51 protein-coding genes and 1 tRNA gene are annotated in these 54,303 nt (G+C 33.2%); 23 read left to right on the top strand and 29 right to left on the bottom strand.

Going from position 1 to position 54,303, the window contains the following annotated elements; genetic code table 11:
• The 7 genes from AB1444_08305 to AB1444_08275 all read left to right on the top strand — a co-directional run.
• The coding region (locus AB1444_08305; GenBank protein MEW6526651.1) for an alanine:cation symporter family protein at nucleotides 1-652 on the top strand (652 nt) is incomplete at its 5' end.
• A 76-nt stretch (nucleotides 653-728) separates the two neighbouring features.
• Nucleotides 729-2,309, top strand: a complete 1,581-nt coding sequence (locus AB1444_08300; protein ID MEW6526650.1) for a peptide-binding protein — start codon at nucleotides 729-731, stop codon at nucleotides 2,307-2,309.
• A gap of 2 nt (nucleotides 2,310-2,311) precedes the next feature.
• On the top strand, nucleotides 2,312-3,313 hold the full coding sequence (locus AB1444_08295) for an ABC transporter permease (protein ID MEW6526649.1): 1,002 nt from the start codon (nucleotides 2,312-2,314) through the stop codon (nucleotides 3,311-3,313).
• Nucleotides 3,310-4,275, top strand: coding sequence for an ABC transporter permease (locus AB1444_08290; GenBank protein ID MEW6526648.1), 966 nt, complete (start codon nucleotides 3,310-3,312; stop codon nucleotides 4,273-4,275). Before AB1444_08295 ends, AB1444_08290 begins: the two co-directional genes overlap by 4 nt.
• Nucleotides 4,247-5,140, top strand: a complete 894-nt coding sequence (locus AB1444_08285; protein MEW6526647.1) for a hypothetical protein — start codon at nucleotides 4,247-4,249, stop codon at nucleotides 5,138-5,140. The genes AB1444_08290 and AB1444_08285 overlap by 29 nt, the downstream gene beginning before the upstream one ends.
• A complete protein-coding gene (locus tag AB1444_08280) occupies nucleotides 5,141-5,794 on the top strand; it encodes a metallophosphoesterase family protein (protein ID MEW6526646.1) in 654 nt (217 codons plus the stop codon).
• A 164-nt stretch (nucleotides 5,795-5,958) separates the two neighbouring features.
• Nucleotides 5,959-8,181 carry a SpoIIE family protein phosphatase gene (locus AB1444_08275; GenBank protein MEW6526645.1) on the top strand — a complete coding sequence of 741 codons (2,223 nt, stop codon included), beginning with the start codon at nucleotides 5,959-5,961 and terminating at the stop codon, nucleotides 8,179-8,181.
• Nucleotides 8,182-8,190: 9 nt separating this feature from the next.
• Here AB1444_08275 and AB1444_08270 read toward each other — a convergent pair whose 3' ends face one another.
• The 6 genes from AB1444_08270 to AB1444_08245 are packed head-to-tail and all read right to left on the bottom strand — an operon-like array spanning nucleotide 8,191 to nucleotide 13,281.
• The gene (locus tag AB1444_08270) at nucleotides 8,191-8,808 is read right to left on the bottom strand and encodes a lytic transglycosylase domain-containing protein (GenBank protein MEW6526644.1); all 618 of its coding nucleotides are present in this window, start codon (nucleotides 8,806-8,808) and stop codon (nucleotides 8,191-8,193) included.
• 13 nt (nucleotides 8,809-8,821) lie between these two features.
• Nucleotides 8,822-10,267: a glycogen/starch synthase gene (locus tag AB1444_08265; protein MEW6526643.1), complete on the bottom strand. Its 1,446-nt coding sequence runs from the start codon at nucleotides 10,265-10,267 to the stop codon at nucleotides 8,822-8,824.
• Between the two features lies 1 nt (nucleotide 10,268).
• Nucleotides 10,269-11,921, bottom strand: coding sequence for a 2,3-bisphosphoglycerate-independent phosphoglycerate mutase (gpmI, locus tag AB1444_08260; protein ID MEW6526642.1), 1,653 nt, complete (start codon nucleotides 11,919-11,921; stop codon nucleotides 10,269-10,271).
• Nucleotides 11,922-12,224 (bottom strand): STAS domain-containing protein, encoded by a 303-nt coding sequence (locus AB1444_08255; protein MEW6526641.1) that lies wholly within the window; start codon nucleotides 12,222-12,224, stop codon nucleotides 11,922-11,924.
• An 11-nt stretch (nucleotides 12,225-12,235) separates the two neighbouring features.
• A complete protein-coding gene (locus AB1444_08250) occupies nucleotides 12,236-12,577 on the bottom strand; it encodes an STAS domain-containing protein (GenBank protein ID MEW6526640.1) in 342 nt (113 codons plus the stop codon).
• Entirely contained in the window at nucleotides 12,574-13,281 is a 708-nt protein-coding gene (locus tag AB1444_08245; GenBank protein MEW6526639.1) for a hypothetical protein, read from the bottom strand. The genes AB1444_08250 and AB1444_08245 overlap by 4 nt, the downstream gene beginning before the upstream one ends.
• 361 nt (nucleotides 13,282-13,642) lie before the next feature.
• Here AB1444_08245 and AB1444_08240 point away from each other — a divergent pair, with 361 nt between their 5' ends.
• The 4 genes from AB1444_08240 to AB1444_08225 are packed head-to-tail and all read left to right on the top strand — an operon-like array spanning nucleotide 13,643 to nucleotide 17,323.
• Nucleotides 13,643-14,392: an NAD-dependent deacylase gene (locus AB1444_08240; GenBank protein MEW6526638.1), complete on the top strand. Its 750-nt coding sequence runs from the start codon at nucleotides 13,643-13,645 to the stop codon at nucleotides 14,390-14,392.
• Nucleotides 14,393-14,395: 3 nt separating this feature from the next.
• On the top strand, nucleotides 14,396-16,141 hold the full coding sequence (gene mutL, locus AB1444_08235) for a DNA mismatch repair endonuclease MutL (GenBank protein ID MEW6526637.1): 1,746 nt from the start codon (nucleotides 14,396-14,398) through the stop codon (nucleotides 16,139-16,141).
• Nucleotides 16,138-16,671 (top strand): flavoprotein, encoded by a 534-nt coding sequence (locus AB1444_08230; GenBank protein MEW6526636.1) that lies wholly within the window; start codon nucleotides 16,138-16,140, stop codon nucleotides 16,669-16,671. Before mutL ends, AB1444_08230 begins: the two co-directional genes overlap by 4 nt.
• Entirely contained in the window at nucleotides 16,658-17,323 is a 666-nt protein-coding gene (locus AB1444_08225; protein MEW6526635.1) for a phosphopantothenoylcysteine decarboxylase, read from the top strand. Before AB1444_08230 ends, AB1444_08225 begins: the two co-directional genes overlap by 14 nt.
• Here AB1444_08225 and AB1444_08220 read toward each other — a convergent pair.
• From AB1444_08220 to AB1444_08205, 4 genes are read right to left on the bottom strand one after another with little or no spacing between them, the layout of a single operon-like run.
• Complete coding sequence (locus AB1444_08220; GenBank protein MEW6526634.1) at nucleotides 17,318-18,010, bottom strand: ABC transporter ATP-binding protein; 693 nt, start codon at nucleotides 18,008-18,010, stop codon at nucleotides 17,318-17,320. The genes AB1444_08225 and AB1444_08220 overlap by 6 nt on opposite strands.
• A gap of 5 nt (nucleotides 18,011-18,015) precedes the next feature.
• Nucleotides 18,016-18,681, bottom strand: a complete 666-nt coding sequence (locus AB1444_08215) for a hypothetical protein (GenBank protein MEW6526633.1) — start codon at nucleotides 18,679-18,681, stop codon at nucleotides 18,016-18,018.
• The gene (locus AB1444_08210; GenBank protein ID MEW6526632.1) at nucleotides 18,681-19,301 is read right to left on the bottom strand and encodes a methyltransferase domain-containing protein; all 621 of its coding nucleotides are present in this window, start codon (nucleotides 19,299-19,301) and stop codon (nucleotides 18,681-18,683) included. The genes AB1444_08215 and AB1444_08210 overlap by 1 nt, the downstream gene beginning before the upstream one ends.
• 2 nt (nucleotides 19,302-19,303) lie before the next feature.
• The gene (locus AB1444_08205; protein MEW6526631.1) at nucleotides 19,304-19,828 is read right to left on the bottom strand and encodes a hypothetical protein; all 525 of its coding nucleotides are present in this window, start codon (nucleotides 19,826-19,828) and stop codon (nucleotides 19,304-19,306) included.
• A gap of 491 nt (nucleotides 19,829-20,319) precedes the next feature.
• On the opposite strand from AB1444_08205, the gene AB1444_08200 reads away from it, so the two are divergent.
• Nucleotides 20,320-22,035 carry an FAD-binding oxidoreductase gene (locus AB1444_08200; GenBank protein ID MEW6526630.1) on the top strand — a complete coding sequence of 572 codons (1,716 nt, stop codon included), beginning with the start codon at nucleotides 20,320-20,322 and terminating at the stop codon, nucleotides 22,033-22,035.
• Between the two features lie 54 nt (nucleotides 22,036-22,089).
• Here AB1444_08200 and AB1444_08195 read toward each other — a convergent pair whose 3' ends face one another.
• The 10 genes from AB1444_08195 to AB1444_08150 all read right to left on the bottom strand — a co-directional run bounded on the left by AB1444_08195 (nucleotide 22,090) and on the right by AB1444_08150 (nucleotide 31,146).
• Nucleotides 22,090-23,391 carry a DUF5982 domain-containing protein gene (locus tag AB1444_08195; protein MEW6526629.1) on the bottom strand — a complete coding sequence of 434 codons (1,302 nt, stop codon included), beginning with the start codon at nucleotides 23,389-23,391 and terminating at the stop codon, nucleotides 22,090-22,092.
• A 283-nt stretch (nucleotides 23,392-23,674) separates the two neighbouring features.
• Nucleotides 23,675-24,574, bottom strand: coding sequence for a class I SAM-dependent methyltransferase (locus tag AB1444_08190; protein MEW6526628.1), 900 nt, complete (start codon nucleotides 24,572-24,574; stop codon nucleotides 23,675-23,677).
• Nucleotides 24,571-25,206: a class I SAM-dependent methyltransferase gene (locus AB1444_08185; GenBank protein MEW6526627.1), complete on the bottom strand. Its 636-nt coding sequence runs from the start codon at nucleotides 25,204-25,206 to the stop codon at nucleotides 24,571-24,573. Before AB1444_08185 ends, AB1444_08190 begins: the two co-directional genes overlap by 4 nt.
• Before the next feature lie 2 nt (nucleotides 25,207-25,208).
• The gene (locus AB1444_08180; GenBank protein MEW6526626.1) at nucleotides 25,209-26,366 is read right to left on the bottom strand and encodes an ATP-grasp domain-containing protein; all 1,158 of its coding nucleotides are present in this window, start codon (nucleotides 26,364-26,366) and stop codon (nucleotides 25,209-25,211) included.
• A 67-nt stretch (nucleotides 26,367-26,433) separates the two neighbouring features.
• Nucleotides 26,434-26,772 (bottom strand): phage holin family protein, encoded by a 339-nt coding sequence (locus AB1444_08175; GenBank protein MEW6526625.1) that lies wholly within the window; start codon nucleotides 26,770-26,772, stop codon nucleotides 26,434-26,436.
• An 18-nt stretch (nucleotides 26,773-26,790) separates the two neighbouring features.
• Nucleotides 26,791-27,294, bottom strand: coding sequence for a hypothetical protein (locus AB1444_08170; GenBank protein MEW6526624.1), 504 nt, complete (start codon nucleotides 27,292-27,294; stop codon nucleotides 26,791-26,793).
• Between the two features lie 125 nt (nucleotides 27,295-27,419).
• Nucleotides 27,420-28,502: a hypothetical protein gene (locus AB1444_08165; protein MEW6526623.1), complete on the bottom strand. Its 1,083-nt coding sequence runs from the start codon at nucleotides 28,500-28,502 to the stop codon at nucleotides 27,420-27,422.
• 76 nt (nucleotides 28,503-28,578) lie between these two features.
• The gene (gene argJ, locus AB1444_08160; protein ID MEW6526622.1) at nucleotides 28,579-29,775 is read right to left on the bottom strand and encodes a bifunctional glutamate N-acetyltransferase/amino-acid acetyltransferase ArgJ; all 1,197 of its coding nucleotides are present in this window, start codon (nucleotides 29,773-29,775) and stop codon (nucleotides 28,579-28,581) included.
• A 40-nt stretch (nucleotides 29,776-29,815) separates the two neighbouring features.
• Nucleotides 29,816-30,559 carry a TIGR00730 family Rossman fold protein gene (locus AB1444_08155; GenBank protein ID MEW6526621.1) on the bottom strand — a complete coding sequence of 248 codons (744 nt, stop codon included), beginning with the start codon at nucleotides 30,557-30,559 and terminating at the stop codon, nucleotides 29,816-29,818.
• Nucleotides 30,559-31,146, bottom strand: a complete 588-nt coding sequence (locus tag AB1444_08150) for an ATP-binding protein (GenBank protein ID MEW6526620.1) — start codon at nucleotides 31,144-31,146, stop codon at nucleotides 30,559-30,561. Before AB1444_08150 ends, AB1444_08155 begins: the two co-directional genes overlap by 1 nt.
• A gap of 448 nt (nucleotides 31,147-31,594) precedes the next feature.
• On the opposite strand from AB1444_08150, the gene nagZ reads away from it, so the two are divergent.
• Nucleotides 31,595-33,202: a beta-N-acetylhexosaminidase gene (gene nagZ, locus AB1444_08145; protein MEW6526619.1), complete on the top strand. Its 1,608-nt coding sequence runs from the start codon at nucleotides 31,595-31,597 to the stop codon at nucleotides 33,200-33,202.
• A complete protein-coding gene (hemW, locus tag AB1444_08140) occupies nucleotides 33,199-34,341 on the top strand; it encodes a radical SAM family heme chaperone HemW (protein MEW6526618.1) in 1,143 nt (380 codons plus the stop codon). The genes nagZ and hemW overlap by 4 nt, the downstream gene beginning before the upstream one ends.
• On the opposite strand, the gene AB1444_08135 is transcribed toward hemW, so the two are convergent.
• The 4 genes from AB1444_08135 to AB1444_08120 form a co-directional block, all read right to left on the bottom strand.
• A complete protein-coding gene (locus tag AB1444_08135) occupies nucleotides 34,338-35,189 on the bottom strand; it encodes a hypothetical protein (protein MEW6526617.1) in 852 nt (283 codons plus the stop codon). The two genes, hemW and AB1444_08135, sit on opposite strands and share 4 nt — an antisense overlap.
• A gap of 88 nt (nucleotides 35,190-35,277) precedes the next feature.
• On the bottom strand, nucleotides 35,278-36,045 hold the full coding sequence (locus AB1444_08130; protein MEW6526616.1) for a lysophospholipid acyltransferase family protein: 768 nt from the start codon (nucleotides 36,043-36,045) through the stop codon (nucleotides 35,278-35,280).
• Nucleotides 36,046-36,598: 553 nt separating this feature from the next.
• Nucleotides 36,599-37,552 carry an electron transfer flavoprotein subunit alpha/FixB family protein gene (locus AB1444_08125; GenBank protein ID MEW6526615.1) on the bottom strand — a complete coding sequence of 318 codons (954 nt, stop codon included), beginning with the start codon at nucleotides 37,550-37,552 and terminating at the stop codon, nucleotides 36,599-36,601.
• Nucleotides 37,553-37,558: 6 nt separating this feature from the next.
• On the bottom strand, nucleotides 37,559-38,326 hold the full coding sequence (locus AB1444_08120; protein ID MEW6526614.1) for an electron transfer flavoprotein subunit beta/FixA family protein: 768 nt from the start codon (nucleotides 38,324-38,326) through the stop codon (nucleotides 37,559-37,561).
• A gap of 257 nt (nucleotides 38,327-38,583) precedes the next feature.
• On the opposite strand from AB1444_08120, the gene AB1444_08115 reads away from it, so the two are divergent.
• The 4 genes from AB1444_08115 to AB1444_08100 are packed head-to-tail and all read left to right on the top strand — an operon-like array spanning nucleotide 38,584 to nucleotide 42,328.
• Nucleotides 38,584-39,303, top strand: coding sequence for a histidine phosphatase family protein (locus AB1444_08115; GenBank protein MEW6526613.1), 720 nt, complete (start codon nucleotides 38,584-38,586; stop codon nucleotides 39,301-39,303).
• Between the two features lie 24 nt (nucleotides 39,304-39,327).
• Complete coding sequence (locus AB1444_08110; GenBank protein MEW6526612.1) at nucleotides 39,328-40,536, top strand: acyl-CoA dehydrogenase family protein; 1,209 nt, start codon at nucleotides 39,328-39,330, stop codon at nucleotides 40,534-40,536.
• On the top strand, nucleotides 40,514-41,239 hold the full coding sequence (locus AB1444_08105; protein MEW6526611.1) for a TetR/AcrR family transcriptional regulator: 726 nt from the start codon (nucleotides 40,514-40,516) through the stop codon (nucleotides 41,237-41,239). The genes AB1444_08110 and AB1444_08105 overlap by 23 nt, the downstream gene beginning before the upstream one ends.
• Nucleotides 41,240-41,257: 18 nt before the next feature.
• Nucleotides 41,258-42,328: a phosphotransferase family protein gene (locus AB1444_08100; GenBank protein MEW6526610.1), complete on the top strand. Its 1,071-nt coding sequence runs from the start codon at nucleotides 41,258-41,260 to the stop codon at nucleotides 42,326-42,328.
• On the opposite strand, the gene AB1444_08095 is transcribed toward AB1444_08100, so the two are convergent.
• On the bottom strand, nucleotides 42,325-43,074 hold the full coding sequence (locus AB1444_08095) for a ParA family protein (protein MEW6526609.1): 750 nt from the start codon (nucleotides 43,072-43,074) through the stop codon (nucleotides 42,325-42,327). The genes AB1444_08100 and AB1444_08095 overlap by 4 nt on opposite strands.
• Nucleotides 43,075-43,207: 133 nt before the next feature.
• On the opposite strand from AB1444_08095, the gene AB1444_08090 reads away from it, so the two are divergent.
• Entirely contained in the window at nucleotides 43,208-44,509 is a 1,302-nt protein-coding gene (locus AB1444_08090) for an MFS transporter (protein MEW6526608.1), read from the top strand.
• A 220-nt stretch (nucleotides 44,510-44,729) separates the two neighbouring features.
• Nucleotides 44,730-44,930: a cold-shock protein gene (locus AB1444_08085; GenBank protein MEW6526607.1), complete on the top strand. Its 201-nt coding sequence runs from the start codon at nucleotides 44,730-44,732 to the stop codon at nucleotides 44,928-44,930.
• A gap of 55 nt (nucleotides 44,931-44,985) precedes the next feature.
• Here the strand turns inward: AB1444_08085 and AB1444_08080 are convergent, their stop codons facing one another.
• Nucleotides 44,986-45,645: a TetR/AcrR family transcriptional regulator gene (locus tag AB1444_08080; GenBank protein ID MEW6526606.1), complete on the bottom strand. Its 660-nt coding sequence runs from the start codon at nucleotides 45,643-45,645 to the stop codon at nucleotides 44,986-44,988.
• Between the two features lie 305 nt (nucleotides 45,646-45,950).
• Here AB1444_08080 and AB1444_08075 point away from each other — a divergent pair, with 305 nt between their 5' ends.
• Both AB1444_08075 and AB1444_08070 read left to right on the top strand, forming a co-directional pair.
• Entirely contained in the window at nucleotides 45,951-47,021 is a 1,071-nt protein-coding gene (locus AB1444_08075) for a DUF819 family protein (GenBank protein MEW6526605.1), read from the top strand.
• A gap of 44 nt (nucleotides 47,022-47,065) precedes the next feature.
• Nucleotides 47,066-48,499: an aspartate aminotransferase family protein gene (locus AB1444_08070; protein ID MEW6526604.1), complete on the top strand. Its 1,434-nt coding sequence runs from the start codon at nucleotides 47,066-47,068 to the stop codon at nucleotides 48,497-48,499.
• A gap of 12 nt (nucleotides 48,500-48,511) precedes the next feature.
• Here AB1444_08070 and rsmG read toward each other — a convergent pair whose 3' ends face one another.
• The 3 genes from rsmG to AB1444_08055 all read right to left on the bottom strand — a co-directional run bounded on the left by rsmG (nucleotide 48,512) and on the right by AB1444_08055 (nucleotide 51,177).
• Nucleotides 48,512-49,954 carry a 16S rRNA (guanine(527)-N(7))-methyltransferase RsmG gene (gene rsmG / locus AB1444_08065; protein ID MEW6526603.1) on the bottom strand — a complete coding sequence of 481 codons (1,443 nt, stop codon included), beginning with the start codon at nucleotides 49,952-49,954 and terminating at the stop codon, nucleotides 48,512-48,514.
• 10 nt (nucleotides 49,955-49,964) lie between these two features.
• On the bottom strand, nucleotides 49,965-50,906 hold the full coding sequence (locus AB1444_08060; protein ID MEW6526602.1) for a M23 family metallopeptidase: 942 nt from the start codon (nucleotides 50,904-50,906) through the stop codon (nucleotides 49,965-49,967).
• Nucleotides 50,907-51,104: 198 nt separating this feature from the next.
• Nucleotides 51,105-51,177: transfer RNA gene (locus tag AB1444_08055), tRNA-Thr, on the bottom strand.
• A gap of 250 nt (nucleotides 51,178-51,427) precedes the next feature.
• Between AB1444_08055 and AB1444_08050 the strand changes: the two genes are divergently transcribed.
• Nucleotides 51,428-54,091 carry a methyl-accepting chemotaxis protein gene (locus tag AB1444_08050; protein MEW6526601.1) on the top strand — a complete coding sequence of 888 codons (2,664 nt, stop codon included), beginning with the start codon at nucleotides 51,428-51,430 and terminating at the stop codon, nucleotides 54,089-54,091.
• Nucleotides 54,092-54,303 lie beyond the last annotated feature (212 nt).

Below are 54,303 nucleotides of genomic sequence, written 5' to 3'. Positions count from 1 at the left end.
ATCAAATATTATACAGGCTTTTGAGCTTATATTTGTGCATGCGTTTACCCCTGTAGCTGCTTTAGGTGGATTTGCTGGTGCAACCGTCAAAATGGCAATGCAGATGGGTGTATCCCGTGGATTGCTATCCAATGAATCTGGATTAGGCAGCTCACCAATAGCTGCTGCTGCTGCAAAAACTGATGAACCAGTAAGGCAAGCTTTAGTTTCAATGACACAGACTTTTATAGATACCATTGTTGTATGCACGTTTACAGGACTGGTTATACTGGTAACTGGTGCATGGGAAAGTGGAAAAACAGCCGCAGCGTTAACCGAACATGCTTTTAGTTTGGGCTTACCGGGCACCTGGGGTGGAATTGTTGTTTCTCTCAGTCTTATATTTTTTGCTTATTCTACTATTTTAGGATGGGCATACTACGGCGAGAAATCAGTTGAATACATTGCAGGTGAAAAGGCAATAAAGCCATATAGATTATTATGGGTGATAGTTGTATTTATAGGAGCTATCGGAAAATTAGAAATTGTATGGACCGTAACTGATATAATGAATGGGCTTATGGCATTCCCAAACCTGATAGCGTTACTTGGTCTTTCATTTGTAATAAAAAATGAAACAAATCTTTTCTTTAAGAAACATAATTCAATATAGCAAATTCTTTAATTCTATTTTTAAGAGAAAGTTACAGTAAGCAACTAATGTTAAATAATAAGGTTGTTGTAGTGATATGATTACATCTCATAAAAGACTATATTATATAATACTTTTACTGATCATTATCCTGTCTTCCTGCACACGCTTTGAATCAGTTCGTGATCCATATACGTTATATATTCATATTTCGGCTGAACCCGGACATCTCAATCCCATAACTTCAAACGAAGCTATAGCTTCTTCAATAAATACATATATTTATGAAACACTGCTTGATAGGGATTATGATACGTTAGAGTTAAAACCACAATTAGCTACAAAATGGGAAATTTCATCTGATAAACTGCATTACCGCTTTTATCTTAAAAAAAACATTTACTGGAGTGATGGAAAACCTTTTACAGCCGACGATATTATATATTCATTTAACGTAATTAAAGATCCCAAAGTGGCAAATGCACCGCTAAAGGTTTATTATATTGATGTGAAAAGTGTTAAGGAAATTACACCATACATTGTTGAGTTTACGTATGCAAAACCTTACTTCCTTGCGCTTGAAATTTGTGGAAGCATTCCTATCGTACCCAAACATATATTTGATGATGGAACTGATTTCAACACCCATAAAAACAACCGTTTCCCTATTGGAACCGGACCATATAAATTTGTAACATGGAATACGGGTAAAACCATTGAATTAGTTGTGAATGATAGATATTGGGGTCCAAAACCAGATATAAAGCGTATAGTGTATAAAATAATTCCTGAACCCAATGTTGCATTACAGATGTTAAAAAAAGGCGAGCTTGATGTCATGGCATTGAGGCCAATACAGTGGGTAAGGCAAACAAATTCAAAACATTTTCAAGAATCATTTTACAAATTCATGTACTATCAACCATATTATAATTATATTGGGTGGAATGCACGTAATCCTTTATTTAAAGACAAAAATGTTCGCAAAGCACTTACCATGCTAATTAACCGTCAGGCAATTCTTGACAGTTTGTTGTTTGGATTAGGAACGGTAGTTACAGGCCCATTTTATATTCATGATAAATATTATAACCATAATATACAGCCTTTACCATACAATCCTGTAAAAGCTAAGGAAATATTACATAGAGCTGGCTTTAGCGATAGTAATGGTGATGGAATCCTTGATAAGAATGGCGTTGCCTTCAAATTTACTTTGACTATAGCATCAGCAAGTAAGTTTGCTGAACGGCTGGCAACCATTTTGAAAGAAGATTTTGCAAAGGTTGGCATACAGATGGATATAAACCGTTATGAATGGGCTGTTTTTGTTAACAAAGTAGACAAACGAGATTTTGATGCTGTTACATTGGGCTGGTCATTGTCATGGGAAGGTGACCCATACCAGCTATGGCATTCATCACAGGTAAAAGCAGGGTCTAATTTTTGTTATTTTGTCAATGCTGATGCAGATGAAATCATTGAAAAAGCACGTAAAGAGTTTGATGTAGATAAGCGTATTGCTATGTACCGGCGATTCCATGAGATAATTCATGATGAGCAGCCATATACATTTTTATATTGTACACCTGCACTGGTAGCTGTAAGCAAACGTTTTGATAATGTCATAGTACATAAAAGAGGTTTGAATTATACTGAATGGAAGGTTAAGCAGTAATAATGAAATATTATATTTTAAAACGAATTCTTATTATTGTACCAACATTTATTGGCATAACATTTATTACATATCTTATGATACGGCTTGCCCCAGGTGATTATACTTCATTACGAGCAGGTGTAGAAGGTGAATTGAAGGCAGGAAGCCTTTCAAAAGAGATATTTGAACAGGAAAAGAAACTCTATGGGCTTGATAAGCCAGTAATTGTTGGCTATGCTGAATGGTTTTATAAAACAGTGAAACTTGATTTTGGATCTTCGCGCAAAGATGGGCGCAAAGTTATATCCCATATTGCAGATGCATTGCCAATAACATTAGCATTGAACATTCTTTCTATTATTATAGTGTATATTATTTCCATTCCTTTAGGAATTTATTCTTCAATAAAAAAAGATACATTGCAGGATAGAATTATCAGCCTAACACTATTTTTGCTTTATTCATTACCATCATTCTGGGTTGCTTTGTTGTTATTAAAATATCTGAGTGGCGGGGATTACCTGAATTTATTCCCTTTAGGAGGCTTATATTCTGATTGGTTTGTTCAGTTAAATCTTTTTCAGAAAGGAATGGATATATTGTGGCATTTAATCCTGCCTGTAGTAACTTTAACCTATGGAGGTTTTGCATTTCTTTCACGCTACACACGGGCAACCATGCTTGATGTTATTAATCAGCAATATATTATCACAGCACGTGCAAAAGGACTATCCGAAAAAAAGGTTTTGTTTGTGCATGCGTTTCGAAATTCTTTAATTCCATTACTTACGCTTATGGCCACCATGCTTCCCGGGCTTTTAGGGGGTAGCGTTATAGTAGAATCTATCTTTTCAATACCTGGAATGGGAATGCTGGCATTTGAATCAATCCTATCACGGGATATTCCCATTATAATGGCCATAACATCAATCTCGGCCTTTTTAACGCTCATTGGTATTTTCCTTGCAGATATTATGTATGCAATTGCCGATCCTAGAATAAGGCTGGAGGCTAAACAATGAAAGGCTACTGGTCAATTGTATGGAAGCGCTTTAAACAAAATAAATTAGCTGTAGTTGGCCTTTGTATTGTTATTTTCTTATTTATGATTGCATTATGTGCACCTTTAATTGCAAATAACAAACCTTATATTTTAATTTATAACGATAAACTTTATTTTCCAATTCTATTTGAATATAACGAATTTTCAGGCTTTGATTTTAAAAAAATCCAGGGGTTCAAAATATTTCCACCAATACCATATTCATATTCTGAATATGACCTTAATGCAGTTGTGCTGCCGCCTTCTGCAAAACATATTTTAGGCACCGATGAACAGGGCAGGGATTTAGCTGCACGCATGTTATATGGCACCCGTGTGTCAATATTTGTTGGATTTGTGGCAGTATTCATTTATGTAACTATAGGCATAATCATTGGCGCCTTAGCAGGATTTTATGGCGGCTGGGTGGATATCATTATTTCTAGAATTATAGAAATTGTTATGTGTTTCCCAACGTTCTTCCTGATTCTAACTATCCTGGCGCTGTGGGGTCAAAGCCTTCTTAATGTCATGATAGTTATAGGCATAACAGGGTGGACAGGGATAGCCCGTATTGTACGTGGTGAATTTTTTAAACTACGTGAACAGGATTTTGTCATGGCTTCAAAAGCACTTGGTGCAAGAGATTACTGGATTATCTTTAAGCATATTTTACCCAATGCCATGGCACCTGTTATGGTTTCAGCAACATTTGGCATTGCTTCAACGATACTGATCGAGTCATCGTTAAGCTTTCTGGGATTTGGAGTACAGCCACCAACACCAAGCTGGGGTGATATATTATCACAATCACGGGATTTCATTGATTTTGCATGGTGGTTGACTTTGATTCCAGGTTTTGCTATATTCATAACTATCACATCGTATAATTTAGTTGGCGAAGGATTACAGGATGCGCTTGATCCAAAACAATATCGTTAAAATTATACTGCTACTATTTGTATCCAATACTATTGCATGTCTTTCTTTTTTTGAAGAAAAACAAGAAACAAAAGACCTATTACCCAGGGAAACAGAACTATATACCTGGAAACTTGTAAAAAGTACAAGTGTTACCAACAAAGATGCCATAGTGAACATTTCACCTGATTATTATAAATACTATAGCGTCATGGAAATAGTTAAAGCTGAATATCAGTCAATCAATAACAGTTCATTTTTTGTTACAGTAACTATCGCCAAAACAGTAACAGTTGATGATGCATATGGATTGTTTACACGTGAAAGGATTAGCCTGGAAAAATCTTTGTTTAAAAATGATTACAGCATGTACTGGAACAATAAGAGTATTGCATTTAAAGGAAATATTTTTCTAAAAGTTGAAACTAATGACCTTGATTTTATACAAACACAAAAAAACATAATTGAAACAATACTGCAAAAAATACAAAATGCTTACGCGCTGCCTGATTATGTTGTCAGGATATCAAAATTTTGTGACATCGATAGCATAATACTATTCAATGAAGGTATTTCACAAATTCCATATTTAAAAAACATAGTGGTGGGGAAAAAAATTATTGAATCAAAAGACATCCTGGTATTTTTTAAACTTTATTCCACAAACATAGATGCTACGCAAAATTTTGATGCAATTGTAAAAAATGATAATACACTGATGATTTTAGAATCAGGTAACGTAAAAATAGCTTTTAAAAAATTTGGCGATAGTTACTGTTATATTGCCCAGTATAAAGAATGGATATTTGGTTTGTATGACATTGCTGACTACAATGCTGGTAAACAATACATTAATACTCTTTATAAAGAATTGAGCAATCCATGAATGTTCTATATTATTGGTGACATACACGGATATTATAATAAATTATCAGGGCTTTTTGAAAAAATTAAAAAGCATATTACCGATTATGATACAATAATTTTTTTAGGTGATTATATTGACCGCGGACATCATTCATTTGAAGTTATAGAATTTTTAATAGATTTACAACACAACTATAACACAATTTATTTACGTGGCAACCATGAATCTATGTTTCTGGATTATTTGCAGGGTAGAGAAATTCCATTGTACATGTATAATGGTGGTCAGGCAACTATAGATTCATATATAAAAATGATGGGATCATTACGATTACCAGAAGATCATAAAGCATTTTTCAATAGCTTGAAATTATATTATGAAACTGATGATTTTATTGCAATACATGCTGGCATGCGACCTGGTATACCTGTTGCATTGCAATCCCCATATGATATGATATGGATCAGAGAAGAGTTCTTTTTAAAACAGTATCGATGGCCAAAGCTGGTAGTATTTGGACATACAACAACTGTTAATATTACAGGACTTCCCATTTCTGAGATTTATGAGGATAACTATAAAAACATAATAGGTATTGACACAGGAGCAGCTTATGGAGGACCTTTAACCTGCTTGCGCCTACCGGATAGACAAATTTTTCAATCTTACTGAAAAAAATAACACTACTGTTTATAATAAAAAGTACTTGATATTTTTTTGTAATAAACTATCGGTTAATAAGAGTAAAGTAATTCATGTTTTTTTTATACGAGTATATTGTCGATTATTAATTATATACTAATGAATTCCATTAGAATCATAAAGGAAATATAAATATGAATATATTTGAATGGTTAAACAGAAAATTTTCATATACATTTGCACTTTGTTTTTTTACCATATTTGGTGGATGGATGAGTGCAGTATTTGGCTATTATCTTGGCACATCTTTTATTCTTTCTGAGTATAATGTAATGCATTCACTGGCTATAAAGTGGCTACCGTTAGCAGTACTTATTCCAACTTTAATGCATTATCTAACATTTGGTTTTTTAACCCCTTTAGGAATTCCTGCATTTTTTAAATCTTTACGTGACGTTAACAATGCATTTAAAGGTGGAACACTTAATCCCTCAATAAGCGATGAAAATCTTCAGGTGTTGTATATTCAATTATCACATCTTCCAATGTACAATATGGTTGCAGCTTCTTTATTTGGTACATTATGCGGCTTTTTTTTAATGGGTTTTGGATACTATGATATGCTCTCCAGCGGCACATTAACTATTATAAAAATGAAAATTGGTATTAAAATAGTAACTATTGGTGTTTTAGTAGTTGTTGTATTATATGGGATGTCAACCTATCTATTAACCGAGATTATAACCAATCCACACAGAGCACTGGTATATCAGGAATTACGTCAACGGAATATTAATATTTATCCTCGTGGATTAATTGGTTTGCGTATTAAATTTAGCTTTTTCATAATACTTATGATTATAACTCTTTTAACGTTTGCTGCAATGATGGAACAGCATCGTTTATATGAAGAAACCCGATATATAAACATTCTTACCTATTTCTTAATTTCTATTGTTGCTGGTGTTTTTCTTATGTACATAAATTCAGATTCTGTTATGCGTATTCTGGATGAAATGGGTATTGTTACAAAAAGAATTTCTTCAGGGCAGGAAGCATGGTTTAGAGTAATGTCGTATGAAAGAGAATTTGCCGAAATAGAATTTTCAATCCTTGAAATGGCAAAAGAAATTGAAGAACACAGAAAAAACTTAGAGTTAAAAGTAGAACAGCGAACAGAAGAATTGCGTGAAGCACTGGCAAGCCTTAAAGAAAAAGATGATATGATTCAGAAACAATTAGAGATAGCAAGCAATATTCAGCGGAGCATATTGCCAGGGCGCATTGATGACTGGAATGAGCTGAAATTTTCAGTACGATATATTGCAATGGAAAAAATTGGTGGTGACTTTTATGATGTCTATCAGATGAAAGGAGATAAATTAGGGATATTGGTTGCTGACGTATCTGGCCATGGTATTCCTGCAGCTCTTATTACGTCGATGGCAAAAATTTCGTTTAGTTCTGCTACCCAGCAATATGATTCACCAAAAAGGGTATTCCAGGAAGTCAATCAAAACATCCTTGAACACATTAAAACTCAGGATTATATGACTGCTTTTTTTGTTGTTATAGATGATGATTATAATGTTACCTATGCTAATGCAAGCCATCAAAAAGCAATTTTGATACGTTCTGATGAAGGCAGAACAGAGCTTCTTGATACCAATGGATTATTTATAGGTGCTATTGAAGAAGCTCGTGAAACCTATGAAGAAAAAGAAACAAAATTAAAATATGGTGACCGCCTATTGCTATATACTGATGGTATTCCTGAAGCAGCTAATATGGAACGTGAAGAATATTCGGTTGAAAGGCTTATGGAAATTTCACTTAAAAACAGGCATCTACCTTTGGATGACTTTACCAGTTACATAATTGAAGATGTACAGCGTTTTAAAGGAAAAGCACCTGTAGAAGATGATATAACGTTACTGGTTATTGAACTTGCTCGCGATGAAGCTGTTGATATCATTAAACAGACAAAAAAATTAATTGATGAACATAAATACTACGAAGCTATTGATTATTTAGAAAGAAGTCTTACGCTCTATCCAAATAATCGCAAACTTATATATAATTTAGCAAAAAATTATTTCAGAGTAAATAATTTTGGCAGGGCAACTGAATTGATTGAACAGTACTTAGAAATGGATAAACGAAATAAGTATGCATATTACGTTGGTGGTGCAGCATATTATCAGATGATGAACTATGAGAAAGCAATACAATTGCTTGAAAAAGCTCAAAGTTTAGACCCCAACTTCACCAATGCATTATTTGCTTTAGGTATGGCTTATAAGAAAATAGGCATGTATCAGGATGCATTACAGATTTTTGAACGTGTTGCCAATATTGACCCTGACAATAAGATGGCACTATTTGAAATCAATGAAATCCGTAAAGGTTTAGCGTAATTTTTGGTCTTATTGTGTAATACTTATTGTTCCATCTGGCATTATATGCATATACAGTTTTTCTATTTTAGCAGAATAATCGTAATATACGCTTGGTTGATACAGTTTCATTACATCATTAACATATGTAATAGTTGATTTTATATTTGGAACAGCCATATTTTTTCTTACAATTCCCAAACCTGCATGATATGCAGCCAAAGCCAAAACAAGATCATTTTTAAAAACGGTTAATAACGATTTAAAATGTTTTACTCCAGCTTGGATATTCTGATGGGGATCAAATGGATCCTGAACATTATATGCCCGTGCAGTTTCCTGCATAAGTTGCATTAAACCCATTGCTCCAGCCACAGAAACGGCATCTTTATTAAAATTAGATTCAACTTTGATAATACAGCGTATTAATTGCGGGTCAATATTTTCATTTTTGCAAATAGTGATAATAATTGTATCATAGGGATTTTTTGACAGATCAAGTTTTGGAGGTTTATCCTTTTTATAATTCTGAACATTATAATATTCAATAGTATCTTCACTTGTTTTCTTTGATTTAATTTGTGCATAAACATGATAAGGAATCACGTTATATAAAATAATACTCGTTAAAAAAAATACAATAAACATTTTACTAAACATTTTAAGAAATAGCTTTATATAACTCTTCATACTCTTTTGCCGTATCGTCCCAGCTTCTTTTAAATAACATTGCATTATTTATTAATGTATTCATAATAACTTTATTTTTATATACTCGCAGTGCATGTCGAATAGTTGTATAAAGTTCTGCACTATCATTATTTTTATATTTAAATCCATTGCCCGTTGTTAATTTTACATCAAATTGTTCAATTGAATCGTCCAATCCTCCTGTTGCTCGTACTATAGGAATAGTACCATATGCCAAACTATACATCTGATTTAAGCCTGATGGCTCATACCGAGAAGGCATAACATAAAAATCGCTGCCAGCTTCTATTAAGTGTGCAAGTTTCTCGTTATATCCCCACCACACACCAATTCTATCAGGAAACATTGCACGCAATGCCTCAAATCTTTCAATAATCCACTGTTCACCACTACCAACAATAACAAATTGTACATCTTTTTCATCAAAAAAAAGCCAGTCCAGCGTATTAATAAGAATATCTATCCCTTTTTGATAAGTCAAACGACTTATGCATCCTATGATGGGTGAATTATTTTTTGTTAAGCCATAAAATTCCTGCAACGATTTTTTGCATTTGCGCTTGCCGCTTAAATTTGTGATAGAATAATTATACGGAATTAAATTATCTTTCTCTGGATTCCAGTGTTCATAATCCACACCGTTCAAAATACCAAAAAGCTTTGCAGCATGGGTCTTAAAATCAGTAGATAAATCATATCCATATTCTTGTTCCTGTATTTCACGAGCATACTTTTTACTGACGGTTGTGATGCAATCAGCATAGACAATACCAGCTTTTAAAAAATTCACATTGCCATAAAATTCAAGATCATCATAATTATAAGCATCATTTGAAAGCTGCATTAACCACAAAACTTCTTTTGGAAAAACGCCCTGATAACCAACGTTATGAACAGTTAGAATTGATTTAGCTTTTTGCACTACTGGTTCTTGTGCATAATGAGTTTTAAGAAATAACGGAATCAAAGCAGTTTGCCAATCATTACAGTGGATTATTTGCGGAACTATCTCCAACTGCTTAAATGCTTCAATACATGCTCTGCAAAAATATATAAAGCGTTCCGCATTATCATTGTATGATACTCCATTGCAGTCATACAAACCATCACGTCCATAGTAATCATCATGTTCAATAAAATAAGTATGAACACCTTCCAGATAACTGGTATAATATATACCTGCCCACCGAATACCGTTTCCTATTGGCACCGGTAAAGGTTTACCAATTAATGTGCATTCAAGCCTGTGTTTATCAACGCAATAATATCGGGGTAAAAAAAGATGAACGGTGTGCCCGCGTTTTGCCAATGCCTTTGGCAGTGAATATGAATAATCACCAAGACCTCCTGTCTTGGCAAAGGGGTAAGCCTCACTTGTAATAAACGCAATATTCATGCTATTTTGTAAGTGACACTAATGATGGATAATACTCTTCAGGAGGGTGAAATCCTAATAATGTACAGATTGTTGCAGCAACATTTGCCAGCCCCTGTTCTTTGTGAGTTGTTAACGTATATTCACCATTAAAATGAGGATCATAAATAATAAATGGTACTGGATTTAATGTATGCGAAGTTTTTGGCTGTGGTTTACCTGTCTTCTTATCAATTTTTATTGCCCCTGTTTTTGCATCTTTTTCAAACATCTCATCAAGGTTACCATGATCTGCAGTAATTATGGCGATAGCTCCGGTATTGTCTATTGCCTGCAGTAAGCGCCCAATGCATAAATCAACAGTTTCAGCAGCAATTATGGCTGCTTCTAATATGCCAGTATGACCCACCATATCGCCGTTAGCATAATTCAGGCGAATAAAATCATATTGAGCACTATTGATTGCTTCAATTACCGCATCAGTTATTTCAGCAGCTTTCATCCATGGCCGCTCATTGAATTGCAATTTGTCAGAAGGTATTTCCTGATACGTTTCGTAGTTTGGGTCAAACATACCGCTTCTATTACCATTCCAGAAGTAGGTAACATGACCAAATTTTTGTGTTTCAGATATTGCAAATTGCTTGCAACCGTTATGAACTAAATACTCGCTAATAGTTTTATCTATAGAAGGAGGAAAAACCAGATAATTTTTGGGGATATGAAGGTCACCATCGTACTCCATCATTCCAGCAAAAACTATTTCCGGGAAACGTTCTCTGTCAAATTTATTGAAATCCTTTTCTTCAAAAGCACGGGAAATTTCGATAGCTCTGTCTCCACGGAAATTATACAGGATTACCGAATCACCATCAATAATTGTTCCAACGGGCTTACCATCTTTTGCAATAACAAATGATGGTAAATACTGGTCAGTTATACCAGGTTGTTCTTTTCTATATGTTTCTATTGCTTCAGTAGCAGAAGTGAATGCTCTCCCTTTACCCAGGACATGTGCATCCCAACCACGTTTTACAATATTCCAATCAGCTTCATACCTGTCCATGGTGGTTACCATTCTTCCACCACCAGAAGCAATACAAAAATCAAAGCCTTCATCATTAAACGTATGAAGAAATTTCTCTAAGCTATCAACGTATTGCAAAGCTGATGTTTCGGGTACATCTCTTCCATCTAATAAAATATGTACACGGATTTTTTTAACTCCTTCTTTAGCAGCCTGCTCAATGAGTTTAAAAAGATGATTAATATGCGAGTGTACATTACCATCTGATAGCAGCCCAATAAAATGTAATGTAGTGCCTTCATTAACTGGTTTTTTCAGTAATTTGTGCCAAATTTCAGTTGAAAATATCTGTTTTGATTCAATGGCTTTATCAACAAGCTTTGCACCTTGATCAAAAATCCTGCCAGCACCTAATGCATTATGACCAACTTCTGAATTGCCCATATCGGCATCTGATGGAAGTCCAACTGCAGTCCCATGTGCTCTCAAAGTTGTGTAGGGACAGGTTTTCATTAATCTATCTAATATAGGAGTACGTGCAAGAAAGAAAGCATTTCCTTCATCATGTGGTCCAATTCCAATACCATCCATTATTATTAGTACAAGAGGCCCCTTTCTTCTGCTAAAACCATTGGGCAATAATTTCATCTACTCCTCCAGAAGAAATGTTTCAAGTGAAGCTAATTCTATAACGCGTTTTACATAATTATTGGCATTAATTATTCTAAACTTTCTTCGATTGTTATTAAAATTGTTATACAATGTCATGAAGCCTGCTAAAATTGTTGAATCAACTACTTCAACATTGGTCATATCAATTATAGCATCACGGCTGTCATTTTGTAAAAAATTATGCATCTCTTCAATTAATTCCTTCAAAGTTCTTGGATTTAATTGTTCACTGATAATAAATATACATCGGTTTTCTTCTTCTTTTTTAGTGAAAATCATGGCTTACCTCTTCAAACTGTAATATTGTATTTTTTATAAAATTCATCTTCTGTAAAAATATTCATTGAATATTTAGGCAACGCCCTTTCAAGAATCATATATATTTTATCATTAGCAGCAAAAAAAACAACATCAAAGTTATGTTCATCACCATATTTTAAAAGATACATAATAGCTGCAACTGCTGCAGAATTTATGGTATCAACCTGTGAAAAGTTAATTGCAACAGTTGATATTTTTTCCGGGATCAGCTTTTCAATTAATTTTATTAATTTCACATCATCCCCATACTCGCCAATACCGGTAATGGTTACAATAACAAGGTCAGAATAACGAGTATGCGTAAAATTCATTTACTTCTCCCAATTTCTTTTATTTTCTTTAACATATTTTCTAATTGTTCGATAGCTCTTATAGAATTATCTGATAGTTTAATGTAATCATTACCATAAAAGTAATCCTTCATTAAATACTCTATTACTTCTGTATATGATGTATTTAGTAGCTTTACTGATTCCTGTAATGTTTGTTTGTGAATTCCTTCTTTCTTTAAAAAAGGAAATATAAGATAAAAACAATTATATATTAACCTTTTTATAACATCTTTGTAATATTTGATAATTAGAAACAGGATGTATGGAAATAAAATAATACTATTTGTTTTTAACATTGTACCAATAGTGTATAAATAGTCAATTTCAAAACTTGTGTTCCATGTAAACCACAGAATATTTATTATTATCATGGAAATAAAAAAAGATGTTTTGCCTTTGGGAAAACCTATTGCTGACAAACCCGCTGATGTGAAAGCAATTGCAAAAAAAAGCGCGATAGCTCTGTAACCTAAAAGATTGGAAATCGCAGATATAAAAGAATAAATATTATCCAGAAACCGTGATAATCCATCAAAGGTTGTTTTTATCTGATTATATGTATCTACTATCTCAATAGCATAAAGTGGAAGGGCGTAAAAAATATATAAAAATAATAATAATGATATCAGAATAATTAATAATTTATGTTTAAATATAATTGTTTTATCTCTATTTTTTATCATGCTGCATACAAATACATTTTATTTTAACATTTCTTACCGATTTATACATTTTAATCTCATAACTTATGGGCACCTCTAAAAAATCGCTTTCACCATTACTGATGCAATAAAAAGAAAGCGGTTTTAACCTATTTATTGTCCCAACAAGAAAACATTCTATTAAATAATTTATAAAAGTTCCCTTATAATTTGTCAAATATTTTATATGTTAAAATATATCAAACAAATCTTTTGACCAGCAGCAGAATATATATCTTGTATTCTGTAAAAAAATTACTTGCCAATAACGTGTTGTTATATTTTCTTTAAAATTGACATTATACGAATAAATTATACTATTGAAACAATTAGTAGGTACCTTATGGATGATTTAATTAAAACTGCAGCCAAAATTGTAAAAGATTCTATCTCTACCATTGCTTTAACTGGTGCAGGTATTTCGGTTGAAAGTGGTATACCTGATTTCCGTAGCGCTGGTGGATTATGGACACGTTATAACCCTGAAGAATATGCACATATTGATGGTTTTAGAAGAAACCCACGTAAAATATGGAAGATGATATTTGAGCTAATGGACATGACCAGAAATGCTATGCCCAATCCAGCTCATATTGCACTGGCACAACTGGAAGAGATGGGCTTATTAAAAGCTGTAATAACACAGAATATTGACAATCTCCACCAGAGAGCTGGTAGTAAAAACGTCATTGAATTTCATGGCAATTCAGAACGGTTGCAATGTATTTACTGTGGTGCAGAATATGTACCTGAAGAGTTTGTTATTGAAGATGAACCTCCTCAATGTAAAAAGTGTGGTGAAATATTAAAACCAAGTGTGGTATTTTTTGGTGAAATGATTCCCCATAATGCATTAATGGAATCACAGAATTTAGCAAGCGATGCACGTGTTGTTCTTGTTATTGGAACATCTGCTGTTGTATATCCAGCAAGTAGTATACCCCATATAGCAAAAGCTAATGGGGCATACGTTATTGAATTTAATTTAGAAAAAACTGTCATTACACCAATTATAACTGATATCTTTATTCAGGGCAAAGTTGGGGAAACATTGCCAAAATTTATTGAAGCCATAAAAGCTCTGCAGGCTTAATTCATGGAGCTATCGCCCAACATAAAACAAAGAATACAGATATTGCCTGATGCTGTAAAAAGAAAAATAGCTGCTGGTGAAGTAATTGATGGCCCTTATTCAGTAATCAAAGAACTTGTGGAAAATGCCCTTGATGCTCAGGCCACTGAAATTGACATTGAAATTGAAGAAAGCGGCTTAAAGCGTATTGTGGTACGGGATAACGGCATAGGCATATACCGGGATGATCTACCATTAGCTGTTGAGGAACATGCCACCAGTAAAATCAAAAGCATTGATGATATCTTTTCAATAATCACCATGGGATTTAGAGGCGAGGCACTTTCCAGTATTGCAGAAGTGTCACAATGTACCATATTGTCTCGTACAGCAGAAGAAGATATTGGCGGCAAGCTTGTAATAGCAGACGGCAAAAAAGAAATGTTTGACTGGGCAGGGCCAACTGGCACAACGGTCATTGTAGAAAATCTTTTTTTTAACACACCCGCTCGTAAAAAGTTTATAAAAGGCTTAAAGTCTGAACTCAATCGCATTAAAGAAACATTATTTGCAATAGCTATAGCCCATTCTCATATACAATTTAAAGTGAAGATTGATAATAAAATTGCATTTGTGTTTGAACCAACCGATACCTTGCAACGGATTGCTCAGATATATGGCAATGAAATAGCAGATAATTTATTATATGGTTCATTAAACGATTTAAACTGTACTATTGAGGGTTATTGTACCAATCCACACTATTACCGGTCAAACAGGTCATTACAACTTTTATATGTCAACCAGAGACCAGTTCAGTTTCCGTATTTTAATTTTATTTTACAGCAAGTGTACCAAACTATATTACAAAAGGGACAATATCCCGCAGCGTTTATTTTTTGCACCATAAAACCTGACCTTATTGATGTCAATGTCCATCCTGCAAAAAAAGAAATACGCTTTTTTGATAGTAATTATATCCATTCAATGATTTACAATTTTGCAAACAAGGTCATAAGTGGTACCATCCACACATTCCCAATCAAACACAATGATGCTCAATTGCAGAATAAAAACCTTGCCACCCCATCATATGCAGACAATTTTCCTGATAATAATGGTACACCCCCATTACAGTATGCACAGCCAAATATTAATCCTCAAACCTTAATACATGAAGTACAGCATCTATATACCCAATTGCATCAGAGAGATTATACTATAATTGGAACTATTTTTGGTTTATATATACTGATACAAAAAGAAAATAACCTTTATTTTATAGACTTTCATGCCGCTCATGAAAAAAAATTATTTGATTATCTTATGAGTATTGATTCTATTACCGCAGTACAGCAACTTCTTATGCCAGTTGTTATGGAACTGTCACCTGATTTACTCATCCATATACATGCCTACAAAGATATTCTCACCAACTATGGAATTATTATAGACCAATTTGATGACCATTCAATTGTAATCAATGCTATCCCTGATTTTTGCACTACCAATGATATAGAAGGATTAATGAGGGATATTGTCGATAGTTTGCATGAAAACAAAAATTCCCTAAACAATATTAAAATTAAAATAATTGAAAAAATTGCTTGCCATTCTGCAAAACGTGCCAATGATATAATAACACAGGATGATATTATTGCAATAGCTGATTATGTACTTTCAACAAATGATTACCGATGTCCCCACGGGAGACCATTTGTGTATATGTTATCAAAATCTGAATTAGAGAGGTTTTTCCGGCGATCATGAAACAAAAAATAATTTTAGGAATTTCTTCATCAATTGCTGCATATAAAGCATCTGACCTGGCACGTATGCTTACTAAAGATGGATATGATGTATTCTGCGTACTTACTGAGAATGCCACACACCTGGTTGCCCCTTTAACCTTACAAACACTCACCGGTAACCCGGTATACACCACAAGTTTTGCTATACAATGGCGCGAAATGGGCCATATTGAATTAAAAGAAAATGCTGCTTTACTACTGGTTGCTCCTGCTACAGCAAACATCATTGGAAAATTTGCCAATGGTATTGCTGATGATCTTTTAAGCACCACATTTTTAGCTGTTGATTGTCCTGTGGTGATAGCACCTGCCATGAATCCCAATATGTGGAAACACAGGGCAGTACAGGAAAATATCCGCAAATTAAAGGAGTGGGGCTGTATATTTGTTGAACCAGAAACAGGTCTTGTTGCTTGCGGTGATGAAGGGCAGGGGAGATTAGCTTCAATAGAAGAAATTTATAGGGTAGCAATTAATGCAGTTAAATGACAAAAAGGTGATAGTTACCGGCGGCCCTACACGTGAATGGATTGACCCGGTACGGTATATATCCAATGCTTCCAGTGGTAAAATGGGAATTGCCATAGCTGATGCAGCATATAAACAGAGCAAAGAATTAGTTTTTATTCATGGACCCATTGATGAATCACTTATTAGCGGAAAGCCATATCGGTGTAAAGGTGTTGAAAGTACTGTTGATATGCTTGAAGCAATTAAACAGGAACTATCGCCCAATATGGTATTGATAATGGCTGCAGCACCTGCTGATTACAAACCGGTAACTAAATCCCCTATAAAAATAAAAAAAACTAATGAAAACCTGACAATAGAATTACAACGCAATCCAGATATATTAAAAACAATTGCCAGTATAAAAAAACAACAAGAACTTAATACTATTGTCCTGATTGGATTTGCTGCTGAAACTACTGATGTGATTGCGTATGGCAAAACTAAGCTTGTTGAAAAAGAACTGGCAATGATTTGTATAAATGATGTTAGCAGAAGTGATACGGGATTTGGTAGCGACTTTAATGAAGTTACTGTAATGCTTGCAAATGGCAAAATCATCAACCTTCATAAAATGACAAAAAAAGAAGTGGCTGAAGGCATAATTAACATTATCATCAATGAATTATAGCAATATTGTTTTTTGATATTTTGCTATAATCCTGCCATTACATACACCATCATATGCAATAGTGCCATTTTCCAGAACAATAAGTCTGTCAGCTAAATGTTGTACTGCATACGCTGAATGTGTGGCAAAAATCATTGGCATGTTAAGATCTGATAAAATATGTATTACAGCATCTGCCGATGGCTTATCCAAATTTGCTAAGGGTTCATCAAGCAATAGAATTTTTGGATTCTTTGCTAAAACACTTGCCAGGGCTGCTCGTTTCATCTGCCCACTTGAAAGTGCCAGAGGACTGTGATTGAGCATATCATCCATGTTTACTTTTTTTAACCACTGTATTGCCTGTAATTTTTTTTCTTCATGTGAGCCTTCATGTATACTCAATAATACATCATTTAACAGGTCGGGCATGATGAATTGATATTCAACCTGTGAAAATAATATTCCAATAGATTTTCTGACCTGAGATTTGTTTTTGGCAGTCAATTGCATATCAAGAATGGTTATACTACCGCTTGTTGGCAATAGTAATGCGGCTAACAATAAAAGTAATGTTGACTTACCAGAACCATTATGGCCAATAATGGCAACTTTTTGGTTATCTGAAATGGTTAACGATACATTATTCAGTGCTACAGTCCCATCTGGATACTGATATCCAATATTATTTGCGTTGATTATATTCATTTCACTTATAGTCCTTGATGTAAGCAATTCAGGATTAATATTAAAATAATTACAGTACTTGATATGTACTCATCCATAGAATGTTTAATGTGGATGATTAAATCTGGTATGGTGCTAATGGTTCTTGAGAGAATCCCATCCCTATAATAAGAAAGTGCATAAAACTGATTTGAAAGAAATGCAACGGAATAATATTTGGGAATGTGAAACTTATCTTTGGTTTTTAAATCTATCCGTGACTGAATCTGAAATACAATCATTCTATTTAATTTTAATAACGTATAGAGTATTCGTGTAAAAATAAGGAAAAATAATTTCAATGCATGAGGAAGTATATTTATAAATGCTTTAAATCCATCTGAACCAATAAAAAAGCGAGATCCAATAATAATTATTGTGATACATACAATCTTAAAAGCTGTGACACCAATTATTATAATATCCAGTTGTGCTTTCATTAAACCTGTTAAAAATTGCATTAATGTAATGGTAATGACCAGTGGTATGATCATAAACAAGGTATAGTGCTGTTGCTTTGGAATGTACATAAAATATACCATACAAATAACAAGACATGATACTATCCATAAAACAGATATTGTAGAAATAACTGAACACAGTAAAATGACACTGATAGTAATTATTATTTTTATCCATTCAAAAATTTTCATTATTCTGCTACAGCGTGAATGAAATTTAATTCAGGTTGGTCAATATATTTCTTCATGACAAAACCGGCATCTTGTAACATTGTATCAAGCTCTTCACGATACGGCATATAATCCCTGCTCACCGGCGCTTTAAGATTATGGTGGAATTCATTGAGTGTCTTTGTATCAGACAGGTGAAATATATACAGGGACCCATTATTTTTTAAACAATCATGACATTTTTTCAATGCGTTAAGCTTATCTTCAATGTGGGGAAAAACTGCAAAACACAGAACAACATCAATACTTTTATCAGGTACTGTTATTTCTTCAAGGGGTGCAATTATATAGTGTATATTTGTAAAATGCTTATATCGCTCTTTTGCTTCTTCAATCATTTTATCCGAGGTATCCACAGCAATTAACGTTCCCTGTGAGCCAATATAATCCTCAATTATGGGGAAAAGCACTCCCGTACCACAACCAACATCCATTACACATGCACCGGATTTAATATCTATCATCCCAAAGATATTTTTAATTTTTAGAATACGATTTTCATCATTGCCAACTACCTCATCCCAGTTTTTACTCAAGGTATTGAAGTACTGTATTTTATCATCATAGTTTTTATTAACCATATCTATCGCCCTGTATTTTTTTGTATTATTACATTAATTCCATTAACTGCTATGGGTGTTATTATAATAAGCAATATTATTCCTGAAAAACTTTTGAATAAATCATATAGACTGAACATTGCAAATGATATTTTAAAAAAAGGAAGTATAATTGAATATAATACATACAAAATTATTCTGTCAAAAATAATTGCAATTATAATAATAAAATAACTGTTAAGATAAAATTTTTGTTTTAATAAAGAAATAATAAAACAAAACAATGCCAATTCAATCATCATGATTATAGCAACTGGCGGATAAAGTGGTGGCATTCCGGTCAATATAGTTGAAGTAATGGGGGCGATAGTTCCTGTTAAAAGAGCATATACAGGTGTAAGAAAATAAGCTCCTATTGACAGCGGTATAAACATTGGTAAAAATATTGAGCCTAACCCAAGTAAATGAAACAATACCGGTAGTACAACTGCACATGCTGCAGTTATTGCTGATATAATTATCTGCGTGATATGTAATTCTTCATTCATTTTTTATGATTTTTTAATTTTTAATATTTTTTTTGCGTTTTAATCATCATGTATGAATTTCATTATAAGCATCAATTTATGGGCACCTCTAAAAACCGATTTCATCATTACGGATATAATAAAAATAAAGCAGTTTTATCCTGAAAATTGTGTCCACGAGGGAATATCCGAAAAAACATTTTTATAAGTTTCCTTATAATTTACGATAAATGGCAAAATTTTACTGCTATCAAAAACATTTACAATACCGCTGAAATTTTTTTAACGTCTAATATGATAATACCATGAGTGTTTTTTGTTACAATGTTTAAAAAGTTATTTAAATAAAAAAATATTACTAAACTCATTTTTGTAATACGTTTATACTATAGATTTTTTGCAAGAAGATTTTTTTAATATGTATGTAAAAATTTTCTTGAACTACATGGGTTTTTGGATAAGATTGTATTAAGAGGTTGAACCACTGAACCACTTTAACAAGGAGAATAATTATGGCAAAAAAATTTGTCCCTGATTGGACTGAAAAAGCACCTGAACCATTTTCATATCGTTCAATTTTTAAATGGGGCGATCCTGAAACATTTAAACATCCAAATCCAAAGTTATATCAGGAATTAAAACAAATATTTCAACTTGATGATAGTTATTTCCAGAACAAAAGAAATGAAGGGCGCCAGCAGGTTCAATACAAAAAACCTGTAAAATTAACTCAAAACCAGATTAAAGCATTAGCAGGAATTGTTGGTTATGACAATATAAGTACTAAAGAATATGACAGATTAAAATTTTCAACCGGCAAAACCCTTGAAGAAGCATTGAAGCTTAGAAAAGGAATTATTGAACGGGTAGCTGACTGTGTTGTACATCCCAGAAATGTGGAAGATGTTCAAAAGATTGTAGCATATTGCAATAAGAATAAAATTCCTATCTATGTATATGGTGGTGGTTCATCAGTTAATTTTGGATTACGGCCTGCTAAGGGTGGCGTAACATTGGTGCTATCCACTCATATGAATAAAATTCTAAATGTCAATGAAACAAATCAAACGGTAACAGTTCAGGCTGGTATACTGGGTCCTGCGCTTGAAGAAGCTTTAAATAATGCACAAAAACTATTTGGCACAAAATATAATTATACCTGCGGTCATTTTCCACAATCATTTGAATATTCTTCAATTGGTGGCTGGATTGTTACTCTTGGATCAGGACAGTCCTCAAGTTACTATGGTGATGCATATGACCTTGTAATTAGCATGAAGTGGGTTACTCCTGTTGGAACGTTTACAACTAAAGATTATGCAGCAACTGCAACAGGTCCCAAAGTAAATGATATTATGAAAGGATGTGAAGGAACTTTTGGTGTGCTTGTTGAAGTAACCTGGAAAATATTCAGATACATGCCTGATAATCGCAAGAGGTTTGGATTTATATTTAAAACATTTCAAGACGCTATAAATGCTTCTCGCGAAATTTCACAGGGTGAATTTGGCATGCCTGCAGTATTCAGAATTTCTGATGAGGAAGAAACGCATATTGGCTTAAAACTATACGGCATTGATGGCACAATGTTAGATAAATTTATGCAATTGCGGGGTTACAAACCCATGCAGCGATGCCTCTTTATAGGTTCAGCTGAAGGCGAAAAGAATTTCACAAAGAACATTAAAAAGCAGGTAAAGAAGATCTGTAAAAAACATGGTGGTATGTATATTACCGGTTTGCCAACACGCATGTGGGAACCCGGCCGTTATAAGGATCCTTACCTGCGGGAAGATTTGAATGATTATGGAATCCTTATTGATACACTTGAAACAAGTGTTAAATGGGATAATCTCCATCATGTTCATAAAGCAGTGCGACAGTTCATAAAAAATAGACCCCAGACTGTATGCATGACGCATGCATCACATTTTTATCCACAGGGAACCAATCTATATTTCATCTATATCATGAAAACAGACGATATCAATGAATACATTACTTTTCAGGATGGCATTATTGATACCATTGCAAAGAGTGGTGGTTCGTTGAGCCATCATCATGGAGTAGGGCGAATGCTTGCTCCCTGGATGGAAGAACATATTGGTAAAGAGCAAATGGCTGTTTTGCGTGCTATCAAAAGGCATTTTGATCCTAATAATATTATGAATCCTGGTGGACAATTAGGTTTAGATTTAAAGGATAAAAATTGGCGGAAAATCAAGTAGGTGTAAATATTATAAACGTAGGGGCGAATTTTTTATCCGCCCCTACGTTTATCATTAGAACGTATGGTTAAAGTTTACTGATATTGAAGTATCTTCTTCACTCACACCATAGTAGAAGTGTATAATAGTTGCCATATTCCATGCTATGACTAAACCACCACCATAACCCTGATGGTAATCACCCCAGCGTGGTTCACTGAAAGGATCGCCAGCTTTGTCATAAACATTTCCTACATCATAGAATGCAGTCAATTTAAACTGGAAATTCTGATTCCATGGATTTGCTTCAGCAAACTTCCAGCGCAATTCAGTATTAGCAACTGTCATAGTTGGTGCAACAAAGCGCTGTTCTTTATAGCCGTGGATTGTACGGTTACTGCCGTTACCAGTTCTTCGGTTCAGTGAAAATCCAAAATAGCCCATTTCAAAGAATGGAGCATCCATGTTAGTATCAGTGTAACCTGCACGCAAAGCCAATGTTAAGCTTGATAGAAGTGGGATATAATACTGTAACTGAACAGTATTTCGTATAAAATCATAATCAGAACCTAACCAGCCTCTGGAAACTTCAAATGCATAGTCAATAAAATAGCCTGACTTGGGATCTGGTTCATAATCACGGGTGTCATAATATACACCAATACGGGCAAAGTTTGACCAACCACCTTTATACCCTTCAGGTTTCCACTGTTCTAATAATGTTGGTCCCTGTGCATCGCCATCAAACTTTTCGCCATCCCATGTATCAATAGTAACTTTCTTAACTTCAAAGCCAACCAGCATTTTTAAATTTTGTGTCAGGTCACGATAGATGTTTAAAAAGTAACTTGGTTTTGTGTACTGATAATTGTAATATTTTTTAAATTGTTCATTATCATCAGCATAGTCTAAATAATCTTTGTATGTATCAAATTGATGATACGTTGCTCCATCATAAAGTGTTAATTTTTCTTTTGCAGCATCAGCACCAATTCCAAAGAAGTTTGCGTTGATCTTTTTATCATACGCAACAGATGTTATAATTCTGAATTTTGTCCCCATGATATAGGGCATATCTAAGTTCACTTCATGATACTGATAACCATTAGTTGTTTGATAAAACTGTGCATACAGCTGCATTTTATAGGGAGCATAGGCAAAATACTCTTCATCCCTTGAGCCATTATTGTACAAATAAGCCCGCACCCCATATCCAAAACCATTGTCACTGTCATAGTTAAGTAATGGTAAACCCGTTGGATACCAGCCTTCTTTCTTTTTTGCAACATCCTCATCAGAAAGTTTTGCTGCAAATGAAGGCATAGTAATAGCCAACGACAGCATTAAAATAAGAAACGTTAAAAAGCTTTTTTTCATTGGCTTACTCCTTTTAAAATTTTTAAAGAATATTTTAAACAAAGAAATTTTCAATTCACTATTGTTAAAAAGTCAAGAATATTTTAATATTTTTATCGATTTCGATATATATAGATATTATTTCAGGAATAATTCTTTAAAAAATTTCATAAAGAATATAGTATACACCCTGCCGCCGAAGGTGGCGGGGTGTATACTATTTTATATTTTGTCAAAATTTCCACGTTTAGGTATAATTAATGATATTATTTTAACAGTAAAATATGTAAGTTAATTTCATGAATTATTTGAATGCATAAACAACCATTGAACTGGTAAGTGCAAAGTTTCCAAGATGTATTTTACTTATATAATGATATATTGCAATTCGTAGCCAGCTTTTATAATCAGTTATTGTCTTAAAATTCATACGGGATTTAAGCAATTTTGGCAATAATCCAAAATCAACAGGTTGAAAAACCATAACTTTTCTAAAACCAATGCGTGTTAATGTTTCAGCAAGGTTTTGTTTGGTAAAATATGAAAAATGCCCGGGTAAAAAATATCCATACTTTTGCTTCTGTAATTTTGCCTGTAAGCCATCCATATTTGCTGTCTGTATCACCAGTAATCCATTATCGGTACACAAACGGTAACATTCTGTTAAAGCTTCATGAGGATTTCGTATGTGTTCTAAAACTTCAATCAAGGTGATTACTGAAAAGCTATTTTGCTTAAAGGGATGGTCAAATAATGTCCCTACATGAATTATATCATTGCCAAAGCGTTGTTGTGCATATTTGCCAGCATATAGTGACGGTTCAATTCCATAAACCCTAAAGTATTGAGAAGCAACCTGTAAAAATCCCCCAAATGAACATCCTACATCCAGTAAATTCCCTGATTTAACATATTTTCTTATAGTTTTTAATCGTGCATTCCATACATACCGAGCATAATGTTCAGTATTTCTTTCATCATAGTATGTATAATCAGCTTCCCCGGTATAGTATCCTTCATCATATAATGCCAGTTCACTCTCTTTGGCAAGTTGTGGATTCATAAAGATGAAATTACAGGCATTACACTGATATACCGTAAAGGGCGGTATTGTGTGAACTATCGCATATAAAAAAAATATTTTTTTACTTTTACATAGAGGGCACGTTTCCAATTCGTGATCAAATTGAAATGTTGGTTTCATACTGTAGCGTAAAAATACCAGTGAGATAATGTTTTGTCAAGGTCATCAATAACTGTCCTTTCCATCAAACCAATATGACACTCATTAAAAATTTGCAAATATGTTTTAACTTCATCAAATGAAAATAGCGAAACTACTGCGCCATTGATATCGGGTAGGGTTGTTTCCCAGGTATTATCGCCAAGGTGCCTGCCTCTTATTATATAGGTATCATTAATACTGCGCAGTGTTCCAAAAAAAACTCCTGCAGGGTAAAGTATTCGTTTAATTTCATGTAACATCTCAGGTAACCTGTCTTTTGTTGTGTAATGGAGTGATCCCCAAGCAACAACTATATCAAATGAACTATCGCCAAATGGAAGCTTTTGGGTATTTGCCTGAACAAAATTGCCCTGTAATATTTTTTTACAGTGTGCAAGTGCATTAAAACTAATATCAATGCCAACAACGAAATCGCAGCCATATTCATGTAAAAGTTTGATATGGCGTCCTGTACCGCATCCAACATCAAGTGCCTTTTTTCTATTACCTGCATATTTTGCAAGCATCCGTACAAGCTGTTCATCAGGATATAAAAGCACAGAGGTGTCGCGTGTATAATGTTTATTCCAGCTTTGCGTTGTTGTATCCATGGTCATTCAATGATGATGTGCATTTGTTCAAGTAATGTGTCGGCCGTTTGTATTGCTTTTTCAACTGTTTTTCCCATTGTAATAATAACACCTAAACGTTCATGATTATTTCTTGGGTAATACAAAGTATCACCAGGTTTTGCAAAAATATCTGCATGAATTAAATGATTATTTTTTGGCATTGAATAGGAAATCAACGTGCCATTGCGCCCCATAATGTATTTTACAACTGCAGCTATTGAAGATTGAGCTGGCAAATTAACGTTACCTGTAATAATTGCCTGTAAAAACGATTTGAATATATTACTCTTCAAACGTGAAGGAATAGCATAATCAGCTAAATATTCACCACCAAATTCGCAGGCAGCTTCAATTAAATAAATGGAATTATTGCAAATAATACATTCCATAAGCAATGGGGTTGTGTGTAATGCAAATGCGTCGGCTATCTTCTGGCCAAGTTTTTGTAACTCATTATACATAGTATAATATTGTGAAGGTAGAACATGCATTCTATCTACAAAATATGGTTTGGCGTTCAGTATTTTATCACTTATATCATAAATATAAAATGTTCGGTTATGGACAAATCCTAAAACTATAATTTCATCACCATTAATGTATTCTTCAATGATCACGGTATCCTGTTTTATTGATTTTATGTATGTACACAACTCATGGTAACTATCGACAAGCTTAACGCTTTGTTTAGCATGTCCTTTTGGTGGTTTAACGATGCAAGGAAAGGGTAGTTTATTCAACGTGTGTAAACCTTTTTTATGTATTATAAAACCATGAGGCACTGGTATGTTATGTATAGCAGCGATAGTTCTGAATCTTGATTTATCTGTAAGATCATCCACCGTATTGAAATCAATATATGGCAATCGGAATTGCTGACACAGATACGCTACTGTTTTTATAGCCTGACCATACGACCTGCTTACTATAGCAGCTATGTCATCAAATACAAGCTGGTCTTTCAATAAAAGGTATATATCATGATAATTATAGATAGATTCTATAACTTTTATATCACAGTATTGAAAACCCTCTGCTAAAGGGTTTTTATCAATTCCTATTATGGTATACCCCAATTCTTTGCTAGCTTTTATCAGAGGTATTTGATTTTTCCCTGCACCAATTGATACTATGAACATGATACTATATACTATTATTTTTTCCTAATGTTTATTTTTTGTGAACTGTTAAACTTAATAGTCAAAATTAACCAAATAACCATTCTACAGTTACAGATATTATACTAATTATAATTGATGCAACTAATGCTGATAAAAATGAATCAATTATTATTCCTTTTACCAGATATGAAACAAAATATAATAACATTGCATTAAGAATGAATGTGAATAATCCTAATGTAAGTAGGTTAATTGGTAAGGTTATCAGTAAAAGAACAGGTTTAATAAAAACATTCATAATACCCAACAGTGCTGATGCTATGATGATTGATGTAGCAGTATCAGCTGAGAAACCAGTTAATAGTGCTGATGCTATATAAATTCCTAAAGATAATATAAACCACTTTTTTATAATATCCTTCATATTACAATCCTGATCATATCAAAAATGCCATATTGATTTTGGGAACAGATCAACTTTTTTAATATCATACTGTTCGGCCAATTCTGTTGTTTTCCATGTAAGCTGTAATTCTTCTTTATATTTATTATAAAATTTTATTGCAATCTTATAGCGACCCTTTTGATACCATTTTTCATTCTGAGCAGATATTGTATAGTGTAAATTTGATATAGTATACTGTTTAAACAAAGTATACAAAATATCATTAATCTTTTCATTTGAATCCTTGTATTCAACATACATCCACAACTCTTTTTGAGGATTATCAATACAATATTGATACATTGGTTTTAAGTATGTATTTTCTAATTCGCCGTAACACATCCATGAAAAAGGACGCCAAGAATGTGAAAGCATAAGCTTTTTATTAATATAAATTATATCCCCTTCAATCATATTACAGCCATATTCAATAGCATCCCATAACGGACGTTTACACCAGTAATCATTATGCGAATGTAATAATGTTGGTTTTTGTGTCAATGTATTCCTCCAAAACATGAAGATTATATCTGATCATTAAATCCTTCTTATAGTTGTTTTTTACTGCATCGTTTGGACTTCTATAAAGAAAAGATAGGTATTTAAAACAAAAACATTTTAGTTATTTATAATTTATACAATATACCAAAATTAATTCCTGTAGCTGTTAAATCATTCCCTTTGTAAAATAACCTGTGATAATTAAAACCACCGGCAAATCCAATGGAATAAAAATAAAAAGTAGCATTAACCTCAGCTGATAAATATGGGTCATATGAATTTTTCTTAACATATGGTGCAAATGGTCCCCCTCCCTGAACTAAAACAATATATAAATCTGAATAAGCAATACCAGGCTGTATGGTAATTGCAACATCAATCAATGGAGATACAGTATGTATATACGATAAAGATATACCTCCCATATAAATTGAAAGGTATGTATCATATGTATGTTTTAAATCACGGTTATTAGTAGAAAAAAATTGCCAGGTTGGAGCAAAATATAATTTATGTATAAATACATTATCTGATGTATATATTTTAGAAACTGGCATTCCTATATAGATTTTACTCATCGAAGTGTCATTATAAAGATATTCCCAATCACCTGTGAAGAAAATAAAATTGTATGAATAGCCTAAAAATATATTTTGTAATGATGAATAAAAATTTTTATATGGGGATATTGCAATTTTTTCTTTTTCAACTTCAATTGTTTTTTGCAACTCATTATTTATTTTTATTGTAATTCTATCAATAATTTCATATATTAAAGCCCCTATTTTTTCACTGGTCTCAGCTACATCAATTATATTGCCAGTTGCAACGTTGCAGATCTGCGTTTTTATATTTATTGTATTTTTTTCAACTCTATAAGAACCAATGACAGAGAAATTTGCAGCAACTTCTTTTCCCCTGCTGGTTAAAATTGCAATAGTATTAGCTCTTTCTTCATCAGTAATTTGTGAAGTAATATATTTAAATGTTACTGGTAAAACGGTGACTTCATATTCAATTTTATCTTTTAATTCTGAAGACAGTGAATCAGGTATAATATAAGAATAATATCTGTAGTTTTGGGTAGGACTTTCATCATTGAAATAATAAATTATGATCTTTTGTTTATCAGGAGTTTGAGCGCCAGGAAACGCTATACAAACAAAAATAAATATCAGCGTAATAGATGCTAGCTTTATAAATTGCATTCTATAAATCCATTAAGTACATATTTACAATGAAATATCTATATTTATTAAATAAAAGTCAAGGATATTATATGCTTTATGTTGAATATTCAGCATTTATTTTAACATAATCATAACTCAGGTCAGATGTTAAATATTCAAATTCAGAATTTCCGATACCAAAATCAACAGTAATGGTATATTCCCTTTTTTTTAATATGCTCATTAATTTTTCTTTGTCATAACTAACGGGAGAGCCATCTTTAAATAATGGGATTTTATCAAAATAAATTGATAATTTATCTTCTTGTAGTTGTGCTCCTGAATATCCAGCTGCACATGCAATTCTTCCCCAATTGGGGTCATTGCCAAACATTGCTGTTTTAACCAGAAGTGATTCTGCAATAGATTTTGCAGCTTTCTTTGCATCCCCATCATTAGCTGCATGTATAACTTTTATTGTTACACATTTCGTTGCCCCTTCTGCATCGCTTACTATTAGATATGCCAATTTTTTCATCATCAGGTTTAGAGCCTGATTAAAAATTTTTATATCATCTTCACTGTGAACTGAAGGCTTTGAAGGTGAAAGGATAATAGCTGTATCATTGGTTGACATATCTCCATCAATTGTTATAGCATTTAAAGAAACATTTACACTTTCATAAAATAATTTTTGTAAAATATGTTGCTCTACAGGAAAATCTGTTACTACAAAACATAAAAGTGTAGCCATATTGGGGGCTATCATGCCAGCTCCTTTTGCAATACCTGCTATTGAATACGTACCAGTTGAAGTTTTAAAAGAAACAGCATATTGTTTTGGGAATGTATCAGTTGTCATAATGGCACGTGGTAAAAGGGCTCCAGATTCAACACTCAGATTTTTAACAAGAATTGGCAGGCTATTTTTCATTTTATCAACAGGTAACTGAACGCCAATAATTCCCGTAGATGCCATTAATACTGAATTTTCATCGATTGAAAGTAATTGTCCAAGTTCTTTTGTAAGTAATTTTGCATTTTCCAAACCCTGTTTACCGGTGGCTGCATTAGCATTTGTAGCATTAATTATAATAGCATGAATTGGATTTTTTATTCTCTCACGACATAAAATAACAGGAGCTGCACACATTTTATTAGTGGTAAAAGCACCAGCAGCCCAGCAAGGTTCACTGGAATATATCAACGACAAATCCAGACGATTTGGATAGCGGATACCACATTCAATAGCTGCATATTTGAAGAATGAAACATTTTCTAATCCACCAGGTAATTCTTTTATAGTACTCATGTAATTTCCTCAAATTAATAGGAGTGAATATAAATCTTCTTTATCGATTTTCAATGGTATGGTTTACTCTTTCAATAAGCTCTTTCAATTTTGGTTTTAAATATTCAAAACCATCTTCCGGGGTATTACAATAATGAATCAGTTCAAGATCATGTTTATCAATATATCCATAATCTACCAGCAGCTGAAAATTGATAAATTTATCCCAGAAGCTTTTATCGTAAAGAATAATTGGTATGTCATGTTTTTGGAGTTTGTTTGTTTGGACCAAAGTTAATGTTTCAAATAACTCATCCATGGTTCCAAATCCACCAGGAAATACAACAATAGCCTTGGCATGATATAAAAACCATAACTTGCGCATAAAAAAATAATGGAATTCAAAATTCAATTCTGGCGAAATGTACGGGTTTGGCATTTGTTCAAAGGGGAGTGATATATTCAATCCAATTGAATATGCTCCAGCTTCTTTGGCACCTTTGTTGGCAGCTTCCATGATGCCAGGGCCGCCTCCTGTACATATCACAAAACCATCATGCATAGCTTCTAATTCTTTTCCGTATTGAGCCAGTAAGAATGCTAATCTGGTTGCATCGTGATAATACTTGCCCGTTACGGGATCATCGGGTTTTGTCCGTGCGGATCCAAAAAAAACTACAGTATGCTTAATATTATAATGTCTGAACCGTTTTTCAGGTTCAATGTATTCACACATTATCCGTATAATGCGTGCATCTCTGGAATTAAGAAAATCTAGATTTTTATAGGCTTTCTCAGGACGCATTAATATCTCCTCTTCCTGTGCATTGACAGTATAGTACCATCGGTAACCGGTGACACAGTATCAGAAACAATTTTTTCCTTATCTATCAGATCAATATTAATTGAATCCATAAATGCACACATAATTTTTAAACCTGCACCAATACCTTTTAATGAAATTTGTCGTCCATTAACCCTGATATGCAATCCAGATTCTTTTTCACTGGAATACCGCGTTATCTGTTCAAAATAATCTAACGATGCTTTATCTGGTGTTTTTCTTAATGATTCATTAAAATCAAATCCTTTACCGTGGTCAATAATCACTGCTTCAAATTCATCTTTTGACACTATATACATGACCGTTATTTCACGCATATCAGGGTCATATGCAATATTAAGATTATTTTCTTTTCTTATAGTTTCCTGAATTGCGTTGGTTAAAGCTTCATCCATTGAAAGTATAATTTCTTCTATTTCTTCTTTAGGGTAGTGCATTTCTTTAAGATCGGTTAAAAGCTTTTCTATTACCAGCGGAACAGTCTGGCTGGTTGCGTTATAGCTATCTATATACTTTTTAACATCATTGTTGTTATTACTGTAGCTCATATTCACCACTATAAAAATAGCACACTTTAACTTTATTGCAAGTATTAAATATTAAATCAATGGATCATGCATCGCACTTGCTTATAACATAAGAAAACTTTTATGCAATTAATCAATTGAACCAATTTTTAATTTTTCAAAATGTCAACCAAATTTATTAAAACAATACTTTACTATATACGTCGGTTATTCTATGTTTTTTCTAATTATATTTTATTTTTATGTTGAATTATATTTATTATATATATTTCATGTATATCAGCTTTTTAAAGATTATCATACACATTAGCATTTTACAAACTTCATTGTTTAATATATTTTATCCATGATATATATTTTCATTCTTATTGAGTGCAAGCAAATCAATAGTATAGTAGTATATAATTCAGAAAGGAAGCAGCTTTTTCAAGGTGCCCATTATAGATAGTTATTTTTATAAGGATAAAGAATGATTATGAAAATTTTTTGCACATTGCTTGTATTAATTATTTCGTTTATGGGATGCATAGGGGGAAAATGTTATTTTGAAGCAAAACAGATAGTAGATGATTTAAATATAGAATTATTGCTGGGCCAGATGCTCATTATAGCAGTCCCATCTAATAAAATAGATGAAAAAACTATTGCTATAATAAAAAAATATAAGCCGGGTGGCGTAATACTATTTGGATATAATTTGAACAATGGTTCCTGTAAATCACTATCACATGATCTTCAGAAACTTGCTATGGAATCAATAGGAATTCCTTTATTTATATCAATTGACCAGGAGGGTGGAAGGGTTAAAAGAATTCAAAAAGATGTAACACAATTCCCGGGTAATTTTGCTCTGGGTGTTGTCAATGATCCATCAAAAACATATACCATGGCACAAATTTTGGGAATACAATTACGGCTATCTGGAATTAATATGAATTATGCTCCGGTTGTTGATGTCAATAACAATCCAAATAATCCTGTAATCAACATCAGATCCTTTGGATGCGATCCAGCTTTATGTGCGTCACTGGGTGAGGCATATATTAAAGGTTTGCAAAAATCAAGATGCATTGCAGTTGCCAAACATTTTCCCGGACATGGAGACACTTATCAGGATTCACATTTGACATTACCAGTAATTTACAAATCATTGCATCAACTTGAACACGTTGAATTTATACCATTTAAGCAAGCGATTGATGCAGGAGTTGAATGTATTATGACAGCCCATATTGCTTTCCCCCGGATGCAAATTAATATCCCTGCAACGATGTCTTCATATTTTCTGCATGACATATTACGGGAATCACTAAAATTTAATGGGTTAATAATTACTGATGATCTTGAAATGAAAGGTATTTCTGGAATACAATCATATGGTAATGCAGCGGTAAATAGCATCAAAGCTGGTGCAGATATTTTACTGATAAGTTCATATGAAAATCACGTACAGGAGATTATTGATTCATTAAAAAAAGCTTTGGATAAAGGTGATATTTCAGAAGAATTAATAAAGTCAAAGGCAACAAAGATTCTTGAATTGAAACTCAGGTACAACATAATGCAAATTAAAGAAGGAAAACTTTCACTACAGATTTATGAACCTGCTCCTGATGATCTAAAACTTTTACAAAAAGCAGATGCTCTTAATGCAGAACTATCGCGCAATTCTATTGTGTTTTATTCAAAAAATACAATACATGATTTTGTAATTGATAATTACAATACATTTGCTGAAGTTACTTCAAAAAATGACAACCTCATTAATGTTCTAAAAAAAGAAAATATATTAATAAATGCACCACTGAGTACTATGAGCAATACAATACTCTTGATAGATGCTTCATCATACTCAACAACTGAATTATACTACCTGCTAAAAACAATGAAACATTATAGCAAAGTTTTGCTGCTTATAACTGGCAATCCCTACCCATACATCAAACACTTCAGCAACTATCCCATGCTCATGTCATTTTCTGATACCGATGAATCATTACATCAACTGGCATTGTGTCTTAAAGGTGTATTTGAACCAAAAATTTCTCATCCCTGTTTACCTGTTAATACACAATGAAGTTAGGTATTTACATCCATATCCCGTTTTGCAACAAAGAAAAATGCGATTATTGTGATTTCTATTCAATTCCAGTAAAGAAAAATACAAGCTGGGATACGCTGATTGATAAATATATAAAAACGTTGTGTGCGGAAATAATTTATTATTCACCCGAATTGCAAGACCATGTGGTTGATACTATTTACATTGGTGGTGGCACCCCATCTCTTCTTGAAAGCCATCATTGTGAAACTATTTTAAACACCATAAAAAATTATTATGCGATAGTTCCTGATATTGAAATCACTCTTGAATGTAATCCTGATAATTATTCATTGCAATATATTAAAGAATTACGATCGGTTGGAATAAACCGTTTAGTACTGGGAGTTCAGACTCTTGACAAAAAAGCACACGAATATATTGGCAGGAAACCAAAACCTGCTGGAAGGGAGATAATAGAAGAATTTTGCAGTATCCCTGATATTATTGCATGTATTGACATTATCGTTGGTATTCCTGTACAAACTGTTACGAGCTACGTTGATTCACTGAACACAATCATACATTGTCAACCCAAACACATTTCTGCATATATATTAACCTTTGAAAAAAATACTGCTTTAAGCTCACGAGTTCCACACTCTGAAAAGTTTTCAAACTTTCAGCGTACAATGTTTGAAAAAACAATAACAATTCTTACCACCTCAGGATATCGTCATTATGAAATTTCAAATTTTGCACTACCACAGTTTGAATCACGCCATAATTGCAAATATTGGAATTTTGAGGAATATATTGGTTTTGGTGCTGGTGCACATTCTTTTTACAAGAACAGGCGCTATTATAACAGCAATCTTAACGATTATCTGAATAATCCCCTAGACAGCCGAATAGAAGATATCCGCACAATAAAGGATGTTGCTATAGAATATCTTATGAATAAATTACGACTGATAGAAGGCTTTTTTCTCAATGAATTTTACATAAAAACTAATTATATTCCATCATCAGGTTTAAAAGAAGCTATTGAATTATTAATTGAAAAAAAATTATTACAGCGTACTATTGTTGATGGGAATGTAAAATTGCAGTGTACTTTTGAAGGAATGTTTATGTTAGATTCGGTTCTATTTGAACTGATGAATAGTATTTAATCTTTAACTACAAAATATTTACTGTAAATGGTGTTTATCCTTGCATAATAATCTGCAAGACGTTCATTTTTAATCAACGTAAAGTAATATGCAAGTAATTGAGAGCCACGTACAACATAATTATTTAAATCACGCCCTCGTAATCCCTTAATAATTTCAACATTTCCTTTTTCAATATATGCAAGTCCCAGGGCAATATAACGTTGCAAATTGGATATATCTCTTTTCAGCTCCTCATCATTATTTGCCACTAACTGTGAAACTTTAATTTCATCCAGACCGCCTGATAATAAAAAATATTTTTTTATATCCTTCATAGAAGTAGCAATAGTGGCTCTGTTAACAGCATCTTTAAATAATGCAGAAAATTTTTCAAAGGCAACCAGTTTTTCCTGATCTGATTCAGGCTCTGTTCCAAACATTTTTTTGTAAAGATTAAATGCAATCTTTTCTACTTCCTGACAATCAGGATCTGCATTTATTACAGCTTTTAATTTATGATAATTCTTTGGGTTTCTGTCCAATATTTTGATATAAAGATTAACACCATTCAGTGCTTCAAGATATATAGGCAAGTTACCGGATGAAAAATCCCTGTCAGTATATTTTTTCATTCCTTCAATAATCATGGAAGATTGTGCAGTAATAAGAAGCGCATCCATATCAGGCTGAAAATCCCTGGATGATCGCTTACGTGTACTATCTGCAGTTTCTTTATCAGGTTTGAAATCTTCTATATGTTCATCTGCTTTTCTTGTTTTTTGAACATCATTTTGTTTTTTTTCTTCTATTTCATCATCCAATTTAAACAGATCATCATCAAAAGAAAACTCATCTATCTCTGACATTGTGGCAAACCTCATTCAAAATTAGTAACTCAATTATATCTGTTTACAAAGATACCTGGTCTATATCATTTTTTCAAGCTCTTTTATATTAATTATTTTTAACGTCATCATATCCGTACATTTCTATTCTCAATTTTCGTAATTCACTATTCATATAATTCCATGTATACTGTGCCAGTTGTTCAACAGTCATATCCTTAAATGTTTCCGGTGTTATCTCATCAAGTACCCTTAAGGTAATTTTATGTTTGCCATGATAATCAATACTATACTTTGGCAATGCAAAGCGTGTCCCTTCAATAATAACAGGCATGATAGGAACATTCATTTTCTTGGCCAGAATAAATGCACCCATTTTAAACTCTTTAAGATGACCATCATGTGAACGTGTACCTTCAGGGAATATGAACACAGGGCTTCCTTCTTTCAAATGCATTTCACAATCCTGTAACATTTGTACACTGCTTTCCTTAACGCCTCTGAATAACCTTACATACCTGTTTAAGAACATGTTCCAGCCAATTACTGGTACTTTAAATATTTCTGCCTTTGAAACCCATTTAAAATGTTTATACAGCCTGAAGGCTACCAATATATCCAGCTGCGATTGATGGTTTGACACAAATACATAGGGGACATTATTTTGTATTTTATTCCTCCCTTCCACTGTTATTTTCCACGGAGGCATCACATAGGTATATAATGAGCCCCAGAAACATGTGAGTAAATGTAATAACCGTAATCTTTTATCAAATGGGTAGGTGAAAATTCTTAGCAATATTGCTATAATAAAAAGTATCAATGATGTAAGTGCTACAAATGTAAAAAAAAGCGCTGTAATTAATTTACCTTTCATACCAGTTAAACTCCGTTGCGAATAGAATCTATAATTTTATCTGAATTTTGTTTTACAGGGTAATATTGACTGCTATTTATAGCAAATTATGGTAAAATCAAAATATACTTCTTATCTTAGTAAAAATCAACAAATTATTTTATTTTTATAGAATTTATGTATTATTGTACCGGGGGTGTCCCAAAAGAAAACTCATTACAATTACTTTGCACCCGCGTCATTGCAAGGAACGAAGTGACGAAGAAATCCTGTCTTCTGTAGCATAGAGATTGCTTCACTTCGTTCGCAATGACACATCAGCCAATCCTGTCATTGCGAGGAACGAAGTGACGAAGCAATCCCATAATTGCAAGCGCCGCAGGCGTGGGGCAATCTCGCCTTCTGCGGCATTGAGATTTTTTCGCTTCGACAAGCTCAGTGCAAGCGCTACAATTACAATGACATTGCACTTGCTTCATTGCGTGACCTGCCGTTTCTTTTGAGACGGCCCCGGGGTACAATATATTCATTATGAAATTTTTTAAGGAATTATTACTGGAAAAGTATTATCATTTCATGTATTATTTTGTACAAAATCAATGAATTGAGGAATAAATTCAAATATATCAGCCACAACTCCATAATGCGAAACATTAAAAATAGGCGCATAGGGATCTTTATTTATTGCTATTATTGTTTTTGCTCCTTTAATACCAGCCACATGCTGCGAAGAACCTGAAATTGCACAGGCTATATATACTTTGGGTGCAATGCTTTTCCCAGTTATACCAATTTGCTTGCTATATGGTAGCCAGCCATAATCACAAACAATACGAGATCCTGCTACAGCACTATGTGGAAATACTTTTGCAAATTCAAATATCAAATTTAAATTTTCCCGTGAACCAATTCCTTTGCCTGCACCTACAATTACATCAGCTTCATCCAGCGATGTATCCTTACTATCCTTTGTAATAAAATTACAATATGCATGTTTATCTTTTTCAGGGACGTGTATTATCATTATTTCTTTTGTTTGTACATCAGTAATAGTATATGGCTCAAAACTGCCCGGGAGTACTGTTACTATAATTGGAGTTTCATTTATAACAATATGTTGATCTAACTTACCAGCATGGCTGCCACGTGTTACAGTAATATATTCAGAAACATCTAACGAGTGTATTTGCGTAACACACTGTGCATTAATTTCTACTGACAGTGCTGGTATATAGTCTATTGAAAATGGAGTATGCAACCCAATAATATAAGAAGCATTAATCTCCCGTATAACTGTGGAAATATACTTAACAAGGTTAAGTGCTCTGTATTGCTCAATGTCTAAATCTAATACACAGGTTTTAAACTCATTTGAACAGTAACTATCGCCACTAATATTTCCAAATGGAATCAATATATAGATTGGCATATTATTTTTATTAGCAATTTCTTTTGCAGCCGATAGCATTTCTAAGGTTGAAGGATTTACTGTACGGTTTTTAACATCAGCAATAACTAAAATACTCATAGTTCCTCACAAAACTGCATTTTTATGGAGAATAGCGTATAGCTCAGTAACTTTTTTTAACATGCTTCCTTCAATAAACGTGCATTGTGTTGTTTTTTGTGGCATGGTAAAATGACATTTTGTTTGGGCAAAAGGTATAGCTAAATCTGGTTTTATAATGGCAATTTCCTGTTTGCGTGCTCGCAGTACATTTGAGAGGGAAGGGTAGCGTGGTTTTTGTGTACTTGATTGTACAGAAATGACACACGGGATGGGTACATCATATATCAGTGATTCCTGTGCATCCAGCTCACGGGTTACAGTTATGGTATTTTGTATAAGCGATAGTTCTGTTACACCAGTAGCATAATTATATCCTAACATTGTCGCTATCAGCTGTCCTGTTTGCTGATTCATTGCATCTTCAGACATTACGCCTGTGAATATAATGTCATAGGTATGTTGTGCAAATTGTGTTATTGTTTGTGCAATCACGTATGGAGTATTTAACCCATCATCCTGGGTTTGTATGTGAAACGCTTCATCAGCTCCCATTTCCAGCGAACGTCGTAAAGCTTTTTGTACTCTTCCTGGTCCAACAGAAATAGTATGTATATACGCTGTCAAATCACGATCTTTTAACTGTAATGCTTCTTCAAGCGCATATTCATCATACCTATTAATTACGTATACTGTTTTTTCATCATATTCAGGCATTCCATTGTTTAAACAAAGTGAAGCATTAGTATCGGGAACCTGTTTTATACACACAAGGATTTTTAATTTAGTTAGCATGCATTGTTACCTGATATTAAATCTTGCTATTACATTGTATAGTTATTTTAATATTTTAAATTAAATCCATTGTAATGGTATAGATAAAAAAATCAAGAAAATAACGAACGTTCGTTATATTTTTCTTGACTTTTTTTGCGCCTTATTTATAGTGCATACTATATCGTAATTGAAATTAATAAATTTACAAACAATAAACAGCTCATTCCAACTTTCGCATGTTGCAAATGAGTAATGTTTATAAGCAGGATTAAAGTATGAGTGAAATATTGGTTATCCGTCATGGCCAGGGTTCTTTTGGGCAGGGTGATTATGATAACCTTTCAGAAAAAGGGTATAATCAATCACAGATTCTGGCTGAATATCTATACAACTATCGCTATAAAAATAAAAAAATTGATGCACTCTATTGTGGCACATTAAAACGACAACAACAGACTGCCCAAACCATAATCAATTATTTTAAATTAAAAGGCGTTCAATTACCTGAACCTAACATTGATAGCCGATTAAATGAATATGATTCAATAACAATAATTAAAACAATTTTTCCCGTTTTACTTGATGACGAACCTTCCCTTGAAGAGGAGATCAAGCAGATATATACAGATAAAAAAGCTTTTCAGCGTGTATTTGAAAAAGTTATGCGTTACTGGGTAAAATCACAGAAAAATTATGAAGGGATTGAATCATTTCCTGAAGTCAAACAACGGGTAAGGTCAGCTATCACCCAAATTATACAGGAAAATGGGAGGGGGAAGAATATTATTGTTGTTTCATCAGGTGGAATTATTGGTACTATTGTCCAGATGGTTCTTGGTTTTGACGATGAAACAGCAATGCGCCTAACATGGCAGATAGTTAACACATCATTGACCCATCTAAGATATAACGAAAAAGAACTCATTTTAGCTTCGTTTAATTTTTTCCCACATATTGAGTTAGCTAATGATCCATCGCTTAAGACGTATAGATGATGAAATATTTTATAGGAGGGTATTATGGATTTTGAAATCAGTGATAAGATGAAAGCTATTCTGGAACTTATTGATGAATTTGTGGAAAAAGAACTCATCCCCTTAGAACAGGAATTTGCTCGCAATGATATAAAGGCAATGCTACCAGTTCTTGAAGAAAAGCGAAAAATGGTAAAAAAGATGGAGTTATGGGCACCACAGGTTCCCAAAGAATATGGTGGGATGGGGCTTGATTTAGTGGAACACGGCCTTGTTTCTGAGTCATTGGGAAGGACTCCATTAGGCCACTATGTATTTGGCTGTCAGGCACCTGATGCAGGCAATATAGAGATACTGATAAAATATGCAAATGATGAGCAGCGTGAAAAGTATCTATTGCCACTTGTTAGGGGTGAAATTCGTAGCTGCTTTTCCATGACCGAGGTTGACCTGCCTGGCTCTAACCCAGTATTACTGGATACAACCGCAGTTAAAGATGGTGATTACTATGTAATTAACGGGCATAAATGGTATTCCACTGCCGCAGATGGCTCAAAATTTTCAATTGTTATGGCTGTCACCAATCCAGAAGCACCAACATATCTGCGCGCAAGCATGATTATTGTACCTACAAATACTCCCGGCTTCAATCTGGTACGCAATATTTCGGTTATGGGTCATGAAGGAAGTGATTATTTTAGCCATGGTGAAATATTATTACAAAACTGTCGTGTACCAGTAACAAATTTACTGGGTCCTGAAGGTCAGGGTTTTGTGATAGCTCAGGAACGTTTGGGTCCTGGCCGAATTCATCATTGCATGCGCTGGCTTGGAATCTGCAAACGCGCATTTGATTTAATGTGTGCACGTGCCAACAAGCGTATTATTTCGCCTGATGGTAAAACACTGGCAACCCGTCAGATTATTCAGGAATGGGTTGCCGAATGTGCTGCTGAAATTCAGGCAGCACGCCTCATGACCTTACAAGCAGCATGGAAGATAGAACACTTAGGTCAGAAAGAAGCACGCATTGATGTGTCACTTATCAAATTCTATGTGGCAAATGTTATGCAGAAGGTGATAGACAGAGCACTGCAGGTGCATGGTGGACTGGGGATGACTGATGATACTATATTGGCCTTCTTCTACAGACATGAACGCGCTGCTCGTATTTATGATGGTGCTGACGAAGTACATAAGACGGTTGTTGCTAAAAGGATTTTATCTAGTTATGAAGGCAGAGAAGTCAGATAACATTCATATTGTTGACCTGGAAAACTTTAACAGTTTTAAAAAAAGTATAAAGTTTATCCTTGATGATATTGTTAGTAAGTTATATGATGATCACAGGCAGCTTATCAGGGTTAAAAAATCACCGCAATCAATTGAAAATCTCAAACGGATCATTCATACAGCTATAGCAATAAGTAATAAAAAAGGCTATGCAGTAATGAGCATACGTGAACTGTCAGCAGTATCATCGTTAAGTATTGGTGCATTATATGCATATTTCCCTTCAAAAGATGAATTATTACATATCATTCAACAGTATGGGCGCACTTCTGTAGAGAAGGTATTATCTGAATCACTAATGCATTCATCACTTTCAAAAGATAAATTACACAATTTCATACGTGCTCATATCTTTATCAGTGAAATTATAAAAGATTGGTTTTATTTCTCATATATGGAAACACGATATTTCACAGGCTCTGAATACAATAAAACAATTGAAGGTGAACTGTTAACAGAATCTTTAATAAAAGATATTATTGAAAAAGGTATCAAGAGTAATGAATTCCGTCCAGATATACAGTCATCATTGGTCGCTTCAATAAGCAAAGCCATGCTCCAGGACTGGTATCTAAAACGGTGGAAATACACGAAAAGGGGTGTAACGCCTGATGAATATGCACATGAATGTTTTCAGATTATATACAACTATATAAAACTTTGACAACTGGAGGATTCTTTTATGGATAATTATATTGATAAACCAGCTGAAATCAGGGAAGGGGAAACGATAGACGGTAAAATTATACTGGATTATCTAATGCAGCATGTCCCTGATATTCAAGGTCCTATTGAAATAAAACAATTTCCAAGTGGATTTTCAAACCTTACGTATTTTATCAAAGCCGGCAACAGAGAAATGGTTTTACGAAGGCCCCCATTTGGCAAAAAAGCAAAAACAGCTCATGATATGCATCGTGAATACTCAATACTGAAAGCATTAAAGCCTGTATTTCCATATTGCCCCACACCTCTTGTATATTGTGATGATGAATCAATCATTGGCGCTAAATTTTATGTTATGGAACGTATTAAAGGGATTATATTACGTAAAGAATTGCCACCAGGATTATCATATACATCTGACGAATTTAGATATCTTTGTGAACAGTTACTGGATATACAGTGCCAGCTTCATTCACTGAATTATAAAGAAATTGGACTGGAAAATTTTGGCAAACCTGAAGGATATATTGAACGTCAGGTTAATGGATGGATTGCACGCTATAATGATGCTCTGACCCCTGATGCTCCACCGTACACTGAAGTCATTCAGTGGTTACAGGAAAAAATGCCCAGAACACCAACACGAGCAGCAGTGATTCACAATGATTATAAATTTGATAATGTTGTCCTTGATAGTAATAATCCTAAAAAGATAATTGGTGTTCTTGACTGGGAAATGGCAACCATAGGTGACCCGGTTATGGATTTAGGTAATTCGCTTGCATACTGGGTTGAAAAAGATGATCCAGAAGAAGTACATCTTATACGATTAATGCCAACTCATCTTGATGGAGCGCTTACACGCAAAGAACTGGTGGAACGCTATCAGCAAAAAAGTGGTATTGATATGAGCGATTTTGATTATTTTTTCTGTTTTGGTTTGTTCCGCCTTGCAGTGATAGCTCAACAGATTTATTATAGATTCTACCACGGTCAAACCAAAGACAAACGATTTGCTATGTTAATTGTTGCTGTACAGGTATTAGAACGTCAGGCAAGGAAGGTTATAGATAGCTCAAAACTTTAATTTACATCCTTTTCTAAGATTTCTTTAGTAAGATTCATGTAATCTACAGCACCATTGCTGTTAGGTTTGTATTCAAATATAGTTTTTCCCCAGCTTGGTGCTTCTTGCAGCAGAACATTTTCGCGTATAAGCGTTTCAAACAATTTACCTGGAAGTCGCTTTTTTGTTTCTTCAATTACTTCAATGTTTATTTGTTTTTTTGGATTAAACATGGTACCAATAATGCCGGTTATCTCAATATCTTTGTTAAGTCTTCGTTTTACCATTTGCACTGCCTCAAACAAATTATACATACCATGAAATGGCAAAAATTGAACCTGAAGGGGAACCAATATTTCATGAGCAAATGTCAGAGCATTCAGCGTCAGTATCCCCAATGAAGGTGGACAATCAATCAGGATAAAATCATAACTGGAGATTCCTTCCAATGCTTCTTTTAATAAAAATTCTTTGGCTGGTAACGGAATAAACTCAATATCTTTAAGTTCATTTTTTGATGGGAGAATATGCAATCCATCACGGTCAATAATTACATCTTTATAGGCAATTTCCCCTTTAAGCACATTATATACTGAATATGTTAAATTATTGGGATTATACCCAAAATGGTATGTTGACTGTGCCTGATGATCAATATCAATAACAAGAACTTTTTTCCCTAAAATCTGTAAGGCGGCGGCAATATTTACTGTGCTTGTAGTTTTGCCCACGCCTCCCTTATTGTTTGAAATAGCAATAATTCTCACTGGATTATTCCTGAAATAATGTTTATGTTACAGTTACTATCGCACACGCTAAAACATATTTTTAATAAATTTTTTCTTAATATATCTATAAAAGTATTGCATATTCACATACTATTCATTTGTGCTTCCATATATGATACATAACAATAAAATACAAGTAAAAAAATCAAAATTACGCCAAACACTCAAAGCATCTTTTCTTGACGGAATATTTGCAAGCATAATGTTTGGCTGCGTTCAGGATTACTTTACCCCATTTCTGCTTTTGATTAAAGGCACCGTAGTTCATGTTGGAATATTAAATGCGGCTCCCAATATAGCAGCTTCAATCTTGCAGGTATTTTCAAACAGATTTGTTCAGTTTTTTAAATCACGAAAAACAGTATTTTGTATTTTTGTATTTTTACAAGCAATAACGCTTTTATTGTGTGCCATACTATTTTTTATGGTATATGCGATAGAAACTGACATAGTAAGCTTTTTCCTGTCATTAGTCAAACATCACCAGATTGAAATATTCATAGCTATTGTAACACTCTACACTGTATTTGGCTCTATTGGCAATCCTGCATGGGCAAGCCTGATGAGCGATCTTATCCCTTCTCATAAGCGAGGTAAATACTTTGGATTCCGAAATAGCATATTAGGAGTTTTACTTGTTGTGGTCTCATTGTCAGTTGGAATCACATTGCGATTGTCTCCCGAAAAGTACATTATGCAAACATTTGTGGCTATTTTCCTTATTGCTTCCATCAGTCGATTTATCTCATTTTACTATCTCTTAAAAATGCACGAACCACCATTTGAAATTGAAAAGACAAGCATACTGCCAGCTAATATATTGAAAAGTATTACGAGAAACGATTTTTTTATTTTCATAGCTTTTTACTCACTAATGAATTTTGCTGTATATCTATCGGCACCATTTTTTGCGGTTCTCATGCTCCAACATCTTTCATTTTCTTATTTTGAGTATTCATTAGTTACAGTCAGTGCGCCATTTGTTATGTATATTGCCATGCACTCGTGGGGTACAATAGCTGATAAAATAGGGAATGCTAAAGTATTGACTATAACATCACCATTAATAGCGATAGTCCCTGTACTATGGGTTTTAAATTCCAATATTGTCTATTTGCTTATTGTTCAAATATTTTCCGGGCTTGTATGGTCTGGTTTCACTATTAGTTCATTTAACTATATGTTTGATGCTTCAGTAAGTTCCAAACGTGTTCGATATATCTCATATTTAAATCTGATAAATGGTATAATGATTAGCGCAGGAGCTATGTCAGGCGGTTATTTAATACAGATATTGCCCCCTATTAACGGAAGTAGTATTTATACAATATTACTTGTATCAGGTATTCTTCGATTGGGTATAACCGCTGTTTTTGGTAAACGGTTAAAAGAAATGAGATTGGTTAATATATAACAGAAGCTGTTTTGCTTATTTGAATAAAAAAATTAAATAAATTGTAATAAAATGTTGACAACATAGCGAAATATTAGTATATATGTTACAAACAGTAAGGTTGTATATTTAGGTTTTATTTTCGTAAAATTTCCTTCAGGAGTTTTAAAAATAAAAACTAATCACACATCTTACTGATAAGGCTTTTAGCCGTATTTTATTTATTTAAGGAGTTTTTCACATGCCTAAAGGTACAATCAAGTGGTTCAATGAAAAGAAAGGTTTTGGATTCATTTCCAAAGAAGACGGTAGCGATGTTTTTGTACATTATACCGGTATTATTGGTAACGGTTTCAGGACATTAAAAGAAGGACAAAAGGTTGAATTTGAGATCGAAAGCAGCGATAAAGGTCCGCGAGCTGTTTCCGTTAGAGCGATATAATACAATTGTAAAAACCACTAATAAAAAGCCGCCAATAATGGCGGCTTTTTATTATTCATATAGGGTTTTTTAAAGATTTTTCTGTGTGAAGTAGAAATTTTTCAAACAATTCGGTATGGTCAATGCCAAAGGCTTCTTTAAAATATGTTTGACGCATCATAATTATCTGTGTAATCCCAAAAACCTGCCCCCATAGTATTACCATCAGCTGTCTTGGTGTCAAAGTAGTATGAATGCTCCCTTCCTGTATGCCGTATTCTATAGCTTTCAAAATCAACTCAGTATTTTTGTCAGCAATTTTTTGACACTCATTTTTATAAAATCCTATACCGTTTGAAACTTGTGCTGGATAGTATATACAATTACGAGCTTCATATGTCATTATGAGATTAAAATAATGAGGATATTCAAGAAAGAATGTAAAAAAAGCTTTTCCCATACTGTAAAGCTTAGTATGACCTTCAATTGGGTTATCATATGCTTCCTGCAATTTTTTATTGAATAACTTAAGCCCATCTAAAACAACTGCTAAAAATAACTCTTCTTTATCCTTAAAATAATGATATAGTGTTCGTTTATTGTAACCAGCAAGTTGTGCTACTTCGTCGATAGTTGTTGTGTCATATCCTTTCTGAAAAAATATCCCCTGTGCAATTTGAATAAATCTGTTTACCTTTTGGTCTTTTTCCCACTGGATTCGTTCAGCTTTTTTCATAGACGTTATAGTTCCTGAATAAAATTATCATATAAAACAAATAATGAATATTAATAAATTAAAGTATCATATAATAAAAATAGAAATTATAACATTTTTAGCAACACACGAATGCTTTCAAGAAAATACTTATGAAATATTAAAGTCAAATAAAAAATTTTTCTTGACTTATTTCACTATAGTGTAATAAATTTCACTATAGTGAAATTTATGGAGGTTCTATGGATTCTTTACATCTAGTTCTATTAATCATCTTTTATATTCTCATTCCTGTTATAATAATATATTGCTGCTACAGGTTTCCTATGATAAATAAAATTGGACCTGTATTATTATGTTATATAGCTGGAATAACTATAGGTAATACAGGAATCCTTACGGATAATGCAAAACAAATTCAGGACATTGGATCCAATATTTCTATTGTACTGGGTATTCCTCTACTTCTTTTTACTATAAATGTAAAAACCTGGTTTAAGTTAGCTGGCAAAGCATTGCTCTCATTTACATTGGGAAGCGTAGCAGTTATTATTATTGTTTTTATTGGATACATAACATTTAAACATTCCATACCTGATGCCTGGAAGATAGCAGGGATGCTTATTGGCGTTTATACCGGCGGCACACCAAATTTAGCTGCAATTAAGGAGGCTTTACAGGTTGATTCAACCACATTTGTCATTGTTCATACATATGATACTGTTTTTTCAATGCTCTATATAATCTTTCTGGTATCAATAGCTCAAAGGATTTTTTTAAAGTTTCTTCCAGCTTTTTCAGTTGTAAATGATGAAGAAAAAAATGCAAAAACTGATGAAGACATAAAACTTTATGGAGATATTTTTACCAGGAAAATATTTCCTCAACTTATAATTGCATTCTTACTGTCATTTCTGGTTGTAGCTATCTCATTTGGAATTTCACTTGTTTTTCCTCAACAATATCAAACAATGATTGTTATTCTTGCTTTAACCACTGTTGCTATACTTTTTTCGCTCAGCCCTTATGTTCATAATCTTAAAAGGACATTCCAGTTTGGTATGTATTTAATATATATTTTCTGCACAATAGTTGGTTCAATGGTTAACGTTGACAATCTTATTCATATTAACATTTCCCTTCTAATTTATGTGTTCATTGCAATTTTTGCCAGCTTGCTTTTACATGGAATATTCTGCAAAATTTTTTCAATTGATACTGATACCTACATTATCACATCAGTAGCTGGTATATGTTCCCCACCATTTGTACCCGTAGTTGCAGATGCGCTTCACAATAAATATATTATTTTGTCAGGAATTACTACTGGAGTTATTGGGTATGCAATTGGCAATTATCTGGGAATTACGTTAGGATATTTATTAAGTACAATGTAAGTTTTCAATGCAATAATCTTAATTTTATGTTAGAGGAGGAATTAATGAATTTTAACCAACTACCTTATAAAGGATTATCATATACCAAAGTACTATCACTTATGAAACAGTATGGAGTTAATGACGCTAACTGGAAAAAAGGGAAAACATTCAGTTTAGTTTATCACCGTGATGATGTTCATACTAAATTTTTGCAAAAAGCATTTGAACTGTATTTTGACGAAAATGGTCTCAATCCAATGGCATTCAAAAGCCTTAAACAGTTTGAACACGAAGTAGTTAAAATGACAGCCAACATATTACACGCAGGAAATGACGCATGCGGAACAATGACTTCAGGTGGAACTGAAAGCTGCCTCTTAGCTGTTAAAACTTACCGTGATATGGCAAAAGCTCAACGGCCATGGATAAAGAAACCTGAAATGGTGGTTCCAGAAAGTATTCATGTTGCATTTGAAAAAGCTGCTGAATATTTTAATGTTAAAATTATTCATGCACCATTGGATAAAGATTTTAAAGTAGATGTTAAAGCAGTTGAAAAACTCATTAATCGTAATACCATACTTATTGTTGGCTCAGCACCCTGTTATCCGTATGGTGTTATTGACCCTATTGATTCATTGAGCACGATAGCAATTAAGAAAAAGCTACCTCTTCATGTGGATGCTTGTTTAGGTGGTTTCCTTTTACCGTTTGTTGAAAAGTTGGGCTATGAATTACCACCCTTTGACTTCCGTGTTGAAGGAGTAACTTCCATGTCTGCCGATGTTCATAAATATGGTTTTAGTGCAAAGGGCGCTTCAGTCATAGTGTATAGAGATATTCAGTATTTACGTCATCAATTCTTCATCTATGAAGATTGGTGTGGAGGAGTTTTTGCCTCACCAGCTTTGCTAGGTACTCGTCCGGGTGGGACAATAGCCGCAGCGTGGGCAGCAATGGTTGTACAGGGCCAAGAAGGATATATGCACAATGCAAAAATCATTATGGAAACAACAAAAAAAATTCAAAAGGGCATAGAATCCATTAAAGGAATGGAAATATTAGGTACCCCTCATATGAGTGTTTTTGCATACCGTTCGGTTGATTCTGAGGTCAATACTTTTGCAATTGGTGATATTCTAGAAAAAAAAGGATGGCATGTTGACCGATTACAGCGTCCAGATGCCCTGCATGCAATGATTACTCCAGTGCATGCAAAAGTAGCACAACAATTTGTCAATGATGTAAAAGCTGCATTTGAATATGTTAAAAAAAATCCACATTTAGCTTATGAAGGAAGCGCTGCAATGTATGGAATGATTGCACATATACCCATGCGTAAAATGATAAGAAATAATATATTAAAAATGATGGAAGGCATGTATGGTCCTACAGGACAGATTCCTGATTTGAGCATGGAAGAGGATACAAAAGAAGACCTGGCAATGAAAGCCGGCAAGTGGTATCTCAAACTACGTGATAAATTAACAAGGTAATATACTTCTTTTTTAATTCTGGATGTTCTTTTTGTGTTTATGCCATTCATACAATGCTATAGACACCACAACAGTTGCATTAAGTGATTCTACGGTATGAATTGGTATGCTCAATTTTACCGCCTTATCTATAGCAGGCAAGCCAGGACCTTCAGTTCCTGCCAGTAAAATAGCTTTTGGCGGGAATTTGTAATCGTAAATTTGGTCTCCTTCTATATCAAGGGCAAGAATAGGGCAGGGTATTGTTATGGTATCAAGCGTATGCAATGCTGGTCCTTGTTCAATAGTACAATAGAACACTGCACCTGCCGATGCCCGTACCGCCTTTGGATGAAAAGGATATACTGCATTTTCACACACAATAATATGAGTAACACCAAACGCAACAGCACTTCGTATAGCAGCACCCATGTTAACGGGGTCCTGAAAGGGAAGCATGAGCGATAGTTCCTGACAATTGAAATCCCATTGAGTAAGGGCAGGTACCTGTACAGCCATTACTGGCTGTTCTGCTTCCGTAATATCTATCTCATTAAACAGAGATTTTTTCAGGATAATAGTTCTTTCTTTACCAAAGTTTGACATGAGATGTATAAAATCAAGATCTGACTCTGTATATTCATCATAAATAATTATATATTTGCACAACTCTGGTTTTGTATATATTAATTCTTTAATTATTTTTTTTCCCGAAACAAATGTGGTATTATACTTTTTAGGATTGGCTGCAATTTTTTTAAATTCTTTGAACCGCTTATTTTCAGATGACGTTACTGCAATGCCATCTGGTGAAGTACTATCCTTAGCAATATAATACATTTTTTTTATTTCATCAGTTACTTTTTTATAAACTACAAGCCTTCTATGATATGTTGTATCAGACAACGTGTAGTGTTTATCAACTACTAAACTATAATCGTTATGCTCTTCTATTTTTTCTTCATCAACTGCAGGACCTTTCATGAATATAACAAAGTTATCCTTTAGTAAAAAATGACTGCATCGGTTCAATGTTTCTTCAATAGATTCAACAGCACGTGTAATAACACCTTTGACGTTAAAAAAAGATTTTTCAGTGACTAAGTGGGGATAAATTTCTACATTATCGAGGTGCAATTCATTTTTTACGATAGTAAGGAATTCAACTCTTTTGTGCCTGCTTTCTGCTACTATGAAAAGTTTATTTCTATGAACTATCGCCAAAGGAATTCCAGGAAAACCAGGACCAGTACCAATATCAAGAAGAGGAGATGGTATATCAATTAATGAAGTTATATATAATGAATCTACAAAATGTTTTATAATAATCTCATCTATATCTTTTATGCGCGTAAGGTCATGTGACTTATTATACTGTAACAGTAGTTTTAGAAATAGGGATAATTGTTGTACAGCCTCATGACGTAATTGAAGGGAGGATTTTTTTAAATAGTTACTAATTTTTTGTTCATACATAATGCTATAGTTACCATAGCACCTTCATGGGGTTTATCAGTTTATTATATTGCCATAGCGTAAAATGCAAATGAGGGCCCGTTGACCATCCAGTAGAACCAACTCTCCCTAAAAACTGTCCAGCCTTAACTTTTTGCCCTGGACGTACGGTAATTGAAGACAGGTGTCCATAGAGCGTTTTAAATCCTTCATCATGCTGTATTATTACTGCCTTTCCATAACCTCCCATCCACCCACTGGAAATGACAACACCACTGCGAGCAGCTCCAACTGGAGTCCCATACGGTGCAGCAATGTCAAGGCCATTATGAAATCCCCACTGCCTAAAAATAGGGTGAACTCTTCCCCCAAAAAACGACGTAAGCCTGCCACCTAACGGTGAACGGAACATCTCACGAAGTGCAAATTGTTTTGCAAGCTGTGGTGTCATCACATCAGTTATTGGCCGTGCATCCTTTATATACACTACAACAGGTTTATCCATTTTTGACACAAGAGATTTTATCTTGTAAAGAAAAAGTGATGGGGTAAGTACATTGTTTTCAGGAACATTATATACCTTGTGCAATGTATTTAGTTCATTTACATTATTTATAAAATGCAATACTCCTTTTTGAGATGGTATTACAATCTTCTGGTCAACCTTTGCAACAATACTTTCCCATAATGGGTTTGCTCCTATTAATGTATCAATATCAATATTATGCTCTTTAGCTATCTTCCAAAAATTGTCGCCTTTCTCTATATGGCCCACAGTAAAAGAAACACCCGGGATCTTTATTGATTGTATATATGCAATATATTCGTCTTCATTTGCAAAAATATCTGCTGGTTTTAGTATAGTATTTTCTGAAATTTGATGATTGATAATTTTTATTGTATAAAACAAAAAGCCAATTATTATAATAAATATAATAGTAACAACAAAAAATATAATTTTATTTTTATTCATTATATACCAGCCTATTAATAGATTATACATTGTTCTGCAAAATTTAATTATACAAAACCTTTATGATTTTTGCATGATCTTTGATTATATTATCGAAAAATAGAATTTAAAAAATTAATTGGATTTAGTCTGGCTGGATTGTTTTGCTGAGTCAAGAACTTTTTTATAACATTATTGAAATATTGGTATAAACCAATGAGCCAGCGACCAGGATCGAACTGGTGACCTGCGCATTACGAGTGCGCCGCTCTACCAACTGAGCTACGCTGGCTTTTGCTTTGATTATGTATATTTATATCCATAGATATATGTCAATTCAAAAAAAAGATGAAAATTATTTTTCATATTCTATCAAATTATATTGCCGCTTGATGTTATATTTACAAAAATATATTTAATACATTTTTATATAAAGTCTACTAAGATTAATTATTTATAAAATATTCTTGATTATTTTGGCCGATTTATAATATGTAAACAATAATTATATAAAAAAACATTTTTAAGGGGTCTGGTTTATTATGGGTTCGGTAATATTGTTTAATTCCTTTTCATTGGGTTCATTCATTCCCGCAATATTTTTTTTTACAACAGGCTTTTTTTTATATAATACAAAAGATAGATCACAAGCTACTACTGCAATATCTATAGGTTATATAATAGAAGGTATTTTCAATATTGGTTATTTCATATCGTCAAGTATATATCATCCATTAGCAGCCTATCATCGATGGATTACAGTTTCAACCATATTGGTTACGATTACTTATATGGGATATTTATATTTCTTTTTCCCTTACCCTAAGGCACAAAAAGTATCCAGGTTTTATCTTTTTTCAGGATTATCTATAGCATTTGTATGCTTTGTTATTTTTGCAATCACCACATTAAAGTCTGATATTGTTTATCTATTTAGAGGACATTATTATGATTTTGATGCTGAGGAAATCAGTGCAAAAATAGGCATCATAATAATGATTGGGATTTTATTCACCTATATATTACAATGGTGGAGATTTTTTACTAGCGATAAAGAAGATAAAAAAACTATTGCATTACTTTTTATTTTTACTGTTATAGGAACGATCGTACCTTCAATAACCAATACCTTGAGTAGACAGGGCCTTATTGATAGAGAAGTATTTCACACATCATGGACACTTTTCAATCTTTTAGGTTTTTTCCTAATTTTTATTGTATATATCAATAATTCAAAAGATAGATTTTCATTTTTAGGTAAACTTATTGGTATAATTTTAGTTACTGTACTTTGTTTATTTCAAATTATTGGTTTCATTGTCATAAAAAGTAATGAGAAAAATTTTGATGATATATATTATCGATCCGCATTATTATCTGAGCATAATAATGATACATTTAATACATATGCCTACAAAGCCTCTTATGACACTATAAAAAATTCTTGGATTACAACAGTACCCCAAGATTTTAATAAAGAAAATATTGCATTAGAACTTCAACATGCAAATATATGGATCAATTTATTTAACATAAACAATGAATCATTTAAAGATGAAGTCTTTAGAGTACTGAATAATTCACCTGAGTCTTTTGATGGATATAAAATAACACTACAGGAATATATTCAGAATAATAAAATTAAAAATAAAAATGAATTAATAGAATTTTGCAAAAAATTAGACGCAAAAGTATATTATTTACATAACAAGATATTACAATTACATGATGTTAATTATAAAACTAATCTCAAGTTATTACTATCAAAGCAAGATCCAATTTTATTGGGTTTTAAGAAAATTTTTACTGATTATTTAGAAAAAACTACATTGGAGGGGAAAGAATTAAAATTTGCATTAAGTCAGTATCTCATACCTATCCAATTTATTGGGTCAAGAGTATATCATACATCAAATGATTCATCTTTACATGTTTTTGCATACCGTTACATAAAAGATAATGTTATATATGAAGTTGGTTTTCCATATATTGAATATCGTAAGTACATGCATGAAACAGTTTTAAGGTTACTTGTGATAGTTTTCATAGTATACGTTTTTGTTCGATTTATTTTACGTCTGTTTTTTGCAGGTATACTTGTAAGACCAATTCGTACACTTACTGAAGGATTAAGAGAAGTTGATAAAGGAAATTTTAATGTTCATATCCCCGTTCAATCGGGAGATGAATTTGGATATATTACTTCGGCATTTAATAAAATGGTAGAATCCCTCCGCACTTTATTTCAATCAACCCATTCAAAGTCCGAAGAGGTAAAACGTCTTAGTTCTGATCTTAATGTTTCGGCAACCAAGTTGTATGATATTGCTCGGGAACTATCGACCATAGTTGAAGAAACATCCAGTGCATATGAAGAGATGTCATCTTCATTTGAATCAAACCTGAATGCTATTAAACAACAGGCTGACAGCATGGATGTAATCAAAAGCGATATAGAAGGAATTGATACCAGCAGCAACCAGATATCGCAAAGAATAACACGTTTATCCAATTCTATTGAACAGGCTGTAAAACAATCTGAAGATGGGGAAGTAACTATTACCAAGTCAATTAATGCAATTGAATCAATTGCTGAATATTTAAAAGAAGTGGAACAGACGATAGTCAATATTAATGAGATAGCTGATAAGATTAATTTGCTGGCTTTAAATGCTGCTATTGAAGCTGCACGTGCTGGTGAATCTGGTAAGGGATTTTCAGTTGTTGCAGATGAAGTTAACAAATTAGCTGATCAGACGGCTGATATTGTGAAAGGAATACATTCAACAATTGCTGAACAGGCTCGAATGATAACAAATGAAATTCAATATATAAGTAAAGCTACTGAAGCTATCAAAGCTATACGAAAAGGAATTACTGAAACTTTTAATGTGCTTAAAGATACAGTGGACTTTACTAATGAGTTAAATATTAAAAATAAGGATATAAAAACAAAATTGGAATCTTTTAAAGAGTTATCAGGCTCTGTATATAATTTTTCAATGGAACAGAAAGTTACTCTTGAGGAATTAACGAAAGCTGTAAATGCAATAATTGAAATAAGCCAGAAAGCTTTAGAAAGTGCAGAATTTGTTCAGGGATTTTCACGTATCCTTGATTTAAGTGCTCAAGAGTTAAGTGAAAGTATAGGCTATGCCACAAATGGTCTAAAGCAAACTGAGAATAGTGAAGATAATAAAAAGTAACTAATAATTTTTTTAGTAATAATTGCTTAAAATACTTTTTTAGTATAAAGGAAACACATTATAGTCTATAGCCCACAAAGGTGTCTGTGTTAATAAAACATTTCATGCCTAAAAAAAGTTAACAAATAAATATTGTAATTTTTTTACAGAAAATATTTTAATTTGTTGCTAAAATAATAAAAATTATTCAGTAATAAATCCTTAAAAATTTT

It is taken from the genome of Spirochaetota bacterium (genome assembly GCA_040756435.1).
Lineage (GTDB): Bacteria > Spirochaetota > UBA4802 > UBA4802 > UB4802 > UBA4802.
The sequence above is the reverse complement of the archived record's forward strand: the minus strand, read 5'-3'. Positions and strand labels throughout refer to the sequence as shown.

Bases quoted from the DNA above. Each gene is read 5' to 3' on its own strand.
- AB1444_08280 (MEW6526646.1), top strand. From the start codon at position 5,141: ATGTTCTATATTATTGGTGACATACACGGATATTATAATAAATTATCA.
- AB1444_08215 (MEW6526633.1), bottom strand. From the start codon at position 18,681: ATGAAAATTTTTGAATGGATAAAAATAATAATTACTATCAGTGTCATT.
- AB1444_08270 (MEW6526644.1), bottom strand. From the start codon at position 8,808: ATGTTTATTGTATTTTTTTTAACGAGTATTATTTTATATAACGTGATT.
- AB1444_08185 (MEW6526627.1), bottom strand. From the start codon at position 25,206: ATGGATACAACAACGCAAAGCTGGAATAAACATTATACACGCGACACC.
- rsmG (MEW6526603.1), bottom strand. From the start codon at position 49,954: ATGTATGAACAAAAAATTAGTAACTATTTAAAAAAATCCTCCCTTCAA.
- AB1444_08220 (MEW6526634.1), bottom strand. From the start codon at position 18,010: ATGAATATAATCAACGCAAATAATATTGGATATCAGTATCCAGATGGG.
- AB1444_08115 (MEW6526613.1), top strand. From the start codon at position 38,584: ATGAGTGAAATATTGGTTATCCGTCATGGCCAGGGTTCTTTTGGGCAG.
- AB1444_08230 (MEW6526636.1), top strand. From the start codon at position 16,138: ATGAAACAAAAAATAATTTTAGGAATTTCTTCATCAATTGCTGCATAT.
- AB1444_08290 (MEW6526648.1), top strand. From the start codon at position 3,310: ATGAAAGGCTACTGGTCAATTGTATGGAAGCGCTTTAAACAAAATAAA.
- AB1444_08125 (MEW6526615.1), bottom strand. From the start codon at position 37,552: ATGAGTATTTTAGTTATTGCTGATGTTAAAAACCGTACAGTAAATCCT.
- AB1444_08210 (MEW6526632.1), bottom strand. From the start codon at position 19,301: ATGGTTAATAAAAACTATGATGATAAAATACAGTACTTCAATACCTTG.
- AB1444_08060 (MEW6526602.1), bottom strand. From the start codon at position 50,906: ATGAATAAAAATAAAATTATATTTTTTGTTGTTACTATTATATTTATT.
- AB1444_08150 (MEW6526620.1), bottom strand. From the start codon at position 31,146: ATGAGCTACAGTAATAACAACAATGATGTTAAAAAGTATATAGATAGC.
- AB1444_08255 (MEW6526641.1), bottom strand. From the start codon at position 12,224: ATGATTTTCACTAAAAAAGAAGAAGAAAACCGATGTATATTTATTATC.
- AB1444_08090 (MEW6526608.1), top strand. From the start codon at position 43,208: ATGATACATAACAATAAAATACAAGTAAAAAAATCAAAATTACGCCAA.
- AB1444_08130 (MEW6526616.1), bottom strand. From the start codon at position 36,045: ATGAAAGGTAAATTAATTACAGCGCTTTTTTTTACATTTGTAGCACTT.
- AB1444_08075 (MEW6526605.1), top strand. From the start codon at position 45,951: ATGATAAATAAAATTGGACCTGTATTATTATGTTATATAGCTGGAATA.
- AB1444_08250 (MEW6526640.1), bottom strand. From the start codon at position 12,577: ATGAATTTTACGCATACTCGTTATTCTGACCTTGTTATTGTAACCATT.
- AB1444_08240 (MEW6526638.1), top strand. From the start codon at position 13,643: ATGGATGATTTAATTAAAACTGCAGCCAAAATTGTAAAAGATTCTATC.
- AB1444_08100 (MEW6526610.1), top strand. From the start codon at position 41,258: ATGGATAATTATATTGATAAACCAGCTGAAATCAGGGAAGGGGAAACG.
- AB1444_08135 (MEW6526617.1), bottom strand. From the start codon at position 35,189: ATGTCAGAGATAGATGAGTTTTCTTTTGATGATGATCTGTTTAAATTG.
- AB1444_08275 (MEW6526645.1), top strand. From the start codon at position 5,959: ATGAATATATTTGAATGGTTAAACAGAAAATTTTCATATACATTTGCA.
- AB1444_08190 (MEW6526628.1), bottom strand. From the start codon at position 24,574: ATGAAACCAACATTTCAATTTGATCACGAATTGGAAACGTGCCCTCTA.
- AB1444_08155 (MEW6526621.1), bottom strand. From the start codon at position 30,559: ATGCGTCCTGAGAAAGCCTATAAAAATCTAGATTTTCTTAATTCCAGA.
- AB1444_08295 (MEW6526649.1), top strand. From the start codon at position 2,312: ATGAAATATTATATTTTAAAACGAATTCTTATTATTGTACCAACATTT.
- AB1444_08120 (MEW6526614.1), bottom strand. From the start codon at position 38,326: ATGCTAACTAAATTAAAAATCCTTGTGTGTATAAAACAGGTTCCCGAT.
- argJ (MEW6526622.1), bottom strand. From the start codon at position 29,775: ATGAGTACTATAAAAGAATTACCTGGTGGATTAGAAAATGTTTCATTC.
- AB1444_08165 (MEW6526623.1), bottom strand. From the start codon at position 28,502: ATGCAATTTATAAAGCTAGCATCTATTACGCTGATATTTATTTTTGTT.
- AB1444_08070 (MEW6526604.1), top strand. From the start codon at position 47,066: ATGAATTTTAACCAACTACCTTATAAAGGATTATCATATACCAAAGTA.
- AB1444_08285 (MEW6526647.1), top strand. From the start codon at position 4,247: ATGCGCTTGATCCAAAACAATATCGTTAAAATTATACTGCTACTATTT.
- AB1444_08180 (MEW6526626.1), bottom strand. From the start codon at position 26,366: ATGTTCATAGTATCAATTGGTGCAGGGAAAAATCAAATACCTCTGATA.
- AB1444_08200 (MEW6526630.1), top strand. From the start codon at position 20,320: ATGGCAAAAAAATTTGTCCCTGATTGGACTGAAAAAGCACCTGAACCA.
- AB1444_08085 (MEW6526607.1), top strand. From the start codon at position 44,730: ATGCCTAAAGGTACAATCAAGTGGTTCAATGAAAAGAAAGGTTTTGGA.
- AB1444_08245 (MEW6526639.1), bottom strand. From the start codon at position 13,281: ATGATAAAAAATAGAGATAAAACAATTATATTTAAACATAAATTATTA.
- AB1444_08265 (MEW6526643.1), bottom strand. From the start codon at position 10,267: ATGAATATTGCGTTTATTACAAGTGAGGCTTACCCCTTTGCCAAGACA.
- hemW (MEW6526618.1), top strand. From the start codon at position 33,199: ATGAAGTTAGGTATTTACATCCATATCCCGTTTTGCAACAAAGAAAAA.
- AB1444_08050 (MEW6526601.1), top strand. From the start codon at position 51,428: ATGGGTTCGGTAATATTGTTTAATTCCTTTTCATTGGGTTCATTCATT.
- gpmI (MEW6526642.1), bottom strand. From the start codon at position 11,921: ATGAAATTATTGCCCAATGGTTTTAGCAGAAGAAAGGGGCCTCTTGTA.
- AB1444_08105 (MEW6526611.1), top strand. From the start codon at position 40,514: ATGAAGGCAGAGAAGTCAGATAACATTCATATTGTTGACCTGGAAAAC.
- nagZ (MEW6526619.1), top strand. From the start codon at position 31,595: ATGATTATGAAAATTTTTTGCACATTGCTTGTATTAATTATTTCGTTT.
- AB1444_08080 (MEW6526606.1), bottom strand. From the start codon at position 45,645: ATGAAAAAAGCTGAACGAATCCAGTGGGAAAAAGACCAAAAGGTAAAC.
- mutL (MEW6526637.1), top strand. From the start codon at position 14,396: ATGGAGCTATCGCCCAACATAAAACAAAGAATACAGATATTGCCTGAT.
- AB1444_08225 (MEW6526635.1), top strand. From the start codon at position 16,658: ATGCAGTTAAATGACAAAAAGGTGATAGTTACCGGCGGCCCTACACGT.
- AB1444_08195 (MEW6526629.1), bottom strand. From the start codon at position 23,391: ATGAAAAAAAGCTTTTTAACGTTTCTTATTTTAATGCTGTCGTTGGCT.
- AB1444_08205 (MEW6526631.1), bottom strand. From the start codon at position 19,828: ATGAATGAAGAATTACATATCACGCAGATAATTATATCAGCAATAACT.
- AB1444_08110 (MEW6526612.1), top strand. From the start codon at position 39,328: ATGGATTTTGAAATCAGTGATAAGATGAAAGCTATTCTGGAACTTATT.
- AB1444_08175 (MEW6526625.1), bottom strand. From the start codon at position 26,772: ATGAAGGATATTATAAAAAAGTGGTTTATATTATCTTTAGGAATTTAT.
- AB1444_08300 (MEW6526650.1), top strand. From the start codon at position 729: ATGATTACATCTCATAAAAGACTATATTATATAATACTTTTACTGATC.